Origin of the sequence: Rhodococcus sp. NPDC127593, assembly GCF_042671975.1 — a bacterium.
Lineage (GTDB): Bacteria > Actinomycetota > Actinomycetes > Mycobacteriales > Mycobacteriaceae > Rhodococcus_F.
The window spans coordinates 57,672-102,420 of record NZ_JBHXWI010000041.1 but is presented as its reverse complement, the minus strand read 5'-3'; the positions used below and the strand labels follow the sequence as shown (position 1 = coordinate 102,420).

The 44,749-nt window shown below is 68.5% G+C and carries 41 protein-coding genes (1 of these 41 running past the window's edge); 28 read left to right on the top strand and 13 right to left on the bottom strand.

The features are described from left to right. Nucleotides 1-181: 181 nt before the first annotated feature. The 3 genes from ACFVJ3_RS32795 to ACFVJ3_RS32785 all read right to left on the bottom strand — a co-directional run bounded on the left by ACFVJ3_RS32795 (nt 182) and on the right by ACFVJ3_RS32785 (nt 3,974). A complete protein-coding gene (locus ACFVJ3_RS32795) occupies nt 182-1,837 on the bottom strand; it encodes an FAD-binding dehydrogenase (RefSeq protein ID WP_378456028.1) in 1,656 nt (551 codons plus the stop codon). Then, on the bottom strand, nt 1,834-2,541 hold the full coding sequence (locus tag ACFVJ3_RS32790) for a TetR/AcrR family transcriptional regulator (protein ID WP_378456027.1): 708 nt from the start codon (nt 2,539-2,541) through the stop codon (nt 1,834-1,836). Before ACFVJ3_RS32790 ends, ACFVJ3_RS32795 begins: the two co-directional genes overlap by 4 nt. A 107-nt stretch (nt 2,542-2,648) precedes the next feature. After that, complete coding sequence (locus tag ACFVJ3_RS32785; RefSeq protein WP_378456026.1) at nt 2,649-3,974, bottom strand: MFS transporter; 1,326 nt, start codon at nt 3,972-3,974, stop codon at nt 2,649-2,651. 135 nt (nt 3,975-4,109) lie between these two features. Here ACFVJ3_RS32785 and ACFVJ3_RS32780 point away from each other — a divergent pair, with 135 nt between their 5' ends. Genes ACFVJ3_RS32780 through ACFVJ3_RS32770 form a run of 3 tightly spaced genes read left to right on the top strand, consistent with a single transcriptional unit; the run spans nt 4,110 to nt 6,192 of the window. Next, nucleotides 4,110-5,279 (top strand): LLM class flavin-dependent oxidoreductase, encoded by a 1,170-nt coding sequence (locus ACFVJ3_RS32780; protein WP_378456025.1) that lies wholly within the window; start codon nt 4,110-4,112, stop codon nt 5,277-5,279. Nucleotides 5,280-5,298: 19 nt separating this feature from the next. Continuing rightward, entirely contained in the window at nt 5,299-5,751 is a 453-nt protein-coding gene (locus tag ACFVJ3_RS32775) for a helix-turn-helix domain-containing protein (RefSeq protein ID WP_378456024.1), read from the top strand. Nucleotides 5,752-5,760: 9 nt separating this feature from the next. Next, nucleotides 5,761-6,192 carry a VOC family protein gene (locus ACFVJ3_RS32770; RefSeq protein WP_378456023.1) on the top strand — a complete coding sequence of 144 codons (432 nt, stop codon included), beginning with the start codon at nt 5,761-5,763 and terminating at the stop codon, nt 6,190-6,192. Between the two features lie 10 nt (nt 6,193-6,202). Here the strand turns inward: ACFVJ3_RS32770 and ACFVJ3_RS32765 are convergent, their stop codons facing one another. After that, nucleotides 6,203-6,715, bottom strand: coding sequence for a CGNR zinc finger domain-containing protein (locus ACFVJ3_RS32765; RefSeq protein ID WP_378456022.1), 513 nt, complete (start codon nt 6,713-6,715; stop codon nt 6,203-6,205). 263 nt (nt 6,716-6,978) lie between these two features. On the opposite strand from ACFVJ3_RS32765, the gene ACFVJ3_RS32760 reads away from it, so the two are divergent. The 4 genes from ACFVJ3_RS32760 to ACFVJ3_RS32745 are packed head-to-tail and all read left to right on the top strand — an operon-like array spanning nt 6,979 to nt 10,713. Further along, complete coding sequence (locus ACFVJ3_RS32760; protein ID WP_378456021.1) at nt 6,979-8,829, top strand: hypothetical protein; 1,851 nt, start codon at nt 6,979-6,981, stop codon at nt 8,827-8,829. After that, nucleotides 8,826-9,020 (top strand): hypothetical protein, encoded by a 195-nt coding sequence (locus ACFVJ3_RS32755; protein WP_378456020.1) that lies wholly within the window; start codon nt 8,826-8,828, stop codon nt 9,018-9,020. Before ACFVJ3_RS32760 ends, ACFVJ3_RS32755 begins: the two co-directional genes overlap by 4 nt. Beyond that, nucleotides 9,020-9,382: a hypothetical protein gene (locus ACFVJ3_RS32750; protein WP_378456019.1), complete on the top strand. Its 363-nt coding sequence runs from the start codon at nt 9,020-9,022 to the stop codon at nt 9,380-9,382. Before ACFVJ3_RS32755 ends, ACFVJ3_RS32750 begins: the two co-directional genes overlap by 1 nt. Then, the gene (locus ACFVJ3_RS32745) at nt 9,379-10,713 is read left to right on the top strand and encodes a hypothetical protein (protein WP_378456018.1); all 1,335 of its coding nucleotides are present in this window, start codon (nt 9,379-9,381) and stop codon (nt 10,711-10,713) included. Before ACFVJ3_RS32750 ends, ACFVJ3_RS32745 begins: the two co-directional genes overlap by 4 nt. Nucleotides 10,714-10,728: 15 nt before the next feature. On the opposite strand, the gene ACFVJ3_RS32740 is transcribed toward ACFVJ3_RS32745, so the two are convergent. Both ACFVJ3_RS32740 and ACFVJ3_RS32735 read right to left on the bottom strand, forming a co-directional pair. Beyond that, nucleotides 10,729-11,535: a family 1 encapsulin nanocompartment shell protein gene (locus ACFVJ3_RS32740; protein ID WP_378456017.1), complete on the bottom strand. Its 807-nt coding sequence runs from the start codon at nt 11,533-11,535 to the stop codon at nt 10,729-10,731. Next, nucleotides 11,532-12,584, bottom strand: coding sequence for a Dyp-type peroxidase (locus ACFVJ3_RS32735; RefSeq protein WP_378456016.1), 1,053 nt, complete (start codon nt 12,582-12,584; stop codon nt 11,532-11,534). The genes ACFVJ3_RS32740 and ACFVJ3_RS32735 overlap by 4 nt, the downstream gene beginning before the upstream one ends. Nucleotides 12,585-12,972: 388 nt before the next feature. On the opposite strand from ACFVJ3_RS32735, the gene ACFVJ3_RS32730 reads away from it, so the two are divergent. The 4 genes from ACFVJ3_RS32730 to ACFVJ3_RS32715 all read left to right on the top strand — a co-directional run bounded on the left by ACFVJ3_RS32730 (nt 12,973) and on the right by ACFVJ3_RS32715 (nt 17,515). After that, nucleotides 12,973-14,325 (top strand): MFS transporter, encoded by a 1,353-nt coding sequence (locus ACFVJ3_RS32730; protein ID WP_378456015.1) that lies wholly within the window; start codon nt 12,973-12,975, stop codon nt 14,323-14,325. Further along, the gene (locus ACFVJ3_RS32725; RefSeq protein WP_378456014.1) at nt 14,322-15,350 is read left to right on the top strand and encodes a Gfo/Idh/MocA family protein; all 1,029 of its coding nucleotides are present in this window, start codon (nt 14,322-14,324) and stop codon (nt 15,348-15,350) included. Before ACFVJ3_RS32730 ends, ACFVJ3_RS32725 begins: the two co-directional genes overlap by 4 nt. Beyond that, nucleotides 15,347-16,399 carry an alcohol dehydrogenase catalytic domain-containing protein gene (locus ACFVJ3_RS32720; protein ID WP_378456031.1) on the top strand — a complete coding sequence of 351 codons (1,053 nt, stop codon included), beginning with the start codon at nt 15,347-15,349 and terminating at the stop codon, nt 16,397-16,399. Before ACFVJ3_RS32725 ends, ACFVJ3_RS32720 begins: the two co-directional genes overlap by 4 nt. Nucleotides 16,400-16,501: 102 nt before the next feature. Continuing rightward, the gene (locus ACFVJ3_RS32715; protein WP_378456013.1) at nt 16,502-17,515 is read left to right on the top strand and encodes a LacI family DNA-binding transcriptional regulator; all 1,014 of its coding nucleotides are present in this window, start codon (nt 16,502-16,504) and stop codon (nt 17,513-17,515) included. Between the two features lie 9 nt (nt 17,516-17,524). Here the strand turns inward: ACFVJ3_RS32715 and ACFVJ3_RS32710 are convergent, their stop codons facing one another. Together ACFVJ3_RS32710 and ACFVJ3_RS32705 are read right to left on the bottom strand one after the other, a co-directional pair. Beyond that, on the bottom strand, nt 17,525-18,328 hold the full coding sequence (locus ACFVJ3_RS32710; protein WP_378456012.1) for a sugar phosphate isomerase/epimerase family protein: 804 nt from the start codon (nt 18,326-18,328) through the stop codon (nt 17,525-17,527). A gap of 1 nt (nt 18,329) precedes the next feature. Beyond that, on the bottom strand, nt 18,330-19,487 hold the full coding sequence (locus ACFVJ3_RS32705) for a DUF993 family protein (protein ID WP_378456011.1): 1,158 nt from the start codon (nt 19,485-19,487) through the stop codon (nt 18,330-18,332). Nucleotides 19,488-19,605: 118 nt separating this feature from the next. Here ACFVJ3_RS32705 and ACFVJ3_RS32700 point away from each other — a divergent pair, with 118 nt between their 5' ends. From ACFVJ3_RS32700 to ACFVJ3_RS32635, 14 genes are all read left to right on the top strand, one after another. Continuing rightward, complete coding sequence (locus ACFVJ3_RS32700) at nt 19,606-21,168, top strand: CoA-transferase (protein ID WP_378456010.1); 1,563 nt, start codon at nt 19,606-19,608, stop codon at nt 21,166-21,168. Nucleotides 21,169-21,178: 10 nt separating this feature from the next. Beyond that, entirely contained in the window at nt 21,179-22,348 is a 1,170-nt protein-coding gene (locus ACFVJ3_RS32695) for an acyl-CoA dehydrogenase family protein (RefSeq protein WP_378456009.1), read from the top strand. Then, nucleotides 22,345-23,103 carry an SDR family NAD(P)-dependent oxidoreductase gene (locus ACFVJ3_RS32690; RefSeq protein WP_378456008.1) on the top strand — a complete coding sequence of 253 codons (759 nt, stop codon included), beginning with the start codon at nt 22,345-22,347 and terminating at the stop codon, nt 23,101-23,103. Before ACFVJ3_RS32695 ends, ACFVJ3_RS32690 begins: the two co-directional genes overlap by 4 nt. Next, nucleotides 23,100-23,927: an aldo/keto reductase gene (locus tag ACFVJ3_RS32685; RefSeq protein WP_378456007.1), complete on the top strand. Its 828-nt coding sequence runs from the start codon at nt 23,100-23,102 to the stop codon at nt 23,925-23,927. Before ACFVJ3_RS32690 ends, ACFVJ3_RS32685 begins: the two co-directional genes overlap by 4 nt. Beyond that, entirely contained in the window at nt 23,914-25,038 is a 1,125-nt protein-coding gene (locus tag ACFVJ3_RS32680) for a glycerate kinase (RefSeq protein WP_378456006.1), read from the top strand. Before ACFVJ3_RS32685 ends, ACFVJ3_RS32680 begins: the two co-directional genes overlap by 14 nt. A gap of 120 nt (nt 25,039-25,158) precedes the next feature. Beyond that, nucleotides 25,159-26,268 carry a sugar ABC transporter substrate-binding protein gene (locus ACFVJ3_RS32675; RefSeq protein WP_378456005.1) on the top strand — a complete coding sequence of 370 codons (1,110 nt, stop codon included), beginning with the start codon at nt 25,159-25,161 and terminating at the stop codon, nt 26,266-26,268. A gap of 46 nt (nt 26,269-26,314) precedes the next feature. Next, nucleotides 26,315-27,346 carry an ABC transporter permease gene (locus ACFVJ3_RS32670; protein WP_378456004.1) on the top strand — a complete coding sequence of 344 codons (1,032 nt, stop codon included), beginning with the start codon at nt 26,315-26,317 and terminating at the stop codon, nt 27,344-27,346. Then, on the top strand, nt 27,343-28,860 hold the full coding sequence (locus ACFVJ3_RS32665; RefSeq protein WP_378456003.1) for a sugar ABC transporter ATP-binding protein: 1,518 nt from the start codon (nt 27,343-27,345) through the stop codon (nt 28,858-28,860). The genes ACFVJ3_RS32670 and ACFVJ3_RS32665 overlap by 4 nt, the downstream gene beginning before the upstream one ends. A 44-nt stretch (nt 28,861-28,904) precedes the next feature. Further along, complete coding sequence (locus tag ACFVJ3_RS32660) at nt 28,905-29,882, top strand: ABC transporter permease (RefSeq protein WP_378456002.1); 978 nt, start codon at nt 28,905-28,907, stop codon at nt 29,880-29,882. A 34-nt stretch (nt 29,883-29,916) separates the two neighbouring features. Next, entirely contained in the window at nt 29,917-31,035 is a 1,119-nt protein-coding gene (locus ACFVJ3_RS32655; protein WP_054246351.1) for a Zn-dependent alcohol dehydrogenase, read from the top strand. A 16-nt stretch (nt 31,036-31,051) separates the two neighbouring features. Next, nucleotides 31,052-32,563, top strand: a complete 1,512-nt coding sequence (locus tag ACFVJ3_RS32650; RefSeq protein WP_378456001.1) for an aldehyde dehydrogenase family protein — start codon at nt 31,052-31,054, stop codon at nt 32,561-32,563. Further along, nucleotides 32,560-34,161, top strand: a complete 1,602-nt coding sequence (locus tag ACFVJ3_RS32645) for a GMC family oxidoreductase (RefSeq protein ID WP_378456000.1) — start codon at nt 32,560-32,562, stop codon at nt 34,159-34,161. Before ACFVJ3_RS32650 ends, ACFVJ3_RS32645 begins: the two co-directional genes overlap by 4 nt. A 4-nt stretch (nt 34,162-34,165) precedes the next feature. Next, the gene (locus ACFVJ3_RS32640; protein WP_378455999.1) at nt 34,166-34,657 is read left to right on the top strand and encodes a hypothetical protein; all 492 of its coding nucleotides are present in this window, start codon (nt 34,166-34,168) and stop codon (nt 34,655-34,657) included. Continuing rightward, nucleotides 34,654-35,670, top strand: a complete 1,017-nt coding sequence (locus tag ACFVJ3_RS32635) for an aldo/keto reductase (RefSeq protein ID WP_378455998.1) — start codon at nt 34,654-34,656, stop codon at nt 35,668-35,670. Before ACFVJ3_RS32640 ends, ACFVJ3_RS32635 begins: the two co-directional genes overlap by 4 nt. A gap of 7 nt (nt 35,671-35,677) precedes the next feature. Here ACFVJ3_RS32635 and ACFVJ3_RS32630 read toward each other — a convergent pair whose 3' ends face one another. Then, nucleotides 35,678-39,175, bottom strand: coding sequence for a protein kinase (locus ACFVJ3_RS32630; protein WP_378455997.1), 3,498 nt, complete (start codon nt 39,173-39,175; stop codon nt 35,678-35,680). A 69-nt stretch (nt 39,176-39,244) separates the two neighbouring features. On the opposite strand from ACFVJ3_RS32630, the gene ACFVJ3_RS32625 reads away from it, so the two are divergent. Beyond that, nucleotides 39,245-39,916 carry a cyclase family protein gene (locus tag ACFVJ3_RS32625; RefSeq protein WP_378455996.1) on the top strand — a complete coding sequence of 224 codons (672 nt, stop codon included), beginning with the start codon at nt 39,245-39,247 and terminating at the stop codon, nt 39,914-39,916. A 5-nt stretch (nt 39,917-39,921) separates the two neighbouring features. Here ACFVJ3_RS32625 and ACFVJ3_RS32620 read toward each other — a convergent pair whose 3' ends face one another. From ACFVJ3_RS32620 to shbA, 3 genes are read right to left on the bottom strand one after another with little or no spacing between them, the layout of a single operon-like run. Then, nucleotides 39,922-40,218 carry a MoaD/ThiS family protein gene (locus ACFVJ3_RS32620; RefSeq protein ID WP_378455995.1) on the bottom strand — a complete coding sequence of 99 codons (297 nt, stop codon included), beginning with the start codon at nt 40,216-40,218 and terminating at the stop codon, nt 39,922-39,924. After that, on the bottom strand, nt 40,215-41,312 hold the full coding sequence (locus ACFVJ3_RS32615; RefSeq protein ID WP_378455994.1) for a WD40/YVTN/BNR-like repeat-containing protein: 1,098 nt from the start codon (nt 41,310-41,312) through the stop codon (nt 40,215-40,217). Before ACFVJ3_RS32615 ends, ACFVJ3_RS32620 begins: the two co-directional genes overlap by 4 nt. Nucleotides 41,313-41,364: 52 nt before the next feature. Then, a complete protein-coding gene (gene shbA / locus ACFVJ3_RS32610; RefSeq protein WP_378455993.1) occupies nt 41,365-41,952 on the bottom strand; it encodes an RNA polymerase sigma factor ShbA in 588 nt (195 codons plus the stop codon). Between the two features lie 169 nt (nt 41,953-42,121). Between shbA and ACFVJ3_RS32605 the strand changes: the two genes are divergently transcribed. Together ACFVJ3_RS32605 and ACFVJ3_RS32600 are read left to right on the top strand one after the other, a co-directional pair. After that, nucleotides 42,122-43,309, top strand: a complete 1,188-nt coding sequence (locus tag ACFVJ3_RS32605) for an AAA family ATPase (protein ID WP_378455992.1) — start codon at nt 42,122-42,124, stop codon at nt 43,307-43,309. A gap of 99 nt (nt 43,310-43,408) precedes the next feature. After that, entirely contained in the window at nt 43,409-44,125 is a 717-nt protein-coding gene (locus tag ACFVJ3_RS32600) for a M50 family metallopeptidase (protein WP_378455991.1), read from the top strand. Here ACFVJ3_RS32600 and ACFVJ3_RS32595 read toward each other — a convergent pair. Next, nucleotides 44,060-44,749: the end of an amino acid adenylation domain-containing protein gene (locus tag ACFVJ3_RS32595; RefSeq protein WP_378455990.1), read on the bottom strand. It continues 14,031 nt past the right edge of the window; the window shows 690 of its 14,721 coding nt (coding positions 14,032-14,721); the start codon falls outside the window, past its right edge; the stop codon is at nt 44,060-44,062. The genes ACFVJ3_RS32600 and ACFVJ3_RS32595 overlap by 66 nt on opposite strands.

Below are 44,749 nucleotides of genomic sequence, written 5' to 3'. Positions count from 1 at the left end.
CCGAACTCGCCACCCCGACAACCACTCCCGGCCCCCTACGATCGGCAACGACCGCGTACCGCACCGCCGTCGATACCCTCACCGCCACAGCGCAACTCGCAGCATGAAACATCAAGCAGTCGAACGTGACCCATACACCACAAACTTGACCCCAAAAACCGGCTACGCCGCTTCTAGGCTTCTAGAGGTGCCGGGCCAGCGCGCGACCCGCGGCCCGGCCCGAGAAGATGCAGCCGCCGAGGAAGGTGCCCTCGAGTGCGCTGTAACCGTGGACGCCGCCGCCGCCGAATCCGGCGACCTCACCGGCCGCGTAGAGACCCTCGAACGGTGTGCCGTCGGGCCTGATCACTTGCGAATCGAGGTTGGTTTCGAGGCCGCCGAGGGTCTTGCGGGTGAGCAGGTGCAGCCGGACCGCGATCAGCGGCCCGTTCTTGGGGTCGAGAAGTTCGTGGGGGCTCACGACGCGGGTGATCTTGTCGGCCAGCAGATTCCGTGCGTTGTGGATCGCCATGATCTGGAAATCCTTGGTGTAGCTGTTCTTCACTTCCCGGTCGCGGGCCACGATTTCGCGTTCGAGGTCCTCGTACTTCAGCGGTGCCTCGGGGGTGAGGGCGTTCATGCCGTCGACGAGGTCGCGAAGATTGCCGCGGACGACGAAGTCCGCACCGTGCTGCTTGAACGCCTCGACGGGACCGGGTGCGCCCTTCTTGAGGCGTTCGGCGAGCAGTTTGAAATCGCGGCCGGTGATGTCGGGATTCTGCTCGGAGCCCGACAGCGCGAACTCCTTCTCGATGATCTTCTGGTCGAGGACGAACCACGTGTGGTGGTGGCCGCTGTTCATGATGTGATCGAGGGTTCCCATGGTGTCGAAACCGGGGAAGTTGGGGCTGGGGAGGCGTTTGCCGTTGCCGTCGAACCACATCGACGACGGTCCGGGGATGATGCGGATGCCGTGGTTCGGCCAGATCGGGTCCCAGTTCTGGATGCCCTCGGTGTAGTGCCACATGCGGTCGCGGTTCACGATGTTGCCGCCGGCGTTCTCGGTGATCTCGAGCATGCGGCCGTCGACGTGCGCGGGGACGCCGGCGAGCATGTTCTCGGGAGCCTTGCCGAGGCGGGCGGGCCAATTCTTCTTGACCAGTTCGGGATTGCCGCCGATGCCGCCGGACGTGACGACCACGGCCTGCGCGGAGAATTCGAATTCCCCGACCGCGGTGCGCGAACTCTTCACACCGCGTGCTTCGGTGGACGGTTCGAGGACGGTGCCGCGCACGCCGGTGGCGGCGCCGTCGGTGACGACGATCTCGTCGACCTGGTGACGGTGCTTGAACGTGACGAGGCCCCGCTTCGACGCGGCCATCACGCGCGTGAGGAAGACTTCGACGACACCCGGACCGGTGCCCCAGGTGATGTGGAAGCGCGGAACGGAATTGCCTTGTCCGAGAGCGGATCCGCGTCCGCGTTCGGCCCACCCGACGTTCGGCATCAGACGCAGCCCGAGGTCGTGCAGGTACTGACGCTTCTCGCCTGCCGCGAATTCGACGTACGCCTGGGCCCACAGCCGCGGCCACTGGTCTTCGCGGGCGCGATCGAACGCGGCGGTGCCCATCCAGTCCTGGATCGCCAGTTCGTACGAGTCCTTGATGCCGAGGCGCCGCTGTTCGGGGCTGTCGACGAGGAACAGGCCGCCGAGCGACCAGAAGGCCTGCCCGCCGAGATTCGCGGAACTCTCCTGGTCGACGACGAGGACCTTCCGGCCCGCCTTGACCATCTCGTAGGTGGCGACGAGTCCGGCCAGTCCGGCGCCGACGACGATCACATCAGCCTGTTCGGTCACGAGGACCCCTCTTTCCGGTGTGTGTGGGTGTGGGTGGTGTCGGTTTCGGTGTACGCGGCCACGATGTGGGTGAACAGTTCGAGACGCAGGTCCCGGGCGGACGCGTCGTCGTCCTCGATGAGGCACTGGACGCTCGTGCCGTCGTGCAGGGCCACGAGCGCGCGGCCCAGCACCCGGGGATCGCCGACGACGCGCCGCCCGAGCCGGTGCAGCGCCTTCTCGAGGATCGGCACGATGGTCTCCAGAATCGTGTCCTCACGCGCTGCGAGGGCCTTCTTCAGCGACGGGTTGCGCAGGGCGTGTGCGGTGAATTCCGCGTTGATCCGGTACCACTGGTCGTCGACGGGGACGACTCCGAGCACCAGTTCGGTACCGGCGCGCAGTTTTTCGGCAGGCGTGAGCCCCGAGAGGTCGATGCTCGACGAGTCGGCGGCCACCCGGATCTGTGCGAGCATCGCGCTCGAGCGCTGTTCCCACATGGCGAAGAACATCTCGTCCAGCGAGGCGAAGTTGGAGTAGAAGGCGCCGCGGGTGTAGCCGCCGCGTTCGCAGATCTGCTCGACCGTCGACCGGCCGAAGCCGTTTTCGGCGAACACCTCGACCGCGGCGTCGAGCAGACGCCGACGAGTCTGGCCTCGCCGTTTCGTCACCCGGCGGGGTGTGTCGGTGGCAGGCTCGGAGGAGCGCGCCGGTGACGTCGGCATGGTCCCTCCTCCGATCGGGTCGACAGCAGCCGTCGATACACTAGCGTATCGGATACACCAGTGTATCGAACTTGGCTGTCAGAGCCTGTTCGGAGAGTTCGGCGGTCTCAGAGGTAGAGGTCCTGCTTTCGGATCAGAGCCGTCGCCACGACGCTGACGACCGAGGTGGCGACCAGGTATCCGCAGGCCAGCCAGGGAGTTCCGCCGCCGACGGCGATCAGGGCGGTGAGGATCATCGGCGTGACGCCCGACGCGTAGATCCCGGAGAACTGATACACCACGGACAGACCGGTGTACCGGATCTCGGTGGGGTACAGGCTCGCGTACAGCGTGCCCTGCGCCCCGTAGAAGAGTGCATGGATGACGCCGAACACCAGCACCATCGCGACACCGAACAGGATGAGATTCTCCGTGCCGAACAACCCGAACGCGGGGAAGACCGCGAGTCCGTAGGCCCCGATCCCGACGAGGTAGATCCTCTTGGCGCCGTACCGGTCGACCAGCAGACCGGAGAACGGCAGGAGCACGGCCATGACCGTCGCGGCGACGGTGACGACCAGCAGGACGGGAATCTTCGCGAACTCCAGGTTCTTGGTCGCGTACGTGATCGCGAAGACACCCCACGTGTTGAACGCGGCGCCTTCACCCCAGCGAGAGAGCAGGCCGAGGACGGTGCCCCGGCGCACCCGGCCGCGGAACACGTCCTTCAGTGGAGCGGAGGAGCGCTTCGAGAGGTCGTGCACCTCCTGGAACGCCGGAGTCTCCTCGACCTTCAGCCGGACCACGAATCCGACGAACACGAGGATCAGGCTCAGCAGGAAGGCGATTCGCCACCCGTAGGAGAGGAACTGGGCGTCGTCGAAGATCACCTGCAACGCGGCGAAGACGCCGGTGCCCAGGGCCAGCCCCAGCGCCAGTCCGATCTGGGGGATGCTGCCGAAGATGCCGCGCTTCTTCGCGGGACTGTGTTCGACGGCGAGGAGCACTGCGCCCGCCCATTCACCGCCCAGTGCGAATCCCTGCAGGATGCGCAGCAGGAGCAGCAGGATCGGCGCGATCACCCCGACCTGCGCGGCCGTGGGCAGCACACCCATCAGAGCGGTGGCGATGCCCATGATGAACATGGTGAGCGCGAGTGTCTTCTTGCGTCCGATGCGGTCGCCGATGTGGCCGAAGACGACTCCGCCGATCGGCCGGACCACGAAACCGACCGCGAACGTGGCGAACGCCAGCATGGTGCCGACGAACGAACTCTGATCAGGGAAGAACAGCTGGTTGAACACCAGGCTGGCGGCCGTCGCGTAGAGGAAGAAGTCGTACCACTCGACGGTCGTCCCGAGGAGGCTGGCGGCGACGACGGTGCGGAGCCGCTTGCGCCGCTCGAGGTCGGATTCGGTCGAGGATGTGTACGGGGCGTCGGACAGCGTAGTCATAGCGCGGCGACCGTAACCCTGCTCGCCGCGGTCGGGCACTACTCCGAATCACGGTGATCGAAACCCTCGCGCGCCGGCTTCGTCGTTGTTGAACTGTCCTGCGCTGCCCATCTGTCGTCGACAAGAGGATCGCGCGTGTCTCTGCATTTCCACTGGTTCCTTCCCACCTACGGTGATTCCCGCAACCTGATGGCGGGTGGTCACGGGAGTTCCATGGCAGGAGACCGTCCGGCGACGCTGCGGTATCTCAATCAGATCGGCGCGGCGGCGGAGTCGAACGGCTTCGAATCGGTCCTGACGCCCACGGGTGCGTGGTGCGAGGACGCGTGGCTCACCACGGCCATGATGCTGGAGACCACCGAGACGTTGAAGTTCCTGGTCGCGCTGCGGCCGGGCCTGCTCAGCCCCACGCTGGCCGCACAGATGGCGGCGACGTTCCAGTGGCAGTCGCAGGGGCGGCTGTTGCTCAACGTCGTCACCGGCGGTGAGGACCACGAGCAGCGCACCTACGGTGACTACCTCGACAAGAACCAGCGCTACGCCCGCTGCGGCGAGTTCCTCGACGTCATCCGGCAGCTGTGGGCGGGAACCGGACCGGTCGACTACGCGGGCGACTACCTCCGGGTGGAGAACGCCCAGTTGCAGCGCATCCCCGACCCGGTGCCGCCGATCTTCTTCGGCGGGTCGTCGCCGGCCGCGGGAACCGTCGCGTCCCAGTTCGCCGACACCTACCTCACGTGGGGTGAGCCGCCGAGCGCCGTCGCCGGGAAGATCGCCTGGATCCGCGACCTCGCGGACGTCCAGGGCCGCACGCTCGATTACGGCATCCGGCTGCACGTGATCAGCCGCGACACGTCCGAGGAGGCGTGGGCCGAGGCCGATCGCCTGCTCTCCGCGCTCGACCCGGCGACGGTCGAGCAGGCGCAGCAGAGTCTGGCGAGGTCGGGTTCCGAAGGCCAGCGCCGCATGCGTGAACTGCACGGCGGCGGGAGCGCCTACTCGAAGGAGGCTGGAGCGCGCGCCCTCGAGGTGGCCCCGAACCTGTGGTCCGGTGTCGGACTGGTCCGCGGCGGCGCAGGCACCGCGCTGGTCGGCTCCCACGAGGAGGTCGCCGACCGCATTGCCGAATACGCGGCGCTCGGGCTCGATCACTTCGTCCTCTCCGGCTACCCGCACCTCGAAGAGGCCTTCAACTTCGGCGAAGGGGTCCGGCCGATCCTCGAACGTCGCGGGCTCGTGCAGTCGCGCAGTCACCGCCCCGGCGACCTGTCCGGGTCGACGGCGTTCCTGTCCTCGAGTCGGTAGTCACTGCCAGACTGAGGGCATGCCAGCAACTGCGCGAGTGCCGAGGGAACTGCTCCCGCACCTGCGCCGTGCCCGCGACCTCGCCGACCGTGACTACGCGCAACCGCTCGACCTCGGCGAACTCGCGGCGACGGCGGGGGTGTCGAAGTACCACTTCCTCCGTTGCTTCGCGGGGGTCTACGGCAGGACTCCGGGCGTCTATCTCGCGGAGCGTCGCGTCGAGCGCGCCCAGGACCTGCTACGGGCGACGAACCTGACGGTCACCGAGATCTGCCACCTCGTCGGGTACACCAGCGTCGGGTCGTTCAGTGCCAAGTTCCGTCAGCTGGTCGGCACGTCACCGTCGGTGTACCAGGCGAAGTTCGCCGAGCACGGGGCGCCGCGGATCCCCGGCTGCTATGTGTTCATGCACGGGCTGAGCGACAGAAATGCCGCAATTTCCGAGAAGCGCAGGCAGTCGCGCCGGACATAGGTTGGTCGCATGATCACCAACGTTTCTCTCGTCACCCTGTGGGTCACCGACCAGGACGACGCCAAGAAGTTCTACATCGACACGCTCGGTTTCGTCGAGGGCACCGACGTCACGATGGGCGACGGGTTCCGGTGGGTGACGATCCTGCACCCCGACCACCCGGAACTCGAGGTCACGCTCATGAAGCCCGGGCCGCCGCTCGACGCCGACATGGCGGAGGCGATCCGCCGGTCGCTGGCCGCCGGAACGATGGGCGGTTTCGGGCTGACCACCACCGACTGTCATCAGACGTACGAGGATCTGGTCGCCAAGGGCGTCGAGTTCACCCAGCCTCCGGCCGAACGCCCCTACGGCGTCGAGGCGGTGATGCGGGACAACTCCGGCAACTGGCTGGTGCTGGTGGAGAAGCGTGCATACACCGGCGAAGACTTCCCGCACTGAGCGATAGGGGTCAGCGCGCCCGGTGGCGTCGCACGGCGTCCCGGTTCGCGCATTTCGGCGAGCAGTACCGCTGACGGCCGTTGCGGGACGTGTCGGCGTAGATGGCGGTGCACTCCTCGAGTGCGCAGCGGCCGAGCCGGTGCATGCCGCGGCCGACGAGGTGCAGTGCGGTGCCGACCGAGAACAGCGCCTCGAGCACGCCCGCCAGCGACTGCTGGTCGTCGCGGTAGTGGAGGTGCCAGCCGTCGCCGACGTGGTTGGTCAGTCGCGGGTAGGCGGACGCCTTCGTGAGCATGAGGTTCACCTGTTCGGCCCGGGCTTCGTCGCTCGTGGTGTCCGCGATCGACGACCACTGGTCCAGCATCGCGAGCACGTCGGCGAGGTCGTCGTCGGTGACGGGGAAGTCGACGACGATCCCCGCCTCGACGCACCGGTCGATTAGTTCGCCGGTGGAGTCGGGCTTGTGATTGGCGAGGTCGGCGGCGAGTGTGACCGCATATTCGCCGTAAGGGTTGAGATGCACAATGCCATTACATCACGCTGGGTGCATGAACGGACATCACGAACACGATTGGCAGGAAGTATCTCGGCATCGGACGAGCACGGGAGTCGTCACCTACCTCGGCTGCCCGTGCGGGCGGTGGCAGTTATCGCTGGTCGAGGCGTCGCTAGAGGAATCTAGCCATATCTACGTTCGATCGCAGATCTGAATAGATTTGCCTACGAACCGCCGTGTGCGGGGTCGAGGGTCTGGCGTTTTCGGGATGCGGCGCACATAATCACCACGTGAGCCAAGTTACTGTTACTCCGAGTTCACTCATTCTTGCCCAATCGGGCGGAGAGGGTGGCGGTGCGGCGTTCGACCAGATCATCGGGATCACGGTGGCGACGGCGATCATCACCGTGGGTCTGCTGTGGATCGCGTACCTGCACCGCACAGGCAGGATCACGTGGCTACAGACGACCGCCGACACGGCGGCACGCGCGCTCGACCGCCCCCCGTGGGTGGCCCTGCCCCTGGTGACTTTCGTCGGGACCATCCTGACGGCGTTCTTCGGCTTCATCTGGGACGTCAGCCTGCACATCGGGCGAGGCCGCGACGACGGGCCGCTCGCGAACCCCGCGCACTACTTCATCCTCGTCGGACTCTTCCTGCTGTTCATCACCGGAATGCTGGCGATGATCCTGCCGCGCGACGAGAAACCCGGTCCGGCAGCAATCAAGATCACCCGCACCTGGTACGTCCCGGTCGGCGGCGTCCTGGTGGCCGGTGCGGGGCTGTACGCCCTCATCGGGTTCCCGCTCGACGACGTCTGGCATCGCATCTTCGGTCAGGACGTCACGCTGTGGGGGCCGACGCACCTGATGCTGATCGGCGGTGCGGGACTGTCGCTGATCGGCGTCCTGCTCCTGGACTACGAGGGCCGGATGGCGACCCCGGGTGACGCGAAGCAGGACAGCAGGCTGATCTGGTTCCTGCGGTGCGGCACGTTCGGTGGCCTGCTCATCGGCCTGTCCGTCTTCCAGATCGAATACGACTTCGGCGTCGAACAGTTCCGCCTCGTCCTGCAACCGATGATGATCGCCGGCGCGGCCGCGTTCACCCTGGTGGCGGCGCGCATCGTTCTCGGACCGTTCGCGGCGATCGTGGCCGTGGCGGTGGCCGGCGTGGTGCGCGCGATCACGGCACTGATGGTGGGACCGGTTCTCGGCGCCCCCACGAACGTGTTCGAACTGTGCCTCGGCGCCGCCGTGCTGATCGAACTGCTCGCCCTGACACCGCTGATCAAGAATCGGGTGGCCTTCGGTGCCGTCGGCGGACTCCTCGTCGCGACGGTCGGGCTGTGGCTCGAGTCGCTGTGGATCGGCGCCGTATACATCTACCCCTGGCCCACCAGCATGTGGCCGGAGGCGCTGGTCATGGCCGTGCCCGTGGGCATCGCGGCCGGTGCCTGCGGAGCGCTGCTCGGACGGGTGCTCCGATCCGAGGGACTTCCGCGCCCCGCGATCAGCCGCACCATCGTCGTCGCCACGGTCGTGGTGATCGCCGGGGCCACCGCCAACGGACTCGTCGCGACCGTCCCGGAGAATGCCACGGCGACAATCGCGCTCACGGAGGCCGCCCCGGACGGCGGCCGGATGGTCGACGCGGAGGTTCGCATCGACCCACCCGATCTCGCCGGCGACAATCCTGAATGGGTGTCCATTCTGTCCTGGCAGGGCGGACCCGGACTGGGCAACGGTTTCACGGTCGACCGACTCGAACGCACCGGGCCCGGCGCCTACCGGACTCACGAACCTGTGCCGGTCCACGGAACGTGGAAGACGTTGCTGCGCGTACAGGACGGGCGCACGATGACAGCCGTCCCCATCTACCTGCCCAGCGACCCGGGCATCGGCGCCGAGGAACTCCCCGCCGTCGCATCCTCGACCCGCGACTTCGTCCCGGAGATCACCATCCTGCAGCGGGAGCGGAACTTCGACCACCCGTCCTGGCTGTTCGGTGCCGCGTCGCTGGTCGTGCTCGTGTGCACTCTTGCGCTGATCACCGCGCTGGCCTGGGGAGCGGGCCGGATCAGCAAATACACGCAGGGACAGGCGACCACCGGCACCCGCGAGGACGTGAAGGTGACATGAATCCGGTGAACGACCCGGGCGTCGTCTACCTCGCCGATCACTCGGTGCTGCTGGCGATTCCCGCGTTCGTCCCCGCCTTCCTGGTGGCCGGCCTGGTCATCTACCTGGCGGTCCGGGACCGCAAGGCGGAAGCCGCCGAGAATGCCGAGAGTGCGAAACACGGCCCGAATGAGAAAGACGAGGAAAATTAGTGATCAGGCGGTTGGCCGGAGTTGTCGTGGTACCTGCTGTCGTGGTCGCTCTGGTGTCGGGCTGTGGAGGCGAGAGCAACACGCCGGCAACGGAGGACGGTGCCGTGATCGACGTCGTGATCGCCAGCGGATCGGTCACGCCGAACAACGAGCGCATCGAGGCCACGGTGGGGGAGACCGTCACCGTGCGGATCGAGAGCGACGCCGACGACGAATTGCACGTGCACGCCGTGCCGGAGCATTCGTTCGAGATTCACCCCGGAACGCAGGAAACCCAGTTCTCCGTGGATGTTCCGGGCCAGGTGGCGGTGGAGTTGCACGACACGGGTAAGACGGTGGCCACCCTGCTCGTGCGTCCATGACCGTTGTTCTCGCGCACGGCCTCGGCGGATCCACCGACCTTCCGATCCCGTTCACGTATGCGCTGATCGGGGCGAGCTGGGCGCTCACCGTCTCGTTCGTGGTCCTGGCGTTCGCGTGGCGCACCCCGAAACTGGATCCGGACAGTCCGGGTCGCAGACTGCCGGGCTGGGTGACGCGATTTGCCGACGCGCCGATCACGCGTAACGTGCTGGCGGCGTTCGGTGTGGTGTTCGCGGTATGGGTGGCGCTCGCCGCGTTCTTCGGACCCGCGGCATCGTCGGAGAATGCACTGCCGGGCGTGTTCTACGTGCTGCTCTGGGTGGGACTGGTCGCGGTGTCGCTGGCGTTCGGACCGGTGTGGCGAGTGCTCTCCCCGGTCCGCACGCTTCACCGGTCGGTGTGCGCGGCGATCGGGCGCTCGCCGGCGGAAGGCAATGCACGATACCGCGACTCGTGGGGGTATCGGCCCGCGGTCGCGGGACTGTTCGCCTTCGTCTGGCTCGAACTCGCCTCCGCCGACCCGGGTTCCGTTGCCGCCGTGCGTACCTGGCTGCTGGTCTACGTCGTGGTCACGACGGCCGGGGCCTTCGCGTGCGGCGAGCGCTGGTGTGAGCGGGGCGATCCGCTCGAGGTGTACAGCACGCTGGCCTCCCGGCTGTCTCCGCTGAGCCGGGACCGGCACGACGGCCGGATCGTGCTGCGCAACCCGCTGGACCACCTGGGTTCGATGCCCGTTCGCGCCGGATCGGTGGCGCTGATGGCAACGCTGCTGGGATCCACGGCCTTCGACAGTTTCTCGGCGTTCCCGTGGTGGTCACGGCTGGTGGACGGAATCGGATCCCCGATCGGCGCCACCCTCGCACGCACCGCCGGGCTCCTGGTCTTCATCGGCTTCGTCGGGGTGTCGTTCTGGGTGGCCTCGCGGGCCACGGGTGGACTACGGCCCGAACAGCGCGCCGCTCTCCCGGGGCTGCTGTCGCATTCGCTGATCCCGATCATCATCGGCTACGTCTTCGCCCACTATCTGACGTATCTGGTGGAGAAGGGGCAGGCGACGGTGATCCTGCTGGCCGACCCGATGGGGCGCGGATGGAACCCGCTGGGGCTCGGTGACGCCGAGGTCTGGTACGTGCTGTCCGAGCACCCGGCCGCGACGGCATCGATCAAGGTACTGTGCGTCCTCGCCGGACACGTACTCGGAGTGATTGCGGCACACGACAAATCCGTGCGGGTCCTGCCCCGGGGTCATCAGCTGACCGGGCAGCTGGCACTGCTGTTCACGATGGTGACATACACCTTCGGTGGGCTGTACCTGCTGTTCGGCGGCTGACGACCCCGGCGTGCGTCAGCGTGCGAGGACGACCGCCGCCTCCGCGGTGAGCGAGGCGAACGTGAACGTCTCTTCGAGGTAGAGCGTGACCTCGGTGGCGGTGTGGCTGTCGTAGCCGATCGACAGGTCCGTGCCGAGGGTCAGCTGGTTGTCGCCGCCGCGGGTGGACAGCACGTAGCCGCCGCTGATGGCGGGTGCCCAGATGATGTCGCCGGTGACCAGGTCGCGCAGGTGGTGGAACACGGGATGCCCCTCGTCGCGGGTTTCGCTGACCGCGGTGTACGCGTCGGCGTCGAGCACCACCGAATACGGTCCCTCGACACCGGCGAGTCGCAGCGCCGACAACGCGGAGGCGACGGCGTCGGGGATCAGCAGCGGATCCTCCGGCAGACTGAGAACCGGGTTGTCGCTGGACGGTCCGAGTCCGCGGATGCCCGCCTCGTCGAATCCCTGGAAGATCGACTGGTCTTCCGCGAACGCGACGGCCTTCGCCGCGTCTTTGACGGGCTGCCAGTCGGAATCGAGCGAACCGCGGGCGACGTCGTCGACCTCGGCGCGGCTCAGGGTGAACGGGAACCGGAGTTCGACGAGCGGGTCGACCTGTCGCTGCTGCGCGCGGATCCTGCTGTCCGACGTCTTGATCGGGGTGACCCGCCCGAGGTTGTGGGCCGAGTAGGAGTATCCGAACGGTCCCGCGACGTCGACGACGCGCCGCCCCGCGACGTGCCGCTTGAACGTGCGGGCGGCCTCTTCGCCGATCTGCTGCCAGGCAACCTCGGTGACGGGTGCCAGGTTGCGGTGCAGATTGCTCGAATCACTCATTGCGATACTCCTTTGAGACCACCGATTTTCAGGGACAGGTCGTACGGGCCGGCCGCGGCGGGCTCGACCGGGTCTTCGGGTGCCGTCTCCTCGGCTGCCTGTTCGTCGCCGAGCGATTCGAGCACGTCCCGGGCCGGCACGAAGAACAACGTGCCGGTGGCCGCCGTGGAGAAGTCGAGGATGCGGTCGTAGTTGCCGGGCGGCTCGCCGAGAAACATGCGTCGCAACATCAGCTCGGTGACGGCGGGATCCTTGGCGTACCCGATGAAGTAGGTGCCGTATTCAGCCTCGCCGAGGCTGCCGAATGCCATGTTGTCGCGCAGGATGTCGTGTTCGACGCCGTCGTCGTCGACGATGCTGTTGAGGGTGACGTGCGAATTGCTGGGCTGGACGGCGTCGTCGAGTTCGATGTTCTCGAGCTTGGTGCGCCCGATGACCCGTTCCTGCTCCTCGGTGCTCAGCGTGTTCCACTCACTCATGTCGTGCAGGTACTTCTGCACGATCACGTAACTGCCGCCCCGGAAGTCGGGATCCTCGTCGCCGATCAGTGCGGCGTCCGTGGCGTCGTCGTCGGTGGGATTCTCGGTGCCGTCGACGAATCCGAGTAGGTCGCGGGAGTCGAAGTAGCGGAAGCCGTGCACCTCGTCGACCACGGTGGCGGCGGAGCCCAGCGCCGAAACGATCTGGCGGCCCAGTTCGAAGCACAGGTCCTTGCGGGCGGCCTTGATGTGGAACAGGACGTCACCCGGCGTGGAGGGCGCGCTGTGGACCGGCCCGGACAGCGGGACGAACGGATGCAGGTGCGCCGGCTTCGGCGACGCGCTCACGCGGTCCCAGAACTGCGCACCGACGCCGACCACACAGGACAGGGAGCCGGCGAGTTCGCGGAATCCCACCGCCTTGAGCAGTCCGTCGATCCCGGAGATCACGTCGCACACCGTCGCGCGGTCTTCGTCGGAGTCCCCGGCGACGAGCACCAGGAACAGGGCGGCAGGGCTGGGCGGAGTGAGGACTGCTTGGGGTGCCAATCTCGCGACTGGGCCTGGCATCTGTGTCTCCGTTCACCTCGACGTACGACGCTGCACTGTCCGGAACCTCAGGTCCCATCTAACCGTTTCGAACCGCCAGGTTCCATTCAATCGGTCCGCCGCGCCGCTGTGGGGCTCCGGAATCTGTCGCGAACAGGTCGCCATCTACCTCCGCCCCGAGCACTGGCGATCGGCGGACGTGGGTCCGCCTGACCGCGCGACCGGCCGTGTGCGCTCCGGAGAAATGAAAGCGGTATCTGACCGGGTCTGGTCGACATCCCGCAATCATATTGCTGTGAACTGTGGAAACGAGAATCCTCCGCGAAGCCGAGAAAGCGTTTACAAATTCGGTGACGTGGGTCATAGTAGTCGGGTTCCGGCAGTTCCCCTTCACAGTCAGGAGTTCTCGATGGGCATGACCGAACTCGGCACCGAGCGGTCGACCGCGGTGCCGCACGGGTCGGCAGGGCAGCAACGCCGCCGGGTGATCAAGGCGAGCGCGGCGGGAACCGTGATCGAGTGGTACGACTTCACGCTCTACGGTCTCGCGGCGGCCCTCGTCTTCGGGCCCCTCTACTTCCCCGGGGCGGGATCCCTCGCCGGCACGATGGCCGCGTTCGGGACGTTCGCCGTCGGACTCGGCGCCCGCCCGATCGGTGGACTGGTCTTCGCGCACTTCGGCGACCGGCTCGGCCGCAAGCCGATGCTCCTCATGACCCTGCTCGTCATGGGCGCCTCGACGACGCTGATCGGTGCGCTGCCCACCGCGGACGCGATCGGAATCTGGGCGCCGATTCTCCTGATCGTCCTTCGCCTGTTCCAGGGTGCGGGCGCGGGCGCCGAGTTCGCCGGGGCGATCACGATGGTCACCGAATCCACGGACAGCTCTAGGCGAGCTCTCTCCAGTGCGTATCCGGGGGCGGCGATCTACGTCGGAACCGGCGGCGCCACCATGATCTTCGCGTTGCTCACGCTGATGCCCGACGACCTCTTCCTGTCCTGGGGCTGGCGTATTCCGTTCCTGGCCAGCGCCGCCATCGTTCTCGTGGCCGGCTATCTGCGGCTGAAGGTCAACGAGACGGCAGTGTTCAAGGAGGCCGCGCAGCACGGTGAGGTGGACCGCGCGCCGCTGGTCGACGCGGTCCGAAACCACTGGCGGCACATCCTGTGCGGGCTCGCCCTCTTCAGCTTCGTGATCCCGTGGGCCTACGTCATGCAGGTCTTCGCGCTGTCGTTCGTGACCAAGACCCTCGGCGTCGATTCCACTCAGGCCCTGATCGGATTGATCGTGGCCGAGTTCTGCGCCATCCCCGTCATCATCGGGTTCGGCCGGCTGGCCGACAAGATCGGTCGCAAGCCGGTCCTGTTGTCCGGCGCCATCTTCGGCATCGTCTTCCCGTTCCCGATGTTCCTGATGCTCGACACGCGGTCGCCGTGGATGGTCGGACTGGCGCTGATGCTCGGTATCTGCCTCGTCCAGGGCACGACGTCCGGGCCGGGCGGTGCGCTGCTCTCCGAACTGTTTCCCACCAAGATCCGGTGGAGCGGCATCGCGATCTCCCGGGAGATCCCGGCCGCCGTGGTCGGCGGCACGATCCCGCTGGTTGCCACGGCCCTCGTCGCCGTCGCGGGCGGAACGCCCTGGCTCGTCGCGAGCTACCTCATGGGTTTGAGCGTGGTCGGGCTGATCGGCATCGCCCTGCTTCCCGAGACCCTCGGCCGGAGTGTGGGTTCCCGCAAGGCCGTCGAGGCCGCATCGTGACCCGTCGCGTCGTGGTGGTCGGCGCCGGGCTCGCGAGCGCCGCGCACCTCACGGCCCTCCGGGCTGTCGACGCCGACGTGGTCGGTGTGGTGACGCGCGACGAGACGCGGGCGGCGGCCGCACGCCGGCTGGCACCGGAGGCGCGGATACTCCCGAGCCTCGACGCGGCAGCGGCTCTGGACGCCGACACCGCGGTCGTGGTCACGCCGCCGTCGAGTCACCTGGCCGTCGCGTCGGCATTGGCCGAGCGCGGCCTGGACCTGGTGATCGACAAACCGCTGGCGGTCTCGTTGCACGATGCACAGGCGATCGTGGACGTCGCCGAGCGATCCGGCGTGCGGGCCGCGGTCACGCTGCAACACCGCTACAAGGAGGCGGCGCGTCGCGCCCGGCGGCTACTCTCGGACGGCGCGATCGGCGCCCTCCGCTCGGCAACCGTCACCGTCCCGTTATGGCGTCCCGACTCCTACTACGCCGAGGCCGGACGCGGCACCCGGGACCGGGACGGCGGCGGAGTGCTGATCACCCAGGCCATCCACACCCTCGACCTCTACCTGTCGCTGACCGGGCCCGCGCGCAGTGTCGTGGCCACGGCTTCCACCAGCCGAGGCAGGCTCGAGGCCGAGGACACGATTCACCTCCTGATCGACCACGGCACGCATGCGGCGTCGGTGACGGCGAGCACGGCCGCATGGCCGGGTGGAGCCGAGACGATCCACCTCTACGGCGACGCGGGGCAGTTACGGCTGGTGGGGGATTCGCTCGTCCAGATCGGCGACGGCGTCCGCCCACTCGTCGACGGGTCCGTCGACGCGTCCGGGCCGGATCCGCTGTCCATGACGGCGTGGTTCCGGTCGCTGTACGAGGACGTCTTCGCCAGTTGGGCGGCCGGCGCGGCGCCGCTGTCCGATGCCCGGTCCGGGCTGCCCGTGCAAGCGGTGATCGACGCCGCCTACCGGTCCGCCACAGCCGGCGCGATGCCGGTCACTGTCTCCGACGAAAAGGAAAGCGCATGTCAGTCTTGAGTATTCGGGTCGACGGCCCGAACGACTATCGCCTCGACCACGGTGACGTCGCGGCGCCGGGCGCGGGGGAGGTGCTCGTCGCTCTCGACTCGGCCGGGATCTGCGGCGGCGACCTGTCGCACCTGCGCGGCCGGAACGCGGTCGCCGCATATCCGACGGTGCTCGGCCACGAATGCGCGGGACGGGTGTCGCGGGTGGGTCCGGGCACGAGTCTCACGATCGGTCAGCCGGTGATGGTTTACCCGACCACGGGTTGCGGCAGCTGCCGCGCCTGCCGCGACGGCAGGATCAACAACTGTCCGAGCATCCGGGTGTTCGGCCTGTCCGACCCACGCGGATGCTTCAGCGAGGAATTCGTCGTACCCGAGACGCAGTGCGTGCCCGTGAGCGACTCGGTGCTGGACCGTTTCGGGGCGCTCGTCGAACCGCTCGCCGTCGGAGTTCATGTGGTCCGGCGCGGCGGCGCCTCGGAGGGGGACACCGCGCTGGTCATCGGGACCGGTGCGATCGGACTCGCGACCACGCTGGTGGCCCGGAGCCGAGGCGTCCGGGTGTTCGGCGTCGATCGCTACACCGAACGGGAGCAGCCTGCCCTGGCGTGCGGGATGAGCGGCTTCACGACCGACTCGGGGGACGCGCTCGAGGGCTGGCTCCGGGACCGGACGGACTCGGTCGACCTCGTCTACGACACGGTGTGCACGGAGGAATCGTCCCGGCTGGCGCTGCGGGTCCTCGCTCCGGGCGGCCGGTACGTCGCGATCGCGTCCGCGAAACCCGGGCACGAACTGACCCTCGACTACAGCGCGCTCTACGCCCGTGAGCTGTCCGTCGTGGCCTGCCGGAACTACGTCCGGCAGGACTTCGTCGACGCGGCCGAACTCCTCGAGTCGGGGAAGGTGGACGCGTCGCCGCTGCACACCGCGACGTTTGCGCTGGACGAGTTCGGCCGCGCGGTCGAGGAACTCGAATCGAACGGCAGCAAGCACGTCAAGGTGCTGCTGACGTCGCGGAAACTGCTCGGAACGCGCGCGTTGTTGCGCAAGGAGTGAGCGTCCGCGTGATCCGGGGCCGTCTTCGCGATACGCTGTAAGCGTTTCCACCCACCGAGGTGGGAGACGGTAGCAATGGTGACGAGAGATGTAGAGGCAGCTATGGCTGATCAGACCCGAGTGCCCGCGAGCCGTCGCGTCACGATCAATACCGTAGCCAAGGCGGCCGGGGTCTCGATCGCCACCGTCTCCCGTGTCATGAGCGGCAGTTCGTCGGTGACCCCGGACCTTGCAGCCCGGGTCCACAAGGTCGCCGACGAGCTGTCCTACCGGCCCAGCACCGCCGCTCGCGGACTCGTCCTCGGGTCGCTGAGAAACATGGGCGTGATCCTGCCCGACCTGGCCAACGCGTACTTCTTCGACGTCGTCAAGCAGATGCACCACGGCGCCACCGCCGACGGATACCGCATGCTCGTCGCCGACTACTCCGGTGACGCGGCCGACGAACTCGCCACCGCACTCGACCTACTCGGCCAGGTCGACGGCCTCGTGCTGCTCTCGTCCAGGATTCCGACGAGTGGCCTGAAGGAACTGGCCAAGCAGTCGACTCCCGTCCTGCTCGTCAACCGGGTGGAACTGGAAGTCGATCTCCCCATGGTGGCCGTCGACAACTTCACCCCCATGATGCAGCTGTGCGGGCACCTTTCGAAGCTCGGCCACCGCCGGATCGTCTACGTGAAGGGCTCGGATCTGGCCTGGCAGAACCGCGAGCGGTGGCGGGCAATCGAAATGGCGAAGGTGCTCGGGATCGAGGCGACGGCGGTGCCGTCGGACGGCACCATCGAGGGTGGTTACGACGTGGTGGAAGAAGCACTCACGCACGAGCCGACCGCCCTCGTCTGCTTCAACGACTTGACCGCGCTGGGCGTCATCTCGAAACTGCGTGAGCGCGGACTCCGCGTCCCCGAGGACATTTCGGTCACCGGCTTCGACGACATCGATATGGCGCGCCACCTGGCGCCGCGCCTGACCACGGTGGTGAGCCCGAAGATCGATCTGGGGGACCAGGCGTGGTCGCTGATGCGGGCGGCCCTGAACAACGAGACCACCACGTCTCCGCCGCTGATCCCCGCCGACGTCGTCATTCGCGAGTCGACGGGGCCCGCCTCGAGCTGAGCTGGGGTTTCAGACGGCGGCGAGGCCGTTCGCCGCGGCGTCGACGGCCCGCGGGGCGGTCTCGGCCCACCATCGGTCGCTGAGGATCTCGACTTCCACGAGTCCGTGGTAGCCGGCGTTTCTGCAGTCGGCAACGAATCCGGTCATGTCGATGCAGCCTTCGCCGGGCATGCCGCGGCTGCTGAGTTCGCCGTGGATCGGGGTGACCCAGTCGGCCAACTGCACCGAGAACAGGCGTTCGCCTGCCCGCGCGATCTGCTCCGCCAGTGCCGCGTCCCACCACACGTGATACGAGTCGAGGGCGATCCCGACGAGGTCGGATTCGAGTGCCTCGACGAGGTCGTTCGCTTCGCCGAGTGAGGTGATGACCGACCGGCTCGACGCCATCATCGGGTGCATCGGCTCGACCGCGAGCCGCACCCCCGCCGCCCGGGCGTACGGCTCGAGTTCGGCGATGCCGTCGTGGACCTGCCGCCTCGCGCCGGCGAGGTCGCCGTGGGCGGCGCCGCAGACCAGCACGAGGCAGTCGGCGCCGAGGGCGTGCGCCTGATCGACCGCCACCCGGTTGTCGTCCATGGCTTCTCGCCGCAGCCGGGCGGTCGGTTGCGGGAACATTCCGCCCCGGCAGACGCTGGTGACGCGCAGACCCGACCGCCGGAGTCGGGCCGACGCGCCCGCCAGGTCCACGCTGTCGAGCACGTCCCGCCACAGGCCGACGCCGCCGAACCCCCACTGCTCGGCGAGGTCGGCGACCTCGGTGAGGCCGGCGCCCTTGACGGTGACGGAGTTGAGACTGCAGTGCGCGAGGTCCATGTCAGCGGATTCCGTGCACGGCGAAGTACGCGGCGGCGCGGGCGGCGGTGAAGTCGGGGTCGGTGAACAGGCCGATCGCATCGGCGGCGCGGATCAGTTCGGCCAGGTGGGTGAGGCTGCGACCGGTCTCGAAGCCGCCGATCATCCGGAAGTGCTCCTGCTTGCCGTTCAGGTACGCCAGCCACGCGACGCCGACCTTGTAGTACTGCGTCGGGGCGGCGAACAGCAACCGGCTCAGGGTTTCGGTGGGGCCCAGGATGTTCCGGAAGCCCTGCTCGTCACCGTCGTCCAACCGGGCGAACGCGGCGGAGGCGAACGGCCCGAGCGCAGCGAACGCACCGAGGAGGGCGTCGCTGGTGTGGGTGCCGTCGCCGGCGATCAGGCCGACGTAGTTGTAGTCGTCGCCGGTGAACACCCGCACCCCGTCCGGCATCCGCCGGCGCAGGGCGATCTCGAGTGCCGGGTCGAGCAGGGAGACCTTGATGCCGCGCACGGTGTCCCGGTGCGCGTCGACGATCTGCAGGACGGTGTCCATGGCCGCGCCCGGATCCGCCGATCCCCAGTAGCCGTCGAGGGCGGGATCGAACACCGAACCCAGCCAATGCAGGACCACCGGGCGGGTGGCCGCCGACAGCACCGCGTCGTACACGGCGAGGTAGTCGTCGGGGCCGGTGGCGGCACGGGCGAGGTGCCGGCTCGCCATCAGCACCACCTCACCACCCGCCGATTCGATCGCCTCGACCTGCTCGAGGTAGGCGCCGCGGATCTCGTCGAGCGAGGGGGTGTCGGTCTTCAGTTGATCGGTGGCCACCCCCACGACCACCTTCCCGCCGACCGCCTGCGCGTCGGTGAGCGTGCGGATGGCGAGTTCCTTCGCCGCGGCCCAGTCCAGTCCCATGCCGCGCTGGGCGGTGTCCATCGACTCCGCCACCCCGAGCCCCAGCGACCACAGGTCGCGGCGCAGTCGCAGGGTCGCGTCCCAGTCGATCTGATCCGCGGGATTCTCCGCCGACGCCCGCAGTGGATCGGCGACCACATGCGCGGCCGCGTACACCGCCCTGCTGGTCGGCGCCGTGGACCTGGTGTCCAGCCGAGCGGGTGCGTTCAACGCCAGAGTCGTGGGCGAACCGTGGCGATCGGGCAGCAGGATCGAGGCCATGAAATCTCCTGTAATCGTTTTCTTGATGTTGTGCAGCTCACAATATACTGTGTCAATCACCGAGGTCCATAGCTTTAATGGGCCGATTGGCAAAATGTAAGCATTTACAGGAGCGGATATGACACAGCCCGGAACGGGTGCCGCCTCGAGGCGCTGGACACTGACCACCGCGACACGAGCCGTGAGCGACATCGCGCCAGGATCGACGATCGCCCTCACCGGTTCGGGCGGCGGGATCCTCGAACCGGACACCGTCCTCGAGGCGCTGGAGGAGTGCTTCCTCGCGACCGGATCGCCGAGGGAACTCACGATCGTGCACGCCCTCGGCATCGGCGACCGGGTGAGCCGCGGAACCAATCACCTTGCGCACAAGGGCATGGTCAAACGGGTCATCGGCGGGCACTGGACGTGGTCGCCGACCATGATCGACCTCGTCCGCAACGACGAGATCGAGGCGTACGCGTGGCCCGGCGGCGCGATCAGTCAGCTGCTGCGGGAGATCGGCGCGCGCCGGCCGGGCCTCATCACCGCCACCGGTCTCGACACGTTCGTCGACCCGCGGCACGGCGGGGGCAAGTTCACGCCGTCCGCCACCGAGGACCTCGTCGAACTCCTCACTCTGGACGGCCGCGAGTACCTGCGCTACAAGCCGTTTCCCGTCGACGTGGCCATCGTCCGCGGCGATTCCATCGACCCGTCCGGGAACGTCACGTGCTCGGGCGAGGCGGCTCAGCTCGACGCGCTGGCCGTCGCTCAGGCGGCGAAGGCGAGCGGCGGCCGGGTCATCGTGCAGGTGAAGAACCTGCTGGACCGGCCGATCGATCCGCGGCTCGTGCACATCCCGGCGGTCCTGGTGGACGACGTCGTCCACGCGCCGGCGCAATGGCAGACGTACGCGGGCGAATTCGACCCCGAACTCTCCGGCGACGCGGCGAACTCCGGTTTCGGTGCCACGAACCACGACCCGATCCGCATGCTGATCGCCCGGCGGGCCGCCGCCGAGGTCCGGGACGGTGATGTCCTCAACGTCGGTTTCGGGGTGTCCGCGCTGGTCGTGGACGCGCTCGCCGAACAGGATCGCCTGGATGACATCACACTTGCCATCGAGCAGGGGCTGATCGACGGCATCCCCGTCTCCGGCGATCTGTTCGGGGCCGCGCGCGGACCGAAGGTCGTGCACTCGTCGACCACCCAGTTCGACCTCTTCTCGGGCGGAATGCTCGACGTCAGCTGCCTAGGTATGGCCGAGGTCGACTCCACCGGCGCCGTCAACGTCAGCAAGATCGGCGGCGGAATCGTCGGACCGGGCGGGTTCATCGACATCTCCCAGAACTCGCCGCGCGCCGTGTTCTGCGGAACGTTCACCGCGCGCGGCCTGGACGTCGAGATCGTCGGAGGAGAACTGGTGATCCGGCGCGAAGGCTCGGTGTCCAAGTTCGTCGACCGCGTCGATCAGGTCACCTACTCCGGCGCTCTCGCCGTCCGTGAGGGGCGCGAGGCGGTGTACGTCACCGAACGCGCCGTCTTCGTCCTCACCCGCGACGGCCTCGAACTCGCCGAGATCGCACCCGGCATCGACATCGATCGGGACATTTTGCCGCACATGGGATTCCGTCCGATCATCAAGAACCCACGCCTGATGGACACGGGGTTGTTCGCCCCCGTCGCCGTACACATCTGAGGAGAACTACATGTCAACCGGAAACAGCGTCATTCCCTCGTCGGTGCTCGGCGCCGACGAACGCAAGCTCGTCGCCGAGTTCGTCGACGAACGGATCCGTCCGGTCGCCACCGAGCTGGACGAGACCGAACGATTCCCCGAAGAGATTTACCGCGAGATGGGCAAGATCGGGCTGTTCGGCATCACGGTGCCCGAGAAGTTCGGCGGGTTCGGCGGCACCGCCCTCGACTACCTGTTCGTCATGGAGTCCCTGTCCTACGGGTACGCGTCGGTGGCCGACCAGTGCGGCCTCGTCGAGATCCTCGGCAGCCTGCTCGGCAACTACGGCACACCCGAGCAGCAGGAGCAGTACCTGCGCCCGATGCTCTCCGCCGAGAAGCGCTGCGCCTACGCGCTCACCGAGCCGGGATCCGGATCCGACCTCGGGTCGATCACCACGCGGGCGGTGCGGGACGGTGACGGCTGGGTGCTCACCGGCGAGAAGATCTACATCCACAACGCCCCCGTCGCGGACTTCGCGGTCGTCCTCGCCGTGACCGATCCCGAACTGGGGAAGCGCGGTGGCATCTCCGTGTTCCTGGTGGACGTCGACCAGCCCGGCGTGAGCCGCGCCTACCACGAACACAAGATGGGCCAGCGGGCCTCGCAGGTCGGCGGGCTGGTGTTCGACTCCGTCCACCTGTCGGCCGACGCGCTCCTCGGCGAGGAAGGCAAGGCGTTCGGGTACATGATGAAGGTGCTGGCCAAGGGCCGTCTCGGCATCTCGGGCCTGAGCCTCGGCATCAGCCGCGCCGCCCTGGACGCCGCCACCCGGCAGTCCCTCGATCGCAGCCAGTTCGGCAAGCCGATCTCCGCCAACCAGGGCATCTCCTTCTCCCTCGCCACCGTCGCCACCGAACTGCGGGCCGGCACCGCGCTGTCGGTCGAGGCGGCGCGGGCGCTCGACGCGGGCGCGGCGGACGCCGAGACGCTCTGCTCGATGGCCAAGCTCTACGCGTCCGAGGGGTGCGTGCGTCACGCCGACGCCGCCGTGCAGGTGTTCGGCGGCAACGGCTTCATCCGCGGATACGAGGTCGAGCGCCTCTACCGCGACGCCCGCATCACGAAGATCTACGAAGGCACCAGCGAAATGCAGCGGCTCATCATCAGCCGGGCCGTACTGAAGGGAGCCGCGGCATGAGCGGCGTTGCACAACATACCAACTCGGTCGATCTGTCCGGGAAGACCGCCATCGTGACCGGTGCGGCCGGTGGGATCGGTTCCGCGATCGCCCGAGCCCTCGCCCGCAGCGGGGCACTTGTGGTGGCGGCCGACGCCGACCCGAAGGTCACCGACGTCGCGGCGGAGTTCGGCGGGCACGGTCTCTGTGGCGACCTCACCGACCCCGAGTTCGGCGCACGCGCCGTCGACCTCGCCCAGCAACTGTCGGGGCGCCTCGACATCCTGATCAACGCGGCCGGAATCCAGTTGCGGACCGCGGCGATCGACATCGACGAGGACGGGTGGGAACGCCTCCTCGACGTCAATCTGTCGGCGGCCTACCGGCTGACGCGGCAGGCGGCCAAGTCGCTCGTCGACACCCGCGGCAGCATCGTGAACATCGCGTCGCTGTCCGCGGACCGCGCCGTCCCGGGCATCGTTCCCTACGGTGCGACGAAGGCCGCGCTCACGCAGCTCGGTAAGGGTCTGGCCGTGGAACTCGGCCCCCACGGCGTGCGCGTCAACACCGTCTCGCCGGGCTATATCGAAACGCCGATGACAGCGGACGTGCTGGGGCAGGAAGACTTCCGCGCCCAGAAGCTGAGCCGTATCCCGTTGCAACGGTTCGCCGACGGCGACGACGTCGCGGACGTGGTGCTGTTCCTTGTCTCCGACGCCGCGCGGTACGTCACCGGGGTGGTCCTGCCCGTCGACGGCGGGTACTCGATCACATGACGAGCCTGGCGACCGTTCCCTCGGTCACATTGAACAACGACGTCACGATGCCCGCGCTCGGGTTCGGCCTGTTCACGATCCCCGACGAGGACATGGGCTCCACCGTGTCGCACGCGCTGTCCGCCGGCTATCGCGCGTTCGACACAGCCCCGATGTACGGCAACGAGGCGTCGCTCGGCGCGGCGCTGGCCCGGGCCGCCGTCGATCGGGACGAGATCTTCGTGACCACCAAGATCTCCAACGAGGACCAGGGCTACCAGCAGGCACTGGACGCGTTCGAGGAGAGTGCGGCGAAACTCGGCCGCATCGACCTGTGCCTCATCCACTGGCCGGCACCGAGCCGCGGACAGTACCTGGAGACGTGGCGGGCACTGGAAAAGCTGTACTACGACGGACGGGTGCGGGCGATCGGCGTGTCGAACTTCCAGCCCGAACAGCTCGAGCGGCTCGCGGAGATCGCGACGATCACGCCGGCGGTCAACCAGGTCGAGCTGCACCCGCTGCTCACGCAGTCCGCGCTGACGGATCTGCACCGGTCGATGGGCATCCGCACCCAGGCGTGGGCGCCGCTGGCGAGGGGACACCTGAACGACCACGCACTCCTGGCGGCGCTCGCCGCCCGGCACCGTGTGTCGGTCGCGCAGATCGTGCTGCGCTGGCACTTGCAGATCGGGACGATTCCGCTGCCCAAATCGTCTGCGGTGCATCGGATGCGGCAGAACGCGAACGTGTTCGGCTTCCGACTGTCCGCCGCGGAGATGGACGCGATCTCGGCTCTGAATCGCGATCAGCGCACGGGACCCCACCCCGATGACGTCGCCTGACGCCGGCTTGCTGCGGGTGGTGCTCGCCCCGGATTCGTTCAAGGGCTCACTGACCGCGACGGAGGTGGCAGCGGCTCTGGCGGCCGGCTGGTCGACGGTCCGGCCGAACGACGAGCTGGTGCTGCTCCCGCAGGCGGACGGCGGCGAAGGCACGGTGGACGCCGTCGCGTCCTGCCGCGATACCGGCGTGTGGCGTGAGGTGCCGGGTGTTCGAGGCCCTGACGGGCGTCCGACGACCGGACGCTGGCTACTGCTCCGGGACGGCACGGCGGTGATCGAGCTCGCCCAGATGAGTGGGCTGCCCCTGATGGACTCGCCGGATCCGGGGGGAGCGTCGACGACCGGCCTGGGACAGGTGATCGCCGCAGCACTCGCGGACGGTGCGAAGGCACTGCTGATCGGACTCGGCGGTTCTGCGTCCACGGACGGCGGTGCGGGCGCGTTGCGGGCGCTCGGCGCGAAGCTCCTGGACCGCGACGGGCGGGAGATCCCCGACGGGGGCGCCGGCCTGGCCGCTCTCGCCTCGATCGACGTGGGCTCGCTGACCGAGCCCCCACCCGGCGGCGTCGAACTGCTGACGGACACGACGGCCGTCCTGTGCGGCCCACACGGGGCAGCGCACGTCTTCGGGCCGCAGAAGGGCGCCGACCCCGCGGAGCGCGACCGCCTGGATCGCGCGCTCGCGACGTTCGCAGGCTGCCTCGGTACCCGACTGCCGTGCAGTCCCGCCGAACCCGGCGCGGGAGCGGCCGGGGGCTCGGGATTCGGACTGTCGGCCTGGGGCGGCCGGCTGGTGCCGGGCGCCGCCCGCATCGCAGAGCTCACGGGGCTGAGTGCCGAGTTCGGCCGCGCCGACGTCGTGGTCACCGGTGAGGGCCAATTCGACGCGACGTCGCTGTCCGGCAAACTCGTCGGCTCCGTGCTGGATCGGTGCGCGGAGACTGCGACCCGATCGGTGGTGGTCGCAGGCCGCCTCGCGGCGTCGCCGCCCGGCATCGGGATCTCACTGTCCGACCTGGCGGGGAGCTCCGAAGGGGCACTCGCCGCGCCCACGATGTGGTGTCGCGTAGCCGGCGCGGCCGCGGCCGCCCGGCTCACCAGCATTCTGTAATCGATTTCTCACCTGTCCGGTCGATCCGGATGACCCTTGACCGCACCATGCAGCGCTTGACTTGTGACGCCGATCACGGTAAGAAAGCGTTTACATTCTTTTTCAGGAAGTGGACGAACGATGACACGGACGCAACGATCAATCAGGGCGGCAGCCCGGGCCGTCGGCGTTGCCGCGGCAGTCTCCGTGATGGCGAGCTCCGCCATCGCCTGCTCGACGGGATCCGAACAGATCGAGCGGGACGGAACAGCCGTCGACCGGGGCGACATGGTGATGGTCTCCGAGGTCCGGTCGCTGACCAACCCGTACGAGGCCGCGTGGGTGCAGGGCAGCCGCGCGTACGCCGAATCGCTGGGGATCGAACTGAAGGTGATCGTCTACGGCGGCGACTCGCAGAACGCGCTGTCGCAGCTGCAGTCGGTGCTTGCGGCAGGCAAGACCGTCCTGCTCAACATCAACCCGAACACGAGCGCCGACACCCCCGCGATCGTGCGCGCCGTGCAGAACAGCGGCGGCTGCGCGGTCACCCAGTGGAGCAAGCCGGCCGACCTCCACCCCTGGGACGTCGGGAACGGATGGGCGTCCTACGTCGCCTACGACGGCGTCCAGCAGGGAGCCGACACGGGCAAGGCCCTCGTCGATTCGCTCGGCGGCACCGGCGGCGTGATCGCGCTGCAGGGGTTGCTCGCCAACGAGATCAGCCAGACCCGGTTCCAGGGCTTCCAGCAGGCCATGTACGGGCAGTCCGGCGTCACCCTGCTCGACGACCAGCCCGCCGACTTCGACCGCAACAAGGCCTACACCACCACGCAGACCCTGCTCAACAAGTACGGCGACCAGGTGAACGGTATCTGGGCCGCAACGGATTCCATGGCGCTGGGCGCACTGCAGGCGGTGCGCGAGGCGGGCCGCGCGGGGGAGATCAAGATCGCCAGCGCCGCGGACGCCACCCCGGAAGGCCTGGGCGCCATCGCGAACGGGGAACTGCTCTCCACCTACACGACCGACCCCTACTTCAACGGGGCGATGGGACTCGCCATCTGCTACCAGGCGATGACCGGCGCACTCGACGTCGAGTCGCTGCCCCGGGAGAACCGCGAGTTCTACGTCGACCAGTCGCTGATCACCGCGACCAACGTCGACCAGTTCCTCGCCGTGCCGAGTGACGAGGAGATCGTGCGGTCCGTGCAGGATCCGTTCTCCCGCATCACCGGCCCGGTGGCCCGGTAGCCCCGCTCTCGATTCACGAACCACACAATCTTCCGAAGGAGTGACGATGTCGACGACTGAAGTGACCGGGGAGGTGACGACCCCCGCAGATCCCGTTGCGCCCGTGCGCAGCACACGACCACGCGTGCGCCGGCTGCTCTCCACCGCCGGCCCGCTCGCCGCCCTGCTGGGACTGTGCGCCGTCTTCGCCGCGCTGGCTCCCGGCTTCGCGACGGCGAGCAACGCGATGGCGATCGTGGAGCAGGCCGCGATTCCCGTGGTCCTCGCGATGGGCGCCACGCTGGTGGTCCTGGTGGGCGGCGTGGACCTGTCGATCGAGGGCGTGATGGCGGCCAGCGGGCTGACGTTCGTCCTGTTCGCGGCGAACAGTGTCAACGGCAACGACCTGGGACTCCTCGCGGTCCTGCTGGCGCTGGGGGTCGGTCTGCTCTTCGGAGTGGTCAACGGCGTGCTGCACGTCGTCGTCCGGGTGCCGTCCTTCCTCGTCACACTGGGTACCTGGTTCGTCGGGCTCGGTGTCGCCACTGTGCTGTTCGGCACCGCCACCCCTCAGCTCGCCGACCCGTCGCTCGCGGCCTGGGCAGGCGGTCACTGGCTCGGGCTTCCCGTCGTCGTGGTGTTCGCACTCGCCGCCGTGGCCGTGACAGTGCTGCTGTGCAAGGGAACCCGGCTCGGCATGCACACCTACGCGATCGGCGGCGACGAGGCGACCAGCCGCCTGGCGGGCGTCCCGGTCGGGCGCACCAAGATCGTCCTGTTCGCCGTGGCCGGACTGCTGTCCGGGCTCGGCGGAGTGCTGGCCACCATCCGGCTCGGCGTCGGCGACGTGAGCGTCGGATCGGGAAGCCTCTTCCTCACCCTGTCCGCGGTGGTCGTCGGCGGCACGCTGCTGAGCGGCGGTCGCGGCGGACCCCTGCATTCCCTGGTGGGTGTGCTGCTCCTCGTGGTCCTCGGCAACGGACTTCTCCTGTCGGGCGCCAGCCCGTACATCCAGCAGGGCGCGCAGGGTCTCATCATCGTGGTCGCGGTGATCGCCACCGGGTGGCCTGCCCGCAGTCGATTGAGGGTCGTGAAATGACATCTCTCCTGGAACTCCGCAATGTCACGAAGAAATTCGGACCCAACACCGTCCTCGACGACGTGAGCCTGTCCATCGCTCCGAACGAGGTGGTGGGGCTGATCGGCGAGAACGGCGCCGGCAAGTCGACGCTGCTCAAGATCCTCGCGGGAGTCCACCGCCAGGACGGCGGCCGGATGGTGCTGGGCGGGCGCGACGTGAGCTTCGGAAGCCCGGCCGACGCCGCCGACCACGGGATCGGAGTGGTGCATCAGGAGCAGTCGCTGCTCCCGAACCTCACCGTCGGCCAGAACCTGATCCTCGGACACGAGGGGGACACCGCCCGTGCCGGGTTCCTCCGCCGGCGCCGGATCCGGGCCCGTGCCCAGGAAATGTTGTCGGTGGTGGAGTCGACGGTCGATCCGGGCGCGCTCACCGAGACGCTCGGCTTCGCCCAGCGTCAGATGGTGGAGGTGGCGCGCGCCGTCGGCGGCAGGCAGGTGGAACACCCGCCGCTGCTCATCCTCGACGAGCCGACGTCGGTGCTCGAACCCGAGGACGTCGAGGTGCTCCATCGCCGGGTCACCGCCCTCAAGGAGCGCGGTTCCGTCATCTTCGTCTCCCACCGACTCGACGAGGTTCTCCGCTTCTCCGACCGCGTGTACGTGCTGCGCGACGGCAAGGTCGTCGGTGAGCGGATCGCCTCGGCAGCAACCGAATCCGAGCTGTACCAGCTGATGATCGGCAAGGGCGCGGCCGAGGAGATCTACTCGTCGGAGCGTAAGCAGGCCGTCTCCCGGACGGGCACGCCGACTCTGTCGGTCCGCAACCTCACCTGCGGCGGCAAGGCGAAGGACGTGTCGCTCGACGTCCACGCCGGCGAGATCGTCTCGGTGGTGGGCGTGGTCGACTCCGGGCGCGAGGAGGTGGCCCGCGCCGTCTTCGGCGCCGTCCCCATCGACTCCGGAACAGTCGAGATCGACGGACGGCGTTCGGCCCCGGGATCACCCGCGGACGCCGTGCGGTCCGGTATCGCATACGTTCCCGCCGAACGTCGCGTCGAAGGCATGATCGCGGGAGCGACCGTCGCGCAGAACATCGCGACGGTGCATCCGGTGAAGGCAGGTGGTGGCCGGATCTCCTCGGGCGCCCGGGTGGAGGAGACCGCGCGCAGCTGGATCGAGAAACTCGGCATCCGGCCCGCCGACCCCGACGCCGACATCGCGCGGCTGTCGGGCGGCAACCAGCAGAAGGCCGTGGTGGCCAAGTGGATTCTGGGCGACGGCCTGAAGGTACTGGTTCTCGACCACCCCACCCGCGGCCTCGACATCGGCGCCAAGGAAGACCTCTACGCCCTGTTCCGCGACCTCTCCGACAGGGGAGTGGCCATTCTGGTGCTCGCCGACACCCTGGACGAGGCGATCGGCCTCGGCCACCGCGTGATCGTGATGCGGGACGGCGAGATCACCGGAGCGTTCGACTCGTCGTCCGGAAACCCGCCCAGCAAACTCCAACTCCTCGAGAAGATGATGTGATCGCCGTGGCAACAAGAACTTCCACCGAGAGGACTTCGACCGAGATGCGCGCACCCGAGGGTGCGGCGCCGGCGGTGTCCCGGACGACGCGGGACCGGTTGCGGCTGGCCGGCCCGTCGGTCGTGCTGGTCGCGCTCGTCCTCCTCGTCGCTCTCGCCGAACCGAATTTCCTGTCGATGAACGCCCTCGCGGTGGTCTCGGCGCAGGCGGTCCCGATTCTGCTGCTCGGGCTGGGCCAGATGTTCGTCATCCTCACCGGCGGCATCGACCTGTCGGTGGCGGCGCTCGCGTCGCTCGCCACGGTGATCCTGGCGACGGCGATCGGCTCCCTCGGTCCGCTCGCCGTCGTCGTCACCCTCGTGGCGCTCACTCTGATAGGTGCGCTGACCGGTCTGCTGATCGTGTTCGGGCAGGTCCCGTCGTTCGTCGTCTCGCTCGGGGCGCTGGGGTTCTGGGGTGCGGTCGCGCTCGTGGCCTCGGGGTCGACCACCATCTACATCAGCGAAGGCTACGACGCGATCTTCTGGCTCAGTTCGTGGACGATGCTCGGTCTCCCCATGGCGGTGTGGGCCGGTGTGGCGGCGGTGGCCGCGGTATTCTGCGCGATGCGGTTCTCGCCGCGGGGCAATGTCTTTCACCTCGTCGGACTGGGTGAGAAGGCGGCGATGATGAGCGGCGTCCGAACCCGGATCGTCCGGATCGGAGCATTCGCCCTGTCCGGATTCTTCGCGGGCGCGGCGGGTGTCGTACTGTCGGCCCAGCAGCAGAGCGCCGCACCGCAACTCGCGGATTCGCTGCTCCTGCCTGCCATCGCGGCGGTGCTGGTCGGCGGCTGTGCCATCACCGGTGGAATCGGCGGAGCGTGGCGGGTGCTCGTCGGCGCCCTGGTGGTCACCGTTCTCCGGGTCGGCGGCTCGGTGGCCGGCATCGACCCCAGTTTCCAGCAGATCGTGTACGGCGCGGTCGTCATCGTCGCGGTCGCCGTGACCCTCGACCGCAGCCGGCTCTCGATCATCAAGTAAGACTCTGTGTGAGTGTGAGATTCGAAGGAGAACGATGAGTACGACGGCACGCGGTGCGGTGATACACGAAGTGGGCGGCAAGTGGGAGGTCGACGACCTCGTCCTCGCGGAGCCCGGTCCCGGCGAGGTGCGGATCAAGGTGATGGCGTCCGGACTGTGTCACTCCGACGATCACCTCGTCACCGGTGACATCCCGAATACGCTGCCGCTGGTCGGCGGACACGAGGGTGCCGGTGTGATCGACGCGGTCGGACCCGGTGTCACCCGGCTCGCCGTCGGCGACCACGTCGCCACCGCCTACCTCCCGGCCTGCGGAACTTGCGCCTGGTGCGCGCAGGGGATGCAATATATCTGCGACACGGGGGCCGGTATGGAGGCTGGTTTCATGCTCGACGGAACGGCGCGGTTCGCCACGCAGTCAGGGCGGCCGATCGGCGCCATGCAGCGCCTCGGCACGTTCGCGAACTACCTCGTCACCTCGCAGGCCCAGGCCGTCAAGATCGACGACGACATCCCGTTCGACGTGGCCTGCCTCGTCTCGTGCGGGGTCGCCACCGGGTGGGGCTCCGCCGTGAACGGCGCAGGCGTCCGTCCCCGGGACACGACGCTGGTCGTCGGGGTCGGCGGTGTGGGGATCAACGCGGTGCAGGGTGCCCACCACGCGGGTGCCGCACACGTCGTCGCGGTCGACCCGGTCGCGTTCAAACGCGAACGAGCCCTCGAACTCGGCGCCACCCACGCGTACGCGTCGATCGACGAGGCCATGCCGTTCGTCCGCTCGGTCACCAACGGTCAGGGCGCCGACAGCGCCGTCGTCACCGTCGGCGTGGTGGACGGACAGCTGATCGCCGACGCGTTCGGCGCCGTCCGCAAGGAGGGAACCGTCGCCGTCGTGTCGATCGGCCAGAACGAACCCGGGATCCCGATCAGCCCGCTCGAACTGGTGGTCTACGCCAAGCATCTGCGCGGGGTGCTGTTCGGCAACTGCAACCCCACCCGGGACATTCCGGCACTGCTGGACTACTACAAGTCGGGACGACTGAAGCTGGACGAACTGATCACCCGGCGCTACAGCCTGGACCAGGTGAACGACGCATACGTGGACATGCACGCGGGGCTCAACCTGCGTGGTGTCCTGATCCACGAACACTGACGAGGAACTGCCAAAGATGTCGACAGTCGAAGCAACACAGATCCGTAGCTACGGACACTTCATCGGCGGGCGCAGCGTGCCCCCGTCGGAGAACATCATCGAACGGGTCAGTCCGGCCGACGGCCGCGTCGTCGCCACGTTCACCGCGGGCACCCGCGCCGACGCGGTAGCGGCCGTTGCGGTTGCGCGGGACGCCTTCGACGAGGGCGAGTGGCCGCACTGGACCGCGATGGAACGCGGCCGGGCGCTCCTGCGCTGCGCGGGGCTGATGCGCGAGCACGAGGAACGACTCGCCCGGATCGACGCGGAGGAGTCGGGCAAGCCGATCACTCTGGCCCGCGGCGACGTCGGCGCGAGCATCGAGTTGTTCGAGTACGCGGCGGCGCTGGCCATGACGATGCACGGCGAGGCGCACACCGCGCTCGGCGACGACTGCACCGCCATGGTGGTCCGGGAGCCCGCCGGGGTGGTCGGCATGATCATCCCGTGGAACTTCCCGCTGCTCCTGCTCGCGCAGAAGTTGCCGTTCGCGCTCGGCGCGGGCTGCACGGCGGTGGTGAAGCCGTCCGAGTTCACGTCCGGGACCGCCGTCGAGCTGGCCCGGTTGCTCACCGAGGCCGGTGTCCCCGACGGTGTGGTGAACGTGGTGACGGGCGCGGGTGCCGAGGTCGGTGCCCCGCTCGCGGAGAGCAGTCTGGTCGACATCCTGTCGTTTACCGGGAGCACCGAGACGGGCAAGCGCATCGTCGAGGCCTCGGCGGGCAGCGTCAAGCGACTGTCGATGGAACTGGGCGGTAAGGCCGCCAGCGTCGTGTTCGACGACGCCGACCTCGACGACGCACTCGACGGCGTCCTGTTCGGCGTGTTCTTCAATCAGGGTGAGTGCTGCGTGTCGGGTGCCCGGCTCCTGGTCCAGGACTCGATCGCGGACGCCTTCCTCGCCCGCCTCGTCGAGGCCGCCGGCCGCATCACGGTGGGCGGACCGCTCGACGACGCGAGCGAACTGGGCCCGATGATCGACGCCGGCCACCTCGAGAAGGTGCTCGGGCACATCGACGCGGCGCGGCGGGACGGTGCGACCGTCCTGACCGGCGGTGACCGGCTCGACGGAGAGAATTGGGGAAGCGGGCATTTCGTCGCTCCCACGATCCTCGACGGCGTGGCCGAAGAGTCCGCCGCCTTCCAGGAGGAGATCTTCGGTCCCGTGCTCACCGTCACCCGGTTCAGCGACGTCGACCACGCCATCCGGCTCGCCAACGCCACGGATTACGGACTCGCCGGATCGATCTGGACCAAGAACATCGACAAGGCGCTGCGGGTGGCGAGGGAGATGCGCAGCGGCCGCGTATGGGTGAACACGACCATCGACGGCGCCCCGCAACTGCCTGCCGGCGGCATGAAGCAGAGCGGGTTCGGCCGCGAGATGGGGCAGGCCGGCTTCGACGAGTTCACCGACGTCAAGACCATTCAGATCCGCACCGGACCACGCAAGCGCGTGTTCCCGAACTGGACCGGAGGCAACCGATGAGTGCCACCTACGACTACGTCATCGCGGGCGGCGGCACCGCGGGCTGCGTGCTGGCCGGACGGCTGACCGAGGATCCGACGGTCCGGGTCCTCCTGCTCGAGGCCGGCGGCAACGACCGGCATCCGTTCATCCACGTGCCCGCAGGCTTCGCGAAACTGACGGCCAGCAAGTACGACTGGGGCTTCTCGAGCGTTCCGCAAAAACACTGCAACGACCGGGTCATTCCCCTCGCCCAGGGCAAGGTCATCGGCGGTGGCGGTTCGATCAACGCCCAGGTGTTCACCCGCGGCGCGCACGAGGACTACGACGAGTGGGCGCTGAAATACGGCTGCGCGGGATGGTCGTTCGAGGAGATCCAGAAGTACTTCCTCCGGTCGGAGGACAACGAACGGCTGTCGGCGCCGTACCACGGGACCGACGGGCCGCTCGGCGTCTCCGATCCGATCAACCCCCATCCGCTGTCGAAGTCGTTCGTCCAGGCGGGGCAGGAATTCGGGCTGCCGTTCAACGGCGACTTCAACGGCGATCACCAGCACGGCGTCGGCCTCTACCAGACGACCACGAAGAACGCCCGCCGGTGCAGCGCCGCGGTCGCGTACCTCGCACCCGCCAGGAAGCGACCCAACCTGACGGTGCGGGAGAACGTCGCCGTGTCACGGGTGCTGCTCGACGGGGGACGCGCCACCGGGATCGAGGTGCTCACCCCGAACGGTGTGGAGACATTCCGCGCGTCCCGCGAGGTGCTGGTTGCGGCGGGCGCGTTCGGATCGCCCAAGATCCTGCAGCTGTCGGGAATCGGACATCCCGACGACCTCCGGAACGCGAATGTCGAGGTGGCCCATGCCCTTCCCGGTGTCGGCCGGAACCTGCACGATCACTGCGACCTCGACGTCATCTACGAACTCCGTGAATACCAGAGTCTCGACCGGCTGAACCTGATGCGTCCGGCCACGGCCAAGGCGGGACTCGAGTACGCGGCCTTCCGGCGGGGCCCGTTGGCGTCGACGGTCGTCGAGGCCGGTGGGTTCAGTTTCGGGCACGCGGGGGAGTCGATCCCGGATCTGCAGTTCCACTTCCTGCCCGCCGCCGGCGTCGAGGCCGGTGTCGCGGCGGTCCGCCCGGGCTACGGCTGCACACTGAACTCGTACTCGCTGCGGCCCGAGAGCCGGGGCTCGGTGAAGATCAGGTCGAACGACCCCACCGCCCAGCCGCTGATCGACCCGAACTTCCTCGCCACCGACTTCGACCTGGAGTCGAGCATCGAGGGGCTTCGGCAGAGCCGCGAGATCATGGCGCAATCGTCGATGGCCCGGCACATCAAGGCCGAACATCTGGCCGGCGGTCTGTCGGTGAACACGAAGGACGACTACGTGAAGTTCGTTCGCGCATACGGTCGCACCTCGTACCACCCGGTCGGCACGTGCGCGATGGGCGTCGGCGACGACGCCGTGGTCTCACCGGAACTGAAGGTGATGGGCATCGAGGGTCTGCGGGTGGTCGACTCGTCCGTCATGCCGCGCATCGTCAGTTCCAACACCCAGGCACCCACGGTGATGATCGCCGAGAAGGCGATCGATCTGATCCGTGGGGAAGGATGACCGGATGACCAATTTTTCCGGACTGACCGAGGACGTGGCTCGCGAGGCCGTCGAGCTGGCTCTGCCGTCGATCGAGAACCTCTCCCACGGATCTCCGGGGCATCTCGTCGTGCTCCGGCCAGGCGTCGCCCCATCCGCCGACGCGGAGTTGCCCGTCGTCTACCGCCACAGCTGGGGTGAGGAGAAGGACTGGGCCGGGCCGTACGCCGCGATTGCCGAGTCGAAAGCGCGGATCAGCTGGACCACCGGTCTGCCGTCGCACGCCGTTCAGCAGCTGCATCCCTACCTCTACCAGCAGGGTTGGACCAAATGGGGTGGCAGCGCGGTGGGCGAGGGCGGGCTGGTCGTGGCGTACAGCGGCGACAAGTGGTTCCACGACCAGTTCTACTCGGAGCTCGTCGTCGCGGCGATCAAGCTCGTGTGCCTTCGCGAGATGGATGCCGTGCTGCGCGACCCGAGCACCCTGTTCCTCGGCAACGGAAGTGAGAACTCGTGAAGGTGAACGACACTCGGACGTTCGGGCGCGCCGGCTTCGACGTGACCCTGCTCGGCTACGGCGGTGCGCCCGTCGGCAACATCTTCCGGCCGATCCCCGAAGCGGAGGCCCAGGCTCAGATCGTCGAAGCTTGGGACATGGGTGTGCGTTCGTTCGACACCGCACCCATGTACGGGCACGGACTGTCCGAGCACCGGGTGGGCCACGCACTGCTGACGAGGGACCGCGACGACTACGTGTTGTCCACGAAGGTGGGGCGCACGTTGACGCCCGCACCCCGTGGGTCGTTCGACACCGGAATCTGGGTGGACACCCCGCCGTTCCGGGCCGACTTCGACTACTCGTACGACGCGGTCCTGCGGCAGGTGGACGACAGCCTGCAGCGCATGTGCCAGGACAGGTTCGACATCCTCTACGTGCACGACGTCGACCGGTACACGCACGGCGACGCCCAGCCTGCGCGGTTCGCGGAAGCGCTCGAGGGTGCGTTTCCGGCGCTGATCCGGTTGCGGGAGGAGGGCGTGGTCCGGGCAATCGGTGTCGGGGTCAACGAGGCCGACGTCTGCCTCGATGCCCTCGAACGCGTCGATCTCGACTGTGTCCTCCTCGCGGGGAGATACACGTTGCTCGAGCAGGATCCGGTGAAGGACCTGCTGCCGCTCGCGGTGGAGCGCGACGTCGCGATAGTCCTCGGCGGTGTGTTCAATTCGGGCATCCTGGCCACCGGCGCGGTGCCCGGCGCCAAGTTCAACTACCAGCCCGCATCCGAAGAGGTACTGAGCCGGGTGCGCGACATCGAGAAGTTCTGCGAGCGTCATCGGGTTCCCTTGGCGGCCGCCTCGATTCAGTTCGCGGCCGCGCATCCTGCGGTGCGGGAACTTCTGCTGGGCGCACGGAACTGCGAGCAGTTGCGGCAGAACGCGGCCTGGCTCGAACACCCGATCCCGGCCGAATTCTGGGATGACCTGCGCGCCGCGGGACTGATCCTGGAGGAGGCGCCCACGCCGTCCTGACCGCGGGTCACATCGTGTACGGGGCGGTCGAGTTCTGTAGCTCCTCGAGAAAGTCGGAGGGCACCGTCGCCCAGTCCGGCCGCCACTCGCCGGCCAGCTGATCGGCCCGGAGATCCGCGACCAGAGCGACGACGAAGGGCCCGCCGTCGGGAAGTACGCGGTGGAGTCCACGCGCCGCGCAGATCGAGGCGACGGAGGCGAGGGTCTGCTTCGCCTCGTCGTCGCGGCCGCCGGCGGCGAGGCACGCCACCCGGAGGCGCTCGGCCAGCAGGTAGGCGCGGTTGCGGCCGGTGCCGGCGAGCCGGTCGGTCCACTCCTGCGCCCAGGTGCACGCCAGCTCGATGTTCTCGCGCGCCCCGGTGGCGAGCAGCATCCGAATCGCGGTGGTCTCCTCGACCTGCGCGACGATCTCGTCGATGCCCGACACCGGGCGCCGCCGGTCTTCGTGCCGGACCGGGGCCGGTGCCCCGAGGGAGGGATGCGGGGTGATGCCGAGCCGCCGGCGTTCGTTCTCGACGCGGGCCCGCAGGCGGGCGAGGGAGTAGGTCTCGGCCACTTCGAGTCCGGCGTGCAGGCGTGTCGTCGCCTCCTCGCGGTTGCCCCGCAGCGCCTTGACGTGAGCACCGGTGACGAAGCGGGCGACCTTGAAGTCCACCCCGCCGGTCTCGACGGCCAGGGTGTATCCGTCGTCGAGGAGACGTTCGGCTTCTTCGACGTCCCCGCGTTCGTAGAGCACCTCACCGAGCAGCGACCCCGCGAGCCGGGCAGACGGCGCTCTCGGCCCACCCAGTTTCCGGCCGGCTCGGCGGGCCCGCCGGAAACGGTCGACGGCGTCGTCGATGTCGAGCTGCTCGTAGGACGCGACACCCAGATAGCTCTGGCCGTGAACGACGTTGTGCGGTCCCTTGTTCCGCTCGTAGTAGGGCCGGGCCACTTCCTGGATCCTGCGAACCTCCGCGAAGTCGAAGCGGTACACGGCGGCGAACGTCGTGACGTTGAAAGCGGCGCACACCACCCATGGGGCCATGGCCTCCGGCCGCGCCAGACAGTCGGCGGCGAGTTCGTCGATCCGGCCGCTGCGGTCGTTGCGCAGTTCGGCCACCGCACGGACGACGCCCGCCTCCGCCCGCAGATCCGCCGTGTCGCTCGCGCTCGCGCCGCTGTGGTCGAGTGCCCATTCGGCTCGCTCGAGCGCGCGTTCGGCGGCCATGGTCCGGTTCGCCATCGCGTGCGCCCACGCCGTCGTGACCTGCAGCCGGGCGCTTGCGGCGACGAGAATCGGTGGCAGCTTGTCGACTACCGCGGACAACGTCGCCGCCTGGGACTGCTCGAGCAATATCAGTCCGTCGGCTTCGACGAGTTCCACGGCGCGTTGCTCCTCGCCGCCGGCGATGGCGTGGTCGACGGCCTCGCGGAGCAGGCTGTGGTCGCAGAACCATCGGGACGCGACGCGGTGCAGTTCCCGGACGCGGTCGGGTTGGTCGCGTTCGAGCCGGCGGCGCAGGAACTCGGCGAACAGGGTGTGGTAGCGGAACCACGTTCGCTCGTCGTCGATGTGGCGCAGGAACAGGTCCCGGTCCTCGGCGGCCTCGAGCATCGCCTGCCCACGCGCGGTGTCTGCGAGGGCGCCGGCGAGGCTGCCGCACGTGCGTTCCGTGATCGAGGTGGCCAGCAGGAAGTCGAGCATCTCGGGTTCGAGGGTGTCGAGGACGTTCTCGGCGAGAAATTCGCCGATCGCGTGGTGGCGGCCGGACAGTCCGGCGATCAGCTCGGATGGGTCCGCTCGCCCGCGCAGCGACAGCGACGCCAGTTGGAGGGCCGCCACCCACCCATCGGTGGATTCGCGGAGTTCGGTCACGTCCTCGCTGTCGAGGGGCAGGCCACCGAGGTCGACGAGGAACGACCGGGCTTCGGAATCGTCGAAACGCAGTTCGGAGTAGTCGATTTCGACGAGTTCGTCCTTGACGCGCATGCGGCTCATCGGCAACCCGGCCCTGGTTCGGCTCGTTACCACGACCTGCAGGTGGTGACACCCGTTGTCGAGGAGGAACTCCAGGGCGGCGATCGTCGCGGGCTCGGACACGCGCTGCCAGTCGTCGATGATCAGGGCGATCCGTTCGCCGCTCTCGTGGATCTGATTGACGAGCGAGGTGAGCACGTAGCGTTCGGCCTCGTCGTCGTGCTCTTCGAGAACCTGGCCGAGTTCCTTGGCCAGGTTGGGACGCACGCGGCGGATCGCCTCGATGAGGTGTGCGACGAACCAGACCACGTTGTCGTCGTCGCTGTCGACGGTGAGCCATGCGACTGCCACACCCTCGTCGGCGAGGACGTTCCGCCACTGGGCTGCCAGGGTGCTCTTGCCGAATCCGGTGGGGCCGTGGATGACGGTCAACAGGCGTCGGCGTCCGGCCCGCAGCAGGTCGATCAACCGGTTCCGCTCGACGAGCTGCCGGGTCGCGGCGGGCGGCCGGAACCGGGTGGCCGGCGCGGGCGGCGGCGTCGACGCGTATCGCGCCCGTCCCGTCGTGGAGGTCCGGAACGGTCCGGAGATGGTCGAGACCGCTCCGGGTGCGGAATCCTCGAGGTGGTGGACCCCGGCGTCGACGGGCATCGCCATCTCGTCCACGGCCAATCCGTGGTGGCGTTCGACCTCCCGCAGTTCGTCTCCGAACGCGGCGGCGGACGCGGGGCGATCCTCCGGTTTACCGGACATCGCCCGCTGGATCACGGCGCTGAGGTCCTCGGGGAAACCCTCGCTCCGCAGGTCCGGGACGGGTTGGGTGGTGATGCGCAGGAACTGCGCGATCACCTCCTCGCCGTTGTGCCGTTCGAAGGCCGCGTGCCCGGTGATCGCACTGAACAGGGTCGCGCCGAGGCTGTACACGTCGGAGGCGGCGGTCGGGGTCCGCCCCGACAGCACCTCGGGGGCGGTGAATGCGGGGGAGCCGGTGACCGTGCCCGCCGTCGTTTCGAACGCCCCCGACATCCGCGCGATCCCGAAATCGGTGAGCTGCGGTTCGCCGTACTCCGTGAGCAGGATGTTTCCCGGTTTGACGTCCCGGTGAAGGATGCCCACCCGGTGCGCGGTTTCGAGTGCACCGGCGAGTTTCACCCCGATACGCGCGGCGTCGCTCCAGGGGATGGGCCCGCGCCTGCGGATCTGCGCGTCCAGCGAATCGTGGGGATGGAACTGCATCACGATGTACGGCCGGCCGGTGTCGGTCGTTCCGACCTGCATGATGTTGACGATGTGCGGGTGGCCGCTCAGCCGGCCCATGGCGCGCTGCTCCCGCAGGAACCGCTCGAGGTTCTCCGCATCGAGCGCCGCGGTGAGGACCTTGACCGCCACGGTTCGGTCGAGTTCCGGTTGCGCACACCGATAGACCACCCCGAACCCACCGTGCCCGATCTCCCTGGCGTCCTCGAGACCGACTGCGGACAGCTCGGCGGTGAGGGTTTTCGACACCGACTCACGCTGGGTGGCGAGCGGGTCAAAATCGGTCATTCCACCACCTCTTCGCTCGTCATCGAGCATATCGCGGTACGGGTGACCCCGAGGCCGGACAATCGAGCGATGCCACACGTGCGGAGAATCGTGGATCTGTCACACACCATCGGGCCGGGGATGCAGGTGTATCCCGGCGATCCGGTGCCGACGCTGATCCGGCACTGCACCCTCGAGCGCGACGGCTACAACGTGCTGGACGTCAGGATCGGTTCGCAGTCCGGGACGCACGTCGACGCCCCGGCGCATCTGAAGGCGGGGGCCGCGACCGTCGAACGGCTGGCACTGGAGCTGTTCGTCGGCCGAGGCGTCGTGTTCGACCTGCGCGAGCTCGTTGCGCGGCAGCGGATTACCCGCGAACTGATCACGTCCCGGGCGGACGACGTCGGGCCGGGCGACATCGCCGTGTTCCATACCGGGTGGTCTCGCCACTACGGCACGGATGCCTACTACTCGCATCCGTTCCTGGACCCCGCGGCGTGCGCACTGCTGCTCGACCGGGGGGTGCGGACGTTCTGCCTCGATGCCCCGAGCATCGACGAGACACCGGACGGGGAACACGCCGACGCCGGATACCCGGTTCACCATCTGATCGCGGACGCCGGCGGAGTGATCGGCGAGAATCTGTGCCGGCTCGACCGGATCGACTTCCCCGACCCGCTCGTCAGCCTCCTGCCGATCGCCCTGGAGGCCGGCGACGGAGCCCCTACCCGGGCAGTGGCGATGGAGCTGGTCGAATAGCGCGCTCAGCCGCCGGCCACGGACTGCAGGATCTGCAGTTCCTGCCCGGGCGTCACCTCGGTGCCGACGCCGCCGAGGAGCCGGACGTCCTCGCCGTCCACGTAGACGTTGACGTACCGCCGCAGGGCGCCGGTCTCGTCGCGAATCCGGCGGCCGAGAATCGGGAACTCGCCCGCGAGGACGTCGAGCACGTGGGACACCGTCGAGGCGGAGTCGAGGGGTACGTGCACGGACCGTTCCCCGCCGACGATCGACGCCAGTGCCCGCGGAACCCGCACGGTCACGCCCACGCCCTCGCTCATGATCCGATCGCCGCGGCCCGCACACACAGGACGTCGGGCAGGTGCGCCGCGACCGTGCCGAACGAGGCGCCCTCGTCGGCGCTCCCGTAGACCTCGCCGCCGCGCGTGCCGAAATACACGCCGACCGGGTCTCCGGTGTCCACTGCGGCGGCGTCGCGGAGCACCACGTTGTAGTCGCGTTCCGGCAGCCCGCTGTCGAGGCGGGTCCAGCTGTTCCCGGCGTCCTCGCTCCGGTAGACGGCCAACCGGCCGTCGGGTGGGATCCGTTTGCCGTCCGCCTCGATCGGAACGACCCAGATGGTTCCCTCGCGGCGGGGGTGGGTGAGCATCACGAACCCGAAGTCCGTCGGCAGCCCGTCCGCGATCGATTTCCACGTGTCGCCGCTGTCGTCGGAGCGGTAGACGCCGTGATGGTTCTGGGCGTACAGCCGGTCGGGGGTGACGGCGTCGCGGGCGATCTTGTGGACGCACTGGCCGAACTCCGGGTTCGGGTCGGGCAGGAAGTACGCCGTGATCCCGGTGTTGCGCGGCTCCCAGGTCGCGCCCCCGTCCGTGGTGCGGTAGACACCGCCGGTGCTCATCGCGACGTGCACCGTGTTCTCGTCCCGTGGATGAGGTACGACGGAATGTGCTGCGGCGCCGCCGTATCCGGCTCCCCACTCCGGCCGGTGCGGATGGTCCCACAGTCCGCGTTCGAGGTCGAAATGCTCGCCGCCGTCGGCCGACCGCCACACCGAGATGGGTTCGCACCCCGCCCACACGACGCCCGGACGGTCGTCCGTGTCGGGCCGGAGCTGCCACACCCGCTCGAGCGCGGCGCCGTCTCCGTCGCCGAAGCGGATGGCGCCGTCGTCCGGTTCGGTCCAGGTGGCACCCAGGTCGTCGGAGTGTGCGACGGTGGGACCCCAGTGCTCGGACCGGACCCCGACCAGAATCCGGGTGCGCCCACTCCGCGTGTCGATCCCGATACTCGGAATCTCGTTCATCAGGAAGTGCGGGCCAGCCAGCGACCAGGTGGCGCGGTCGCGGCTGGTGGCCAGCCACAGGCCCTTCTTCGTTCCGATCGCGACCAGGACTGTGTCGGGTGCGCTCATGAATCCATCGGACCACTCGGCCCCGCAGTTGGCAACGACGGGGCGGGAACTCTCAGCGGGCAGGCCCGTGCCCGATCCTCGCCCGCAGGTGGCTCAGTGCCCGGTGCTGGGCGACGCGGACGGCGCCCGGCGTGGTGTCCAGGACCCGTGCGGTCTGCTCGGCCGACATTCCCACGATGACGCGCATGAAGAGGATCTGCTGGTGCCGGACCGGAAGGGTCTCGACGAGCTGCCCCATCTCGCCGCGCAGTTCGCGGCGCAGGACGTGATGCTCGGGGCCGTCCTCGACGTCCACCACGTGATGTGCGGCAGCGCCGCGCGCGGTGGTCGGTGCCGACAACCGGGTGGCGCGGCGCCGCGCGTCGGACACCTTGTGCGCTGCGATGCCGAAGATGAACGACAGCAACGACTTCCCCTGGTTCTCGTACGTCCGCAGGGCGCTCATCAACGCGAGGCACACGTCCTGGGTGACGTCGTCCGCGGTGGCGTGCGGATGATCCACCGACTCGAGCCGGCTCGTGCAGTAGCGGTGCACGAGCGGGTGCGCGATGCGGAGAACCTCTTCGACGGCGTCTTCGTCGCCCGTCGCGGCGTACGGCGCGAGTCGTTCCAACTCGGCTCTGGCGTCCAACTCGATCATGGTGTTCTCCCTGTTCCTGCGGCTGCATCCAGCCTCGGGGGAACGCGCGATCGTCGATAGGCACCGCAGGGTGCGGAAGTCACCACCCCGGCTACGACTTCATAGCGGGATCTAGGACACGCGCTAGATGAGCGCAGATTCGGCAACAGAGGTTGTTACCTTCGTGGCCATGGACCCTGTCCGTAACCCCTATGCGCCCGGCGCGGGGCAACGCCCGCCGGAGCTCGCGGGACGAACCAGGCAGCTCGACGCGTTCGACGTGGTGCTCGAGCGGATCTCGCGCGCTCGACCGGAACGCAGTGTGATGCTGACAGGTCTGCGCGGCGTGGGGAAGACGGTCCTGCTGAACCACCTGCGGTCGGCCGCCATCTCGCGGCGGTGGGGAACGGGGAAGATCGAGGCCCGCCCGGATCAGGATCTGCGGAGGCCGCTGTCGTCGGCGCTGCACATGGCGGTTCGGGAGATCGCGGGCTCGCATCGCGACCCCGACCGGGTGGAGGAGTTCCTCGGCGTCCTGAAATCGTTCGCCCTGCGTGCGACGGCCGACAAGGGCATGCGGGAGCGGTGGCAGCCCGGCATCGACGCCCCCGCGGTGAAGGGTCGCGCCGATTCCGGGGACATCGAGATCGACCTGGTGGAACTGCTGCTCGACGCGTCGTCCCTGGCCCGCGACGTCGGGGTCGGGATCGCGCTGTTCATCGACGAGATGCAGGACCTCGGCGCCGCGGACGTCTCGGCGGTGTGCGGGGCCTGCCACGAGCTCAGCCAGGACGCGGCGCCGCTGATCGTGGTCGGAGCCGGACTGCCGCACCTGCCCGCGGTGCTCTCGGCGTCCAAGAGCTACTCGGAGCGGCTGTTCAGCTACCACCGCATCGACCGGCTGGACCGGGTGTCCGCCGACCGGGCATTGATCGCGCCCGCCGAGCGGGAGGACGTGAAGTTCACGGACGAGGCGCTCGACGCGTTGTACGCCGCCGCCGACGGCTACCCCTATTTCGTCCAGGCCTACGGCAAGGCGACGTGGGACGTGGCCGCGGCCAGCCCGATCACCGAGGAGGACGTGCGGGTCGCCGCGCCGACCGCGGAGGAGGAACTCGCGGTCGGGTTCTTCGGATCACGGTACGAGCGCGCGACGCCGGCCGAGCGGGAGTACATGCGGGCGATGGCCGACCTCTCCGGGGACGACGGACCGGTCGCCACGTCGGCGATCGCCTCCGAGCTCGGCCGCAAACCCGCGTCGCTGTCACCGGCGCGGGACGGGCTGATCAAGAAGGGCCTGATCTACTCGGCCGAGCGCGGGTCGATCGGATTCACCGTGCCGCACTTCGGCAAGTACCTGCGCGCGCAGAACGACTAGCAGAATCTAGCTCTCTCTACGGATTTGCCTAGATTGCCGAAGATTGTCCTGTCGAGTGCCGGGGTGAGCGATCGGCCGGTCGCCGTACACTCGGCGCCGATGAATGGAATGCAATCGTTGTGGGAGCGCATGAGCGCCGTCAGCCCCGCGCCGGACCCCTGGATCGTTCAGGTCACGGCGGTGGTCGCGGTGATACTCGTCCTCGAACCGCACGCCTGGCGACTCACCCGCAATGTGGTGACCATCGTGCACGAGGGCGCCCATCTGGTGGTCGCCCTGCTGTTCGGGCGAACGCTGAAGGGGGTGCGGCTGCACTCGGACACGTCCGGTGTGGCCATCTCGTCCGGCAAACCGACCGGGCTGGGTGTGGTCCTCATGACGTTCGCCGGCTACGTGGGTCCCGCCGTTCTGGGGCTCGGCGCGGCCTGGGTGCTGGGCACGCAGCACGCGGTCGCGGTGCTGTGGATCGGTGTCGTGGCTCTCGCGGCCATGCTGATCCTCGTCCGGAACCTGTACGGGTTGTTCTCCCTCACGGTGGTCGGGGCGCTCCTGTTCGGACTCGTGTGGTTCGGTACGCAGGACCAGCAGGTGGCCGCGGCGTATCTGATCACCCTGTTCATGCTCGTCGCCGCGCCGCGCCCGGTCCTCGAACTGCAGCGGCAACGCGCCCGCGGCGCAGCCCCGGAGTCGGACGCGGATCAGCTGGCGCGACTCACCCGCGTTCCCGGCATCGTCTGGGTAGGGCTGTCCCTACTCGTGACGCTGAGCTGTCTCGCGCTGGGTGCCTGGTGGATTCTCCGTCCCGTCGGTGGCTGAGGCGCCCGCGAGGTATTCGGCCAGTATCGGTCCGATGACGGCCAGCGCCTCCGGGTCGGTCATCCGCGCGTGTGGGTGGTCGACGGTGTGGGCGATCACGTCCCCACCGATCCACGGCCGCCACGTCACGCTCGCCGGCACAGGCTGGGATCCGTCCCCGGCCGCGCCGAAGAACACCAGGCTGCCGTCGAAGTGTCCCGGCACGAAGTCGGCGGCGGCGTCGACGACGTCGACGTAGTCCTCGTACAGCCGGGCCAGCTGCTCCGGCCCGAGCTGCTCCGATGCCCCGTCGCCGAATTCCGTGAGAAGTTCCGGCAGTGTCGGTGCCGGGGTGTCCCGCTCCGCCGACGCGTAGCTGTCGATCATCGCGAGCGCGCCGACCTTCTCGCCGCGCGACCGCAACTCGACGGCCATCGCGTGCGCGATGACGCCACCCACCGAGTACCCGAGCAGGTGGTACGGCCCCCGCGGCTGCACATGGCGTATCTCCTCCACGTATCGGTGGGCCCGCTGTGTGATCGACGTGAACCGTTCGCCGGGCACGGTCACGGCGGGGGACTGGACACCCCAGACGGGGCGGCCAGGGCCGAGATGCGCACTCAATCCCGAATAGCACCAGGCCAG

Coding starts and splice junctions, on each gene's coding strand:
- ACFVJ3_RS32790 (WP_378456027.1), bottom strand. CDS start 2,541: ATGCCGACGTCACCGGCGCGCTCCTCCGAGCCTGCCACCGACACACCC.
- ACFVJ3_RS32785 (WP_378456026.1), bottom strand. CDS start 3,974: ATGACTACGCTGTCCGACGCCCCGTACACATCCTCGACCGAATCCGAC.
- ACFVJ3_RS32775 (WP_378456024.1), top strand. CDS start 5,299: ATGCCAGCAACTGCGCGAGTGCCGAGGGAACTGCTCCCGCACCTGCGC.
- ACFVJ3_RS32770 (WP_378456023.1), top strand. CDS start 5,761: ATGATCACCAACGTTTCTCTCGTCACCCTGTGGGTCACCGACCAGGAC.
- ACFVJ3_RS32755 (WP_378456020.1), top strand. CDS start 8,826: ATGAATCCGGTGAACGACCCGGGCGTCGTCTACCTCGCCGATCACTCG.
- ACFVJ3_RS32745 (WP_378456018.1), top strand. CDS start 9,379: ATGACCGTTGTTCTCGCGCACGGCCTCGGCGGATCCACCGACCTTCCG.
- ACFVJ3_RS32740 (WP_378456017.1), bottom strand. CDS start 11,535: ATGAGTGATTCGAGCAATCTGCACCGCAACCTGGCACCCGTCACCGAG.
- ACFVJ3_RS32735 (WP_378456016.1), bottom strand. CDS start 12,584: ATGCCAGGCCCAGTCGCGAGATTGGCACCCCAAGCAGTCCTCACTCCG.
- ACFVJ3_RS32730 (WP_378456015.1), top strand. CDS start 12,973: ATGGGCATGACCGAACTCGGCACCGAGCGGTCGACCGCGGTGCCGCAC.
- ACFVJ3_RS32715 (WP_378456013.1), top strand. CDS start 16,502: ATGGCTGATCAGACCCGAGTGCCCGCGAGCCGTCGCGTCACGATCAAT.
- ACFVJ3_RS32710 (WP_378456012.1), bottom strand. CDS start 18,328: ATGGACCTCGCGCACTGCAGTCTCAACTCCGTCACCGTCAAGGGCGCC.
- ACFVJ3_RS32705 (WP_378456011.1), bottom strand. CDS start 19,487: ATGGCCTCGATCCTGCTGCCCGATCGCCACGGTTCGCCCACGACTCTG.
- ACFVJ3_RS32700 (WP_378456010.1), top strand. CDS start 19,606: ATGACACAGCCCGGAACGGGTGCCGCCTCGAGGCGCTGGACACTGACC.
- ACFVJ3_RS32695 (WP_378456009.1), top strand. CDS start 21,179: ATGTCAACCGGAAACAGCGTCATTCCCTCGTCGGTGCTCGGCGCCGAC.
- ACFVJ3_RS32690 (WP_378456008.1), top strand. CDS start 22,345: ATGAGCGGCGTTGCACAACATACCAACTCGGTCGATCTGTCCGGGAAG.
- ACFVJ3_RS32685 (WP_378456007.1), top strand. CDS start 23,100: ATGACGAGCCTGGCGACCGTTCCCTCGGTCACATTGAACAACGACGTC.
- ACFVJ3_RS32680 (WP_378456006.1), top strand. CDS start 23,914: ATGACGTCGCCTGACGCCGGCTTGCTGCGGGTGGTGCTCGCCCCGGAT.
- ACFVJ3_RS32675 (WP_378456005.1), top strand. CDS start 25,159: ATGACACGGACGCAACGATCAATCAGGGCGGCAGCCCGGGCCGTCGGC.
- ACFVJ3_RS32670 (WP_378456004.1), top strand. CDS start 26,315: ATGTCGACGACTGAAGTGACCGGGGAGGTGACGACCCCCGCAGATCCC.
- ACFVJ3_RS32665 (WP_378456003.1), top strand. CDS start 27,343: ATGACATCTCTCCTGGAACTCCGCAATGTCACGAAGAAATTCGGACCC.
- ACFVJ3_RS32660 (WP_378456002.1), top strand. CDS start 28,905: ATGCGCGCACCCGAGGGTGCGGCGCCGGCGGTGTCCCGGACGACGCGG.
- ACFVJ3_RS32655 (WP_054246351.1), top strand. CDS start 29,917: ATGAGTACGACGGCACGCGGTGCGGTGATACACGAAGTGGGCGGCAAG.
- ACFVJ3_RS32650 (WP_378456001.1), top strand. CDS start 31,052: ATGTCGACAGTCGAAGCAACACAGATCCGTAGCTACGGACACTTCATC.
- ACFVJ3_RS32645 (WP_378456000.1), top strand. CDS start 32,560: ATGAGTGCCACCTACGACTACGTCATCGCGGGCGGCGGCACCGCGGGC.
- ACFVJ3_RS32640 (WP_378455999.1), top strand. CDS start 34,166: ATGACCAATTTTTCCGGACTGACCGAGGACGTGGCTCGCGAGGCCGTC.
- ACFVJ3_RS32630 (WP_378455997.1), bottom strand. CDS start 39,175: ATGACCGATTTTGACCCGCTCGCCACCCAGCGTGAGTCGGTGTCGAAA.
- ACFVJ3_RS32625 (WP_378455996.1), top strand. CDS start 39,245: ATGCCACACGTGCGGAGAATCGTGGATCTGTCACACACCATCGGGCCG.
- ACFVJ3_RS32620 (WP_378455995.1), bottom strand. CDS start 40,218: ATGAGCGAGGGCGTGGGCGTGACCGTGCGGGTTCCGCGGGCACTGGCG.
- ACFVJ3_RS32615 (WP_378455994.1), bottom strand. CDS start 41,312: ATGAGCGCACCCGACACAGTCCTGGTCGCGATCGGAACGAAGAAGGGC.
- shbA (WP_378455993.1), bottom strand. CDS start 41,952: ATGATCGAGTTGGACGCCAGAGCCGAGTTGGAACGACTCGCGCCGTAC.
- ACFVJ3_RS32605 (WP_378455992.1), top strand. CDS start 42,122: ATGGACCCTGTCCGTAACCCCTATGCGCCCGGCGCGGGGCAACGCCCG.
- ACFVJ3_RS32600 (WP_378455991.1), top strand. CDS start 43,409: ATGAATGGAATGCAATCGTTGTGGGAGCGCATGAGCGCCGTCAGCCCC.